The organism is uncultured Cyclobacterium sp. (assembly GCF_963977555.1).
Lineage (GTDB): Bacteria > Bacteroidota > Bacteroidia > Cytophagales > Cyclobacteriaceae > Cyclobacterium.
Genome location: NZ_CAXBPD010000016.1, coordinates 115,344 through 166,252 on the forward strand (window position 1 = coordinate 115,344; position 50,909 = coordinate 166,252).

Here is a 50,909-nt window from a genome sequence, read left to right on the forward strand (position 1 = left end):
ATCATTAGGGTGTTATTGATCACCTTGGCAGCATTGGGAAGCGCTTATTTCATAATGATTCAGCTATTGTGGCTTGGTGGGGGCTTTTTGATAAGTATTGGTTTTCAAACTTATTCCTTAATCTTCTATATAAATAAAACCAACAGGAAAATCGCCTATTTTTTCGATGCCATTAGAAATGAAGACTTTACGCTTCGTTTTCCTGAGAAGGTCTCCATACAATCTTTTAAAGAATTAAACAGCAGTTTGAACCGGGTTAACCAATTGATTCAGGATGTACAATTGAAACTTCAAGTTAGAGAAAGGTATTACCAGGAGATTTTAAAACAGATCGATATTGGTATAATGACCATTGATGAAAAAGGCCACATCCTATACTCAAATCCATTTCTCGAAAAACTACTTCATTTTAGGCCACTATTACATCTCAAACAATTGCATCAAATCGACCTCAAGTTATATGAATTGATAGACAACCTTGGGCCCTTTGAGCAGAAGAATTACCAATTGGTAAATGAGCGTGAAAAAAACCAACTGTTTTTCAAGGCCGTGCCAATCAATATGGAAGGTAAGGCCCTCCTTTTGGTAACGGTTCAAGATCTACATAAAGAATTGGACGAAAAAGAAACAGACTCTTGGGTAAGGCTGATAAGGGTGCTCACCCATGAAATCATGAATACCATCACACCTATTACGTCAATCTCGGAATCCTTGTCCAAATACTATAAAATTGATGATGATGGCGAGTTGAAATGGGAAAATTTAAATGAGGATCAAATTAGGAATACGGTAAAAGGTTTAAATGTTATTAAAATCCAGGGAGAGGATTTAATGGATTTTGTCCAGTCTTATAGAAGTTTTTTAGATCTACCTAATCCAGATAAATCTTTGGTAAATATCAAGACATTATTAGAACGATTGAAAGTACTGATGCGGATGGAAAATAACAGTCGAAAGTTGGGATTTAATATCATTGTGGAAAGGGAAGAATTGGAATTTTACATAGATGAAAAGCAAATTGCGCAGGTACTGATAAATCTTGCAAAGAATGCTATCCAATCTATAGAAGGACAAACCGATGGTGAGCTGACCATAAAGGCTTCCACCAATGCTCAGGGAAGAAAGTACATAGAAGTCAAAGACAATGGTCCAGGAATTCCACCGGACCAAATTGATGAAATATTTGTTCCATTTTTTACTACAAAGGAAGGCGGAACAGGCATTGGCTTGAGTTTGTCCAAGCAAATTATGCATTTGCACGGGGGAAGCATTAGTGTGCATTCAGAAATAACAAAAGGAACCACATTTGTTTTATTGTTTTAACCCCATATCGATGACACTGAAAAGTGTATGTGAAGGAAGCCAAAATCAGTCAATGTACATTCACTGAATTACGAGCTACAAAAAGAGCTGTATTATTTAGCCTTATTAAGACTGATAAAGTAGGAACAAAGGCTCAATTTTATTGTGTACACTCCAGGACTTTAAAGCTATAAGTTGACATAAGCAGGTTTAAAGGAAACAAATTAAATTAAATATTTTCCTGATATTACTTGTTGTATTAAGCATTGTATCTTAATTTGTACAGAATAAAAGTTGGCAAATCATGGGTATAATTGACTTAAACAATTCCAGAAATAACGAAGTCTTGTATTCTCATAAAAAAAGAATGTTTCAGGTTTGCTACGAAGAACTTTCGTTTAAGGCAAGCCATAAATTAAAATATGAGTTCAATGCTTTAACCCTGGATACAAGTGCTTTGGTGCATGAGGTTTACATGAAAATGGAAAAATACCGGGGAGAAATTCAAAATAAAAATCATTTTTTAGCCATTGCTGCAATAGCCATGCGTAGATTTTTAGTGGATTATGCAAGACAAAAGAATCGGGTAAAGAGAGGTGGTCATCAAATAAAATTAACTTATGGTGACAGTAGTGAGCAAATGGTGACCACGACACTAGAAGGATTAATTAATCTTAATGACGCCCTTAATGGACTAAAAAAGATAAACAGGCGATATTCTCGTGTGGTTGAATTTCATTTTTTTGGCGGGTATAAATACCAGGAAATTGCCAATATGCTAGGCGTTTCTGTGGAAACCGTTAAAAGAGATTGGAGATTGGCAAGGGCATGGTTGAGCAATGAACTTAAATAATTTCCAGATGACATTAAAACATGTTGAATGGGAAAAAGTGGAAAATTTATTCCATGAAATTGCTGACAAAAGCGAAGGAGAAAAAAAGCTATTGTTGGACAGCCTTGAGTTAACAGCACCTGAAACCTGTTTCACTTTAAAGTCACTGCTATTAGCAGATAATTCACCAAATTCGATATTTAAATTCTCTCCTAATCTTTTGATTAATACCTGGGAAAATGATCAATTCCTTATCGGTAAAAAAATTGGCGCATTTAAATTATCTGAAATAATTGGCACCGGTGCCATGGGAACAGTATTTAAAGGCATTAGGGTCGATGGCCAATTTGAACAAATAGTGGCCATAAAATTGATGAACTCCCAGGTTACAAATTCTTTTCTCAAAAATCGTTTTTACAAAGAACGGCAGATACTTGCAAAGCTTAACCATCATGGAATTGCAAGGTTGTATGATGGGGAGATCAATGAAGAGGGAAGGCCCTATTTTACCATGGAATACGTTTCTGGACATACCTTATTAGAATATTGTAAGCTTAATAATTGTACTATTTCCCAACGATTAAACTTATTTATACAAATAGGTGAGGCGGTCCAATACGCCCATCAGCTTTTGATTGTTCATCTTGATCTCAAACCTCAAAATATTTTGGTAAATTCAACAGGTACAGTCAAATTACTGGATTTTGGCGTAGCTCGGTTACTGGAAGACACAAATGATTTTAAAGGAAGCTTTACCTTGGCTTATGCAGCACCCGAACAAATCAATAATTTAGCACCATCTATCTTTACAGATATTTATGCTTTAGGAATCATCTTATTCGAACTCTGTACGAAAAACCATCCCTTTCAATCAACACTCAATGATCCAAAATTATTTACTCAACAAAAACTGAGCGGAGATTCATCAGCATTTTCAATGGAAGGAATCGAGGTATCCAAATTGATGCTTAGTGACCTGAAATTTATTTGTAATAAGGCGATGGCTTTAAAACCTGAAGAAAGGTATGTGTCCATTAGCGATTTAATGCATGATATCAAAGCCAGCCAAAAAAATCAGCCAATTTCCCTTCGGAATACAGAATGGAAATACAAGGCAGAAAAATATATTAAAAGAAATAGCAAAATTCTGACTTCAATTGTTCTTGGTTTATTACTGTTTTTTGGTGCTGTTATTTTTTATACCTATCAGTTGAAGATGGAACGAAATTTATCGATTAGGGAAGCTAAGAGAGCAAATCAAATAACGGATCTCATGACTGATGTTTTTATGGCTGCAGATCCAAATATTGGCGGAGCCGACACGATTACTGCTGTTAATTTATTAAATCAAGGTCTTGAATCTTTGGAAAAGAACCTAAGTGAGGATAATTATTTATACGCTGACATGTTAGGACGGCTATCACCCATATTTTATAACCTGGGAAAATATGAAAAATCCCAGGAACTTGCTTTCTCAGCCTACAATATCAACAATAAATTACCTTTGATTACTCAAAATGTTTTGGCTCAAAATGAAATAGAAATTGGCAAATCATTTTTTTACTTTGGAAAACTGGACAGTACAGACCGCTATTTAAATATGGCCATTCTAAGACTAAAGAAAAACGATCTAAGTCATAGTAAAACCATGGCTCATGCATTGACGGAGCTAGGAAATTCCTATTATGATAATAGAAAATACCAAAAAGCGGACTCAGCATTCAATGAAGCCTACAATTTATATAAAGCTTTGACTACCCCGCCAAATACAGAGCTGGCTTTTTCCTTGCATATGCTGGGTGCAATAGCCAGAAAAACGGGAGATTTAGAAAAAAGCGAAAGCTACCTTTTAGAAGCATTGGCAATGAAAGAAAAATTATTTACGCCGCCCCATTTGGAGATTGCCTATACTTATAATTTTTTGGGTAGTCTCTATCAATCTCTCGGAGAATTCAATAAAGCCAAGCAATTTATTAGGGCATCTCTGGATCAACGAAAATCAATACTAGGAGAATCTCATGTCGAAACAATTGCCAGTATGTCCAATTTAGCGAGAACTTATAGTTTTCTTGAGCAACCAAATGAAGCAATCCCTTTGTATGAAAAAGCATTGACCAAAATTGATTCTTTGTTTGATAAATCGCATCCTTACTATGCGGGAATATTAGAGAGTCTGGCGAAAGTTTATTTTAAAACAGGGGCCATAGAGAAGGCAAAAGCAAATTTAATAACCACAATTTCAATAAATCAGGAGTTGTTTCCCCAAGAAGATCCTCGACATGCCTCACCAGTAATTTTTTTGGGAAAAATTGCCCTGCAAGAAAATGACTTTCCAAAAGCAAAAGAATATTTAGTGAAGGGCCTAAGGTTAAGGCAGGCTTCCTTGTCGGAGGGAGACCAGTTAATCGCTCAGAGCCAAAGGGATCTTGCTTCATGCCTGATGGCTTTAGGCGATTTTACAGAAGCCATTCATTATTACGAAGCAGCTTTACAAACCTATGCTTCAGCATCAAACCCACCTAAAGAAACTATGGACAGTATTAAATCAGAATTAATGAGTGCCGGACAAAATTATATTAAATGATTTTTACGATAGGATTGGAGAATCAGCAATGCCACCGCAAAAATCATTTAATGTAAAGTCACTTAAACAAAGACTTACTCCAAAGCTTCAAAATCTACCCAAGTAGGTCTTAAATATATTAATGGAATATCCCCTAACAGGAAACAACATTAACATCAACTTTAGTAGGAAAACCTTTTTGTGTGGATTCCAAACAGATTTTGGTTGGCTTACTAAAATTTTCATCAGCCCTAAACTTCCATATCAAACCGTCTAAATATTCCACTGCAATCCTTATACCATAAGCTCCGGCTGGCACCGTTTTTACTTTTTTTGTACTGGTAGGAATATTTCCACTTGGAATACTTTTACTCTTTACACTTCCATCCTCAAGAATTTTATACGTTATGGTAAATCGCATGGTCATCCCTAAAAATCCATTTCTATTATTAAGAGAAACAGTTTGAGAAGGATAAGCACTTCCAGTACAGGTTTCTATTTCATATTCGGTGGTATATCCTAATTTTGCATTGGTATTGTCTTTAAGATATTTCAGGCTATAGGCAATGGGTACACCCGGGTTTTCCCGGCTATAAACTGCGTTTTCTCCTTGCAGTACATCCTCTAAATCACCGAAATTTTTGGCAGATATGGCGGATGAAGTTGCTTGAGCCCCGCCTCCCATCGTAACAACAGTTATGGAAGCCTTATTCAGGATTGATTTGTACTTTGTTTCAATAGCTCCCGAAGCAGAAGATAATCCAGTCACATAGTTAAATGCTCCTTTCAATTCTGCATCTGTGGCCTCTTCGCTCGTTACCATCCTAAACAAAATTATTCGACCATAGGATACCGAATGCACATAGGCCGGTGGTCCATCTTGACTAAATTTAGCTTTAACATCAGCAATGGTCGCATTCCTTCCAAAAAATTCTCCTGGATTTTCAGGTGCATTCATGGCTATGGTATAAAACCGTTGTTTAAATACCATCATGGCCACTCTTTCCGTTTTGCTGGACGTATAGTTAAATTGCGCCTGTGCATCTCCCCTTGCCCACTCTACATTCAAACCGACATCCAAGCTTAACTGCTTGGAAGAATAGGAAGTAGCTGCCGTATAAGATGAATTAGACGCTATGGTATAGCCATCTGGTTTGGCATTTGCATTCCACCACTCCAAGGCCTCATCAATTTTGGCCTGAACGCTGGTATTGCTTGCATTTTCTATTTCTATATTGCCTTTCTCCCCAATCCCCGGTAAATCAAGCCTGAGATCAATGGGTGAGCGATCAATGGTCACCGGAGTGGGCAAACCTCCCAAGGTGGCTTTATCAGCGATAACAAGTGCTCCCGGATATATTATCCCATCAGTAGGACGGAGAATCGCTATTTCCTCAAAATTATTTTTCAAACTTATTTTCTGAGTCAAACACGTTGTTACAAAACCTTTCCCTGAGGTCACTCGCCTGACAGGTCCTCCTACTTCCTCTCTACTTTGATTGCCAGTAATACTTTGTTCATTGAATAGTTCCTTTTTATCGAAATCAAGGTCCTTTACAAATTCACTTATGGTCGCTGCATCTGGCGAAATCTTTATGGGTTCATCTTTGACAATTAACTCACAAGCAGTAAGTACAAACCAAAAACAAATACAAATAGACGAAGTTTTTCTGATTGATATAGCATTTTTCATAGTTTCTAGAAATTAGTTGAGTTATATTTCTAAAAGCGATAAAAAGTTCTTAAAAGGTTAATCAGGATAAAATAAAAAATATATTTCTTAAAGGTTATACTCCAGATTTTAGGAAATAGAATAAAAACCTATAAAGATAACTTAGCGTGAGATTTTAATACCAATGAGGCAGAGTTGTAAAAAAGCGATACCATTAAAAATTTTATCTTATATTTATTCAATTAAGGTAAAAAAAATTTGGCTATTGGTCAATCCTTGCTTTCCAGAAAGAGTTGGAAAAAATTTCTGGAAAACGCAGCAGTTAACTTTTATATTAATTGCCAAATTGACAATTTTCAACTATCATTGCAACACAATTTAGGTCGTTAGCTCAGTTGGTTCAGAGCGCTGCCTTGACAGGGCAGAGGTCACCAGTTCGAGCCTGGTACGACCTACTTTTTTGACATTATTGATGTCTATCTAGATTTCGAGACAAGGATTTTACTTCTTCTTTGAGCCTTTCGATTTTTTCCTGTAAATGCACGATGGCATACAATCCTTCCAAATTTATTTCCATTTCGTAATGTAATCTTGAAAGTCTTTCCAAGAGCCTTAAATCATCTTGTAAAACGTACTCTTTTTCCTCAATAACAATTATTTCACACATGTCTTGCGCTGCGAGTGAATAGACAAATGTCATTTCTATATTGCAGGATCGGCAAAACTGATCCAGTGAAACATGATCTTCACTTAAATTATTCATGGTTTCTAAGATTAGCCAGTTGTTCAAATAGTTTCTTCTCCTCTGCTGTAAGTGAACTTGGAATTTTCACCACATAAGTCAAATACAAGTCTCCAAAAGTGCCCTCTTTGTCATAAACCGGAAACCCTTTTCCTTTCAATTTCACTTTAGTACCGTTTTGTGTTCCGGCAGCTAATTTTAATTTCACTTTTCCGGAAAGCGTCGAAACAATTATTTCTCCTCCTAAAATGGCGGTATACAAATCGATTTCAACTTCCTTGCGTAAATCTGAACCTTCTCTTTTGAACTCATGATCAGGGACAATTTTGAATGTGATATACAAATCACCTTTGGGCCCTCCATTTACACCTTCACCTCCATGATTTTTAATTTTAATGGTTTGTCCATCTTCAACTCCAGCTTTTATGGTAAGCCTTATTTTTTTGCCATTGATCTCAAGTGTCCTTTTGTCAGCTGTAAGCACTTCGCGCAATTGAAGTTCAAGTGTGGCATGAAGGTCCTGTCCCTTGAATTTTATACCAGAACCGGATGATCTTCTGCCCCCCCCGCCAGCACCACCAAACATGGAGTCAAAGAAATCAGAAAAACCACCTCCTCCGAACGCTTGCTCAAAATCAGCATTGCTGTACTGTTGCTGTGCTCCTCTTCTACCTGCATTACTGGAATTTTGTTGGGTTCCCTGATTTTTCCAGTTCTCACCATATTGATCATATTTCTTTCGCTTCTCAGGGTCACTCAATACTTCATTGGCCTCGTTTATAGCCTGAAATTGCTTTTCTGCTGTCTTATCATCGGGATTCAGGTCAGGATGGTATTTTCTGGCCATTTTACGATACGCTTTTTTTATTTCTTCAGGAGAAGCAGTTTTATTTATTCCCAAAAGTTTATAATAATCAATAAAGTCCATGGTCTATAAATACAGTTAAATCAATGTTAAAAGTTCTCTAGTATTTTTATACGTTTTTCAATAGGTGGATGGGTAGCAAATAAACCGGAGATTGAAGATAAGATGCCAGAAGATTTGTCCGGTCTATTCTCAATAAACAATTCTGCTACATCATCACTTTTTACTCCTTTAACCTGATAGTTTCCCGCTATTTTACGCAATGCGGATGCCAAAGCAAGTGGATTTCGCGTCATTTCTGCAGCACCACTGTCTGCCATGTATTCTCTTTTTCTGGAGATTGCAAATCGGAAAAGCATGCTCAACAGGTAAGCTACTATAGCAATAACCATCGCGATAAGCATGGCACGGTTGTCACTCTTCTCCCTTCTTCTAGCCCCACCAAAAAGCATGTTTCGAAATAAAATTTGGGCAACAAAGGAGAAAATTCCCACAAAAATAATAGATATAATCAAAAGACGTACATCCTTATTTCTAATGTGCATCAATTCATGTGCGATAACTCCCTCAAGTTCATCATCAGTAAGTGCCTCAATTATACCCCTTGTAAGTGTTACGGTATAAGTTTTCTCATTGATGCCACTGGCAAAAGCATTGAAAGCTGGGTCTTCAATGATATTTACCTTCGGCATCTTCATTCCCTTACTTATACATAGGTTTTCTACCAGATTGTATACCCTCATGTTTTCTTTTCGCTCCAGAGGTCTCGAACCTGCTGCCCCTTGTATCATTTTAGAGTGAAAAAAAAAGGCAATCACAAACCAAACAGCTACAGCAATAAGTACCCCAGGTATGGTATTTACAAAAATTTCATTGATAGAAACATTGTACTCTTCCTGGGGAATGGTCAGGTATAAAAAAGCATATACCGCAGCCAAAATCAATAGTGGAAAACCTATTAATAGTAAGACAGAACGTGAATTGTTTCTCCTAATTTGGGTTTGTATTCCAATATATCCTGCCATTTATTATCTAAAATTTAATATCTGGTGCTTTGTCTAGGCGTTCTCTTTCAACCTCACCCACATCAAACATTTTCTCTGTGTGGAAGCCAAACATTCCTGCTACAAGATTGGAAGGAAAGCTTTGTACTGCAACGTTGTATTCTCTAGTGGCAGAGTTGAAGTATCTTCTTGCTGCTGCAAGTTTGTTCTCTACATCTGAAATTTCATTTTGCAGTTGCAAGAAATTGGCACTGGCTTTTAAATCAGGATAAGCTTCAACTTGTATTTGCAAGCCTTGTAAGGCTGAACCCAATTCTTGTTCAGCAGCAATTTTTCCATCAATGGTGGTTGCATTTATAGCCCTAGATCTTGCCTCAGTTACCCGGGTAAGCACTCCAGCTTCATGATCCATGTAGCCTTTAACACTACTTACAAGTTGTGGTATTAGGTCATGTCTCTGCTTCAATTGAACATCAATATCTGCAAATGCATTTTCTCTATTGTTTTTATACGCTACTAGTTTGTTATAAAGAGAAATTAAAAACAAGCCAATAACGACGGCAACTATTATAATAATCAGCATAGTACTCATATAAGTTGGGGTTTGTTCATTATTGGTTGAATATACAAAATTTGTGATTTATTAGTATATTTGGTGACGGTTAACTTCAACTAAAATCAAAATGAAAAAATTTATTGGTCCGATTTCAATATTGGTAATTATCCTTATTGCTGGAGTATTCTGGTGGAGGTATTTTTTTGTATTTGCTGAAGGTGTAAAAGCCGGTAACTTGAACTACTTCGAAAAGAAAGGCTATGTTTTTAAAACCTGGGAAGGAAGATTGGTGCAGGATGGATTTCAAAGCCCCAACCCTGGAGCCCTTCAAAGCAATGAATTTCGTTTTAGCGCTGACGGAGATTCTTTGGCTTCCGTTTTAGAACGATCAGGAGGAAAGTTTGTTGAATTGCGCTACAAAGAATATCTTAATCCAATCCCTTGGCGCGGTGCCAGTGAATATGTAGTCACAGAAATAATAAGGGTAGAAAACGCCAAAACTAGTGAGGATTTCCCAATCAAATAGATTAAAAAAAGGGCAGTAAAATCACTGCCTTTTTTTAATCTAACTTTAAGATTATCATGAATTTAATATTTTTTCTATTCCCATTAAATTAATTGTAGCCTTTTTCTTTCGTTATAACTCTTGATTTGACGCTTCTAGTATTTTTTTCCTAGCCATCTCTCATTGAATTATTGGAATCGTGATTTTCCATTTCCATAGGCCTTTAATGACATTACCTTAATCATTAGCTAGAAAACACCCCTTTTTTAGTTGATGAATTGAAAGCCATTTATGGACAGTAATAGCTGCCTTTATCGAATCCCTCTTCCCAGGTGCCTCTTACTACCTACATCAATCAGCATATTCACATCTAGCAATTAATCATCATTAAAGGGTGAAAAGCAAAAATTCTATGGATCAATTTTTGTTATACTTTACACAGGATAAAATTAAAAATGTCCAAAATACTATATTTATTGTAAAAAATGTTTAATTAGTTACTGTGGTTAATTCACAAACAATTTATTGAAGGGGTTTTCTATGACCATTTAGCCTCTTATGTTTCCGTAATTCGACTAGAATAAGCAAGCTTAACCATTAAGCAGGGCGCATTATTTAATCCATTTTTAATCTTTATAAAATTATATTTACAATTTAAACCATTTTAGTTTAGTTCTATAAATCCTGACCTAACAATAAAATTATGAATAATTTATATATCCAGAAGGTTTTGGTGATAGTGGGTGTTCTGGAGGATTACATGCTTGTTGAAGAAAAGTTTGAGGAGATAGGTGTTGATAAAACACAACTTAATTGGATTAAAACCATTGGAGAAGTTACCTCAAATCATTATGATTTAGTGATTTGTGATTTAAATTTACCAAAAACCGATAGAAATGAAATTTTAGGAGAAATAAAGCTAAAGTTTGGCCAAACGCCCATTATAGCACTTACTTCTAATGTTGAACTAAGCTTTTATATTACATTAATTCAGGAAGGGTTTCAAGACGTACTTTTTAAAGAAACACTTGATAAGGTACAGTTATACAGAGCCTTAAGATTATCCAGGAATGGCCAAGAATTAGGGCTAAAGCCCTTAAAGGCTGAAAACCGAGTAGAAAAAAAAACCCTTCAGCAAGACGCAGTTACCTACAGAAAAAAGGACCTTGAATTAAAGGACATATTCCAAAGAATGAGCTTGGCTGTAAGTCAACCCAAAGATTTGGCAGGAAGATTTGAGGCTTTACTAAAGGTAATTTTAGGTTACACAGAACTAAAACTTGCCGAAGGGTGGATAATGAACATTGACGATAGCAGGCTCAATAAAGTTATTAGTTGCACCCAATCCTTTGATTTTGATGATATCTCAGAAATAAAAATTGTCTCTAAAGAGGCTGAAATTGGCAGAGATTTGCCTGGTACGGTATGGGAGAAAGGTAAATTAATCTTTTGGGAAAACTTAGAAAATCACCCTGGCTTTAAACAAAATAAAGCCATGCTTAAATATGGACTTAAAACAGCCGTAGGTATACCCATTTTTAAAGATACCTCCATGGTAGGGGTCATTACGCTATTCTCTGAAAAAGAAATAATTTATTTAAAGTCAAATTTAGTCTTTTTTAAAAAATTAAGTCAACGCCTTGGGCCAGAGTTGATGAGAATAAAAACCGAAGATGAGCTAAAAACTATCTTCGATTTAACTCCTAACCTATTATTTGTAATAGATTCCAATGGAATAATAAAAAAGGGAAATCTGCAAACTGCAATTACACTCGATTGTCTTTCAGGTGATTTACCAGGAAAGTCTTTTCGTGAATTGGTACCAGAAGATTTTCAGCCTGAGTTTGACAACCTATTAAACAATATAGATAAAAATAGATCAATCCTTGAAATTGATATCCCTATTCTGGTAAAGGATCATATCATTTGGATCAATCTGACGACGAGACTTTTCCCTTCCGGGTTTTTCATCTACTGTGTAGGCAAAGATACTACGCATCAGAAAAGTTTGGAAGAATTATTATATAGAGCCCACAAAGTAGTTCGAATGGGTACTTGGGAGATAAATCTTATTAACAATAGCGTTTATTGGTCTCCGATGGTCAAAGTAATTCATGAATTAAATGAGCAATATGAGCCAAAAATTCATGAAGCGATAAACTTTTATAAGGAAGGGGATTCCAGAAATTTAATCGAACAAAAAGTTGATCAAGCGAAAAAAGGTGAAATTTCTCATTTTGAGGTAGATGCACAGTTAGTAACATCCAAAGGGAATATTATATGGGTAAGGGTTCAAGCTGAGTCTGAATGGTTGAATGGTAAATTATTTCGGATTTATGGTAGCATACAAGATATCAGCGAAAGAAAAAACGTTGAGGAAAAATTAGAAGATGCAAATATACGCTATAGACTAGCCTCTCAAGCCGCAGCCATTGGCATATATGACTGGGACATTCTGGAGAATAACGTCATATGGAATGACACCATGAAAAAGCTATACGGCATAACAGAAAATAATTTAACCATAGATTATCAAACGTGGCAAAATTTTTTGCTTCCTAATGAGGTGGAAAAGCATACCAAAGTTATACAAGAAGCTCTTGACGGTAAAGTCGAATACAATACCCAGTATAAAATAATATTGCCAAAGACTGGTGAAATTAGAATTATGAAGGCCACTGCCCATATCGTACGGAATGATGCTGGCACCCCTATTAGAATGGTCGGTATTAATTATGATATTACTAATCAGGAAATGTATAGATTAAAGCTTGAAAAAGCCAATAAGGACCGTGAGGATATTCTTGAAAGCATCACAGATGGCTTTTTTTCTGTTGATAGAGATTGGATTGTTACCTATTGGAATAATGCTGCTGAAAAAATACTGCTTAAATCCCGAAAAAATATTGTTGGCAAAAACTTATGGGTCGAATATGGTGATGCCATTGACCTTAAATTATTTAAAGAATACGCCATAACCATGGAAACTGGAGAACAAAGGCAGTTTGTTGATTATTATCCTGGTATGGACATTTGGCTTGAAATCTCATCTTTTCCAAAAGAAAATGGCATTGTGGTATATTTTAAGGATATAAGCTCAAGAATAAAGCATCAGCAAAAGATGGCTGAGGTTAAATTACTTCAAGAGCATGTCATCAACAGTACTGAAGACCTTATTTGGGCAGTAGATGATGATTATAAATTAATATTAGCGAATAATGCATTCTACGACGAAATGGAAAGACTATCTGGCCACAGGTATTCAATAGGTGAACGGGTCGCTAATTTTACCGGAAAGAACTCATTTTTATACGATGAGGCAAACAGCTTCTGGAACAAAAAATATAAAAAGGTTTTGGCTGGTTTTCAGCAAAATTTGACGTATAAATCTATATTAAAACACATGGAACCCAAGACTTTTCAAGTGGGGTTCTATCCAATTTTAGACAATAATAAAATAACTGGCGCGGCATGTTTCGCCAGAGATATTACTGATAAAATAAATCATTTGAAAGCACTAGAAAGACAAAATAAGAAGCTAAAAGATATAACTTGGAGACAATCACACATTGTTCGTGCCCCCGTTGCAAGAATTATGGGATTAGTGAACCTCCAAAAAAACATGAATTATTCGGGAAAAGATCTAAATGAAATCTTAGATTATATTATGGATTCATCAGAGGAATTGGATGAGATTATTCGAGATATTTCTAAGAGATCTAACAATCCTTAAGCCCTTCTATGAAGTTTTCAAGAAAAGCCTTATCCACTAAGCTTTAAAAGTTTCAATTTTTAAATGCATAAATTAAACAATAGTCAGATAAGCTGACCCTTATTCAACACAAACAGGAAAAAACCTCCCTCGGGCTTCTGAGGGAGGTTTAGCAAAGTAGGATAGGTGTAATTTACCAGTTTCTATCTTTTAAGTAGGCATCAAGTTCAGCCTTACTCATAGGTAGATCACTTTTAGTATTTAACCAGGACATGAAATCACCTTTGATTTTTTCACTCCATCGACTATCAATTTCACCAGCAGTATACGTCTTCTCCTGAAGTCTAAGGTGACCGAATTGATCTCTAAGGGAAGTAAATTCGGCATTGATAACAAGGTCTGCAACCAGATGAGCAGGAATGAATATTACACCCCATTTATTTGCCAATACTGCATCTCCAGGTAAAACAGTTGCTCTTCCTATTCTGATTGGGTAATTAATAGTGGTAAGCATCATCTCCTGAATATAGGAAGGATCATGACCTTTAATCCAAAGATTAAAACCTTCAATTTTAGATAAACCAGCCATGTCTCTAACCGCACCGTTAAAGATTACCCCTCTATTGGAATTGGTTTGAATAGCAATCCCTAAATTATCCCCAATTAAGGTACCATCAGCTATTTTACCATAGCTGTCAGCGATATAAATATCACCATCCACCAAACCATCGATAGGCCAGGAATTGGTTCCACCAGATTGGGCTCTACCTTCTTCTTTGCCAATTTTCTTTACCAGATTATTGACGTCCTCTCTGAAAGGCATGTATTGAGCAGTGACAGCTCTACCGGTCATTACTTCATTGTCATCTAAAATAATCCAATCGTTTTCAAACTGATTGTTATACCCCTTGTTTCTCAAAATCCCCCAAGCCTCTTCTACAGATATGGCTTTAAGTCTTTCAAGGTATTCATCTGAAACTTTCGGCCTTCCATCAGGAAACCTTTCCCCTTCCCATTCTACGGTCAAAGCTTTAATTTGATCTGGTGTAGGGGAAATTTGTTGGGAAAAACTTTCCATAGTAAAAGCAGATAAACATACTAGGCAAGCAAGTGTAATCTTCTTCATCATAATCATGTTTAATAGTATTAAAATGTGAATTTCCAGAAAAGAAAGTAATAAAGCAACCCGTCTTCAATCTAAATTATTTGATCGATAATTTTAGGGAATGCCAATTAACTCCACCACCTATCATTGGACCGGTCTGTATTCCAATCCTCAGTGGGCGCAAAGTACTCAGTACCTTCCTGTAAGTGTTGCTTGATCACCTCTTCGTTCAGTGTTATACCAAGTCCGGGGCCATCTGGTACCTTCGCAAAACCATCAATGACCAAAGGTTTAGGAATATCTTTCACCATGTCTTCCCACCATGGGATGTCCACAGAGTGATGTTCTAGGGAAATAAAGTTTTCAGTTGCAGCAGCACAATGAATATTGGCCATGAAGGAAACTGGCGTACCTGCAAAATGCATGGCCATAGGTATCCCTTGTTCTTCTGCATAATCGCCTATTTTCTTTGTTTCCAATATCCCTCCAGAGGATGCCAAATCTGGCTGAATCATATCAATGGCCCTGGCATCAATCAATTTAATAAACTCTTCTTTAAGAAAAATATCTTCACCAGTTAGCGTGGGTGTTTTGATAGCATCTGTTATTTGTTTCCATTTTTCAGTATAAAACCAGGGAACCATGTCTTCTAACCAGGCCAAACGATAAGGTTCCAATGCTTCACCAAGGCGAATACATTCTTTGTAATCGAAGTGCCCAAAATGATCTGCTGCAAGAGGGATTTCATACCCAATCTTATCCCTAACCGCAGCAACGAATTCTACCATCTCAGCAATTCCCTTATCTGTAATTTGAACTCCCGTGAAAGGATGGCCGGTACGGCCGTAACTTCCATACTCAGAATCCCATTCCTTCCCTTTCCCGAATGCTTTGGTATTAACCACAGAACCTTTATTGTCTTTTACCATCTCTACACCAAAGTCCATTTTTAGAAACGTGTAGCCCTTGTCTTTTCTTGCTTTCATACGGTCTGCAAAGACTGCTGGATCATTGGATTTTGTAGTATCTGAATACAAACGGATAGAATCCCTGTATTTACCACCGAGCATTTGATAAATAGGCACATTATAAGCTTTACCTGCCAAATCCCATAGGGCCATTTCAATTCCACAGACACCTCCAGCTTGGCGGGCATGATTACCAAAAAGTTTGATTTTTTTGAAAAGCCTTTCTATCTGACAAGGATTTTCCCCTAAAATACGGCTTTTCAGTACCAAAGCATACCTGGCACTGGCACCATCACGTACTTCTCCCAAACCATATATCCCCTGATTGGTATCTATTCTGATAATTGGACATCGCATAGGTGCTCCTACAACCTCTGCAATTCTCAAGTCGGTAATCCTTAAATCTGATGGATTAGAATTTCGGTTGACGTTCTGCATCGAATGTGCAAGGGTATCCTCGATTGGCATAGACATAAATGCCCCGAGACCCAGGCCTCCTAGCGCTGCTTTTTGAAGGAATGACCTGCGATCGGGAATTGCCGTTTCGGGAGGTACAATTAATTTTTGAGGCTCCTCTTTTTTAGCTGAAGTAGGTAAATTAAAGAGGTTACTAAATTTTGGGTTGTCAATTGGTTTCATCGTTATTTGTTTAATTAAAAATTACTATTCAAAAAAAGGTATGTCCTTAACTGCATATTTTCTCATTCCTTCCTCATTGATTTCTACCCCAATACCCGGTTTTTCAGAAAGGGCAATGAATCCATCTTTGGTTCTCTCTCCATCGTAGGTCACTATGTCCTTCCACATCTGATCCGTGTCCATGTAAATTTGCCATTCCATAATTTGGAAATTTGGAACAGAGGCACACACGTGACAAGAAGCCATGGCTCCTAAAAAAGAGGCAACCATATGAGGACTAAAGGGTACATAAAATAAATTTGAAAGGTTTGCTATTCGCTGGGCTTCACCTAATCCACCTGCTTTTTGTATGTCCGGCATGATTATATCTGCTCCTCCTTCAGTGAGCAAATTTACAAAGCCATAAGCCAGGTATACATTCTCACCTGTACATATAGGAGTGCTGGTTTGTTGGGTGAGTTTCTGGTAAAGGTTAGGATTATCTGCCGGTATGGGCTCCTCCAGCCACATGAGGTCAAGGTCTTCATACATTTGGGCCATTTTTACACCTGTTATATAATCATACCTGCCGTGCATGTCCACACAGATATCGATGCCCCTGCCGACTTCTTCTCTCACCGCAGCAATGGCATTGTACATCCTATCTATCTCCGCGGGGCTTGCGGTCCAATTGAAGCGATCGTATTTGTTGGGATCCCTCCCATCGTCTACATCAAACTTTACTGCGGTATATCCCCTATCCACCGCCCCTCTGGCAGCTTTCGCATAATCTTCAGGACTTGGGTTTCTAGAGGTGTACAGGGCAGTATCACAATACACCCTGATTTTATCCCTGAATTTACCGCCTAGTAGCTGGTAAACCGGAACACCGAAAACTTTTCCAGTGATGTCCCAAAGAGCTGTTTCTATTGCGGTGAGCACTGCTACAAATACCCCGGATTGAGCACCTCCAAAAAAGGCTCCTTTTCTCAATTGTTCAGCGAGTCGGTTAGGGTTTAGTGGGTTTTCTCCTTTGATTTGGCCCCCTAGTCTTTTGACCAAGTGGTAAGTCCCATGTATGGCATCGACGGCTTCACCACAGCCTATCACATCCTGATTGGTATAAATTTTAACATATAAAGCACCTCTTACAAAGCCGCACTTAACGTCTGTGATTTTAAGGGTAGATGGGTTGGAATGTGAGGGCATTTTATCCACAGCAGCAGATAATGCTGTTCCGTAGTTGGCCATAAAAGCCGTTCCTGTTATGCCTGTCAGTGCCGCCTTGGAAAGAAAAGACCTTCGGTGTATGTTTTTAGTCATGATGAAATATTTTGGGTTAATCGTTGCTAGTTAAAAATGGGTCAATTCTCTTAAAGTACAGTCAACCCATACTTTGCTCGATACTACAATCAAAAGGGTCAACTCATCTATACTTTAAATTTATCTGCCAGTAAGCCAGTCATTGCCTATTTTATCTCAATACCTTTTAATTACCAAGTTCTGTTTTCAAGTATTTCTCTAATTTGTTCTTTGGGAATAGGCAGTTCATCTATATGATTGCTAAGCCATTTAGAAAAATCTTTCTCTATTTCTGGAGACCAACGCGTGTCTATTTGGCCTGCTGTGTATATCCCTGCTTTAATTCTACTATGGCCAAACATATCTCGTAGTCGAACCACTTCTGAGGTAACGACAACCTTTTCGGCCAAATGAGGTGGAATAAAGGTAACTGCCCCATCTCTGCCCAATACAACATCCCCCGCCATAACCGTTACTTGCCTGATTTTGGTTGGGGTATTGATTCCAATCAACATGGTATTCAAATCACCTGACTGATTGTGATGCGATGGATGATAACTACTAAAATAAGATACAAAACCTCCAATGGCTTTTAAACCATTAATGTCCCTAATTGCGCCATCATACACGATGCCGTTTCCAGATTTCGAATAAATGGCGTTTCCAACATTATCACCAATTGTAGGCCCTCCATTGTGAAGGCCAAACTGGTCGGCTACATAAACATCGCCGGGCACTAAAAGAGCTACAGGCCAACTGTTTTGGCCACGTTTACCTTCCGCCTTTCCTCTTTTGTCAATGGCCTCATGTATATCTGGTCTTCCGGGCATGAATGTCGCTGTAAGGGCTCTTCCCACCAATACACTGTCGGGGTGAATGGTCTCCCAGCCTTCCGCATATTGGTATTTATAACCTTCATTCTTTAGTACAGCCCAGGCTTCTTCATGGGTTACCGCTTTCATCCGTTCTATAAGCGAATCAGAAACCTTGGGTCTTCCATCATCAAATCTTTCTCCATTCCACTCTGGGGTTAGGAAAAGCATTTCTTCTTTGCTTATCTGTTGCCCCTCAGTTTGTATGATTACAAGTAAGAAAAATGAAATTGCACAGAAGGCTTTTATCGTTATCCAATTCTTCATACGTAGTAGGTTTAATTAAAAAAACATATTTTAGTCCTCAACCAAAATGGAATAGGATTTACAAATACCTAGAGGTCTTTTTACCACCTTATTTTTTGAAAAGTCCAATCTGCTTGCACTTTTCTCATTTCTATTTGATCGTCTCTTTTGGATAATCCACTGTCGAGGTATTGTTGGTGAAGTTTGGCTAAAGCCTTTCGGTCTAATTCCACTCCTAACCCAGGCCCGCTTGGTACCTCAACAGCACCATTTTCAAAAACTACACTTCCACCTATGATTACCTCTTCAGATTGCCAGGGGTAATGCGTGTCCAAAGCATAAGGGACTTCTGGCAATGCCCCGCCCAGATGTACCATAGCCGCCAGAGAAATGCCTAAATGACTATTGGAATGCATGGATAGTTTTCGATCAAAAGTGCTGCACAGCTTTGCCAATTCCATTGAAGCCTTCAATCCTCCCCAAAAGTGATGGTCACTAAGTATGATGTCCTCAGCTCCCAATCGTATACTTGAGGGTATTTCATCAAAGGAGGTAGTACACATATTGGTTGCCAAAGGTGTTGAAATCAGTTTTCTTAATTTCGCCATTTCCTCCTGACCACGTACTGGATCCTCCAAGTACTCTAGAATGGGCTCCATCTCTTTCCCATATTTTAATGCGGTTTCTGGTTTCCAAATGGCATTTGGGTCAAATCTAAGTGGCATTTTATCTCCAAATTCGGCGTGTAAAGCAAACATAGCAGCAACTTCTTGTGCTGGTTCAAATGCTCCCCCTTTCAGCTTAATGGATTGGAAACCATAGTGCTTACACATGGCCTTGGCTTGGGCTACAATTCCTTTTGGGTCAATGGCGGCCTCCTGTCTGGCAGCATCCCAGCCAGTGGCATATTTTTCTTTACCAAAGCCTAAATCTCCTCCAGCCCCTTCGTATTTATAGAACAAATAAGCAGCAAAAGGTACTGCATCTCGCATTTTCCCTCCCAAAAGGTCCACAATAGGCCGATTAACGACTTTACCGATAATATCAAGGCAGGCCACTTCTAGTGCTGAAAAAACATGAACAAGCTTTCGCTGGTCCCAAGGCGCATCCCCCCTATCTTTGCTGGTATCTGTACCAAAATGGGCATTGAGGGCTTGCTGAAGTTTACCGAATTGATAAACATCTTTCCCTATAATGATCTTCGCAGCCTCAGCCAGTGAACTGTTGATGGCGTCATTCCCGGGTATTTCACTGATCCCAATAATTCCATCTTCAGTAACTAATTCAACAATTGTGCGCAAGGCATAGGGAGCGTGCAATCCTGCCGCATTCAATAAAGGCGGATCGGTAATCGCGATAGGGGTTATGATCATCTCTTTAATGATCGGTCCCCTACCTGATATATTTTTATTCATAATTTAGAAAATGAAGGTTTATTCCACGTTGGATAATTTTTCCATCAATAAAGCCAGTGCACTATGGTCCTTTTCGTCCCATCCAGCAGCTAATGCAGCATCCATATGATTGGCCACCAAGGCAGATCCATACAAGGGCACTTTGAATTCTTTTCCAGCCATTAAGGCAATGTTCATGTCTTTACGGTGCAATTTCAATTTAAACCCTGGGTCAAAATTTCGGTCAATAATCCTTTGACCATGTAAATCAAGGATCCTACTTTGTGCAAAACCGCCTAAAAGTGCTTCTCTCATTTTTTCAAGATTCACTCCAGCCTTTTTGGCCAAAGTGAAAGATTCGGCCACCGCTTGAATGGTCATTCCTACGATCATTTGGTTACATGCTTTTGTCAATTGGCCTGCACCTGCATCTCCTATAAGAACAGCACTCTTGCCCATTACATCAAACAATGGCTTTAGCGTGTCGTAGGCCGACTGTTTTCCTCCTACCATAATGGATAAATTACCCGACTCGGCACCAACCTGGCCTCCCGAAACAGGAGCATCCAAAGCATCCACTCCTTTAAGAAGCATTGCTTCTGCCACTTCTCTAGCCGTGGAAGGCGAAATAGTAGACATGTCTGCAAATACACTTCCTGATTTGATTCCAGCCAAAACACCAGTATCTCCAAAAACTACTTCATTTACTTCCGGAGAATCTGGAAGCATGGTAATAATAATCTCTGAATTTGAGGCTACCTCTTTACAGGTCGAAAATGCAGTTGCTCCTTTTGGGGTTAAATCTCCAGCAGCTTTATTGCTGTCTAAGATATTTAAACTATAGCCTGCATCGATTAAATTGATCGCCATGGGCTTACCCATAATTCCCAATCCTATAAATCCTACTTTCTTCATAATAGTTGCTCTTTATAAATTTAAAATTGTCACTTATTCTATGGTGTTAATAGTTCTTTTCTAATTCAAGTGTCAGCCCTCTTCATCTTTTAAAGCCTGAAGAATACCTATAATATGTCCATAGGCGAAGGAAAAAGCTTGGGAACTTGCCCCTTCTGCCTCATGAGTTGGCACGTGATCTGGCATTATCATCCCGTCAAATTCAACATCTCTCAAGGCCCTTATAACATGAAAAAAGTTCATTTCTCCATTGTCTGGATAAACTTCCTGAAAATTATTATAGTTGCCCTTAATATTTCTAAGATGAACATTGAATATTTGTTTTTGCTTGCCAAAATATTCTATAATCGGAAAGATATCGTTTTTAGGATCCCTTAAACCTTCCGCAATGGATCCAATACAGAAATTAAACCCATGGTAGGGACTGTCGGACAATTTAGCAAACCTCTTCATCCCTTCAAAAACTTCAGGGCTATTCCATCGCATTATTCCTTTGTATTGGTCAGGAACAGGGGGGTCGGCGATATGATTTCCCAATTGTACTTTGTATTCTTCCGCCACTGGAACAATCCTATCCAATAAATACGCGATTCTTTCAAAAATTTCATCGGCATCAACGTTCCCTGCAATGGTCATTGGTTGCTCTCGTTTAAGTGCTTCTTCATAATTCCAAGTGCTGTAGGAGGCATTACCTCGCTTTGGGTCTATGGTTCTTCCTGTCCTCAATACAGGCAATATGGTCGTATTGTAATTCAGCAATTTGACCCCTGATTTGGCAGAAACTTCGATCATCTGCTGGATCATTTCTATTTCCTTGTCTCTTTCTGGACTTTTCCCCAGCATAATATTGGGAACTTGGACTCTATCAATGCCTGCAGAGGTCAAGGGAAGGTGATAGGCATCCAAACTAATCCCAAATTTTTCGCATGCATCCCTCTTTCTTAGGGAATCTTCCAAATCCCATCCTACACCGGGTATAAACTTTGGCATACCTCCATCCATATTATAAACCCCGTGCCTCGCCTTAAAAGCCAGGTTTTCTTCAGAGGTTCCTCCCGACTGGCAGCCAACTTTCATCAAAAGCTTTTTTGCGGGCATTAATTTATTGCCAGATGGACTGGATTTAGACCTATCTGCCCCCATGGCCACAGAGGCTGTGGTTAAAGCTCCTGCAGTACCAGAAGCAAACAACTTCATAAATTTCCTTCTTTGAAGGGTTTTAAGGATATTTTTCATACTATTCTGGGTTTACTTTCAATGTTAAATTAATGGGAAAATTTTTGCAGCAATCATAATTGTAATTAGACCGACCAGGCCCATGATCGTGAGCAATGGCGAAAAGGTGCGCAATGCTTCCTTTTCTGTAAGGTTACTCATTTTACACACAATCCAAAAGCCGCTGTCGTTCATCCATGGAACGAGTTTAGAGCCACAAGCAATGGCTAATCCAAGGTATAAATGGTGAAAATCTAAACCAGTAGTAGACATTCCTGATAAAATCCCTGAAGCTGTAATCATGGCTACAGTCGCTGATCCCTGAGCAGTCCTAACAAGTGCAGTAATAAAGAAGGCTAAAGGAATTAAGGCCATCTGGTAACCAGAAGTTAGGTCTGCAATTCTCAAACTAATACCTGTTTGCTGCAGCATCGCACCGAATGCCCCTCCTGCAGCTGTAATCAAAATGATCACGCCACCGCTGGTTAAAGCGGATTGAACAGCACCTTTCATTCCAGTACTGGCTTTATTTTTTTGAAGAAATAAGGTCAACAGTGCTGCCATAGCACCCATTATCAGGGCCATGTTTTTCTCACCAAAGAAGCGCAAAAATACTAAGAAAACATTGTCGTTTCCTGTTGCATTCACATCCATAAAGGTGTTGACGGTAGCACTTCCTGTAATCAATAAAAGGGGCACCAAAATAGGTGACAAGGAAATGCCCAATGAAGGCAAAAGTGATTCGTCTTTGTTGGCCAAAGCTTCAATTTCACTTAAAGGAGCATCCAATGATTCCCGAAGGGGAATGGGGGTTCTTTTGTTTACCCAAACTGCAAAGAAGTAACCAGCTGTAATGGTCACGGAGCCCACTAGAAACCCTCCTACCATCATCATGCCTATAGGTATATTCATTTCTGCAATGAGAAATAAAGGTCCAGGCGTAGGTGGAACCAATGAATTTGCCATGGCTGCACCTGCTGTAATACACAATACCAGCAACAAATAACTCTGCTTTAGCCGCATGGCCATGGCTTTGGCCAAGGGGATCATAAGGTAAAAGACCGTATCAAAGAAAACTGGGATACCAAGAAAAAAACTTCCGCTTAAAAATGCCAATGGGGCATTTTTCTCTCCAGTTACGCCGAGAATTGACCTGACAATCCTTTCTGCGGCTCCACTCATCAACATGGCTTTGCCTATAATCGCTGCCATGGCTATCAAAATACCGATTTTACCTACCGTACTTCCAAAAGCAGCAGCGATACGTTCTCCTATGGAAGTACTCGCCAAAGCATTCGCAGCCGATTCAGATTGCCCTTTGCTTAAAGCAAATTCCACGATTGCTGCAGTAGGTGTTAACCAGGCCACAACCAATGCTGCTAAAATAAGGGCTATGAAAGGATTTAACTTCCCTCCAATAATGCCACCAACAACGATGGCCATTCCGATTACTAAAATAATTAAAGGGTCATGTAGCATTTACCTACTCTTTTTTTATTTTAGATGAGTTCAGTTTACTGGCAAGTGCCCTCGCACCATTGGCTACAAAAGTAGCGTCTGCCCCACAGGCAATAAGTTGGATACCCATGGCATTGTACTTTTCAAAGTCATTGGGATCAAAAATTAAAATGCCCACAGCTTTTCCTGCATTCTTTGCTGCTGTAATGATTTTATTTACTGCTTCTACAAATAAAGGATGGGCTAAATCTCCATCTATCCCCAGTGCCATGGTAAGGTCTGCTGGACCTATAAAAAGCACATCCACTCCAGGAAGAGCAGCAATTTCATCCAATTCCTCTAAAGCTTCTACTGTTTCGATCTGTATAACCCCAAGTAAGTTATCCAAGGTCCCCTCCTTATAGGCATCAAAACTTTTACCAAAGCCAGTTGCTCTAACCATTTTAGCCACGCCCCTCACTCCCATTGGTGGGTAATGAATTCCTGCTATAGCTGCTTTGGCTTCGGCTGAGGATTTTATCCTTGGGACCATTACTCCACTTGCTCCCAAGTCGAGTACGCGGTGAATTCTTTCTTTTTGGTAGCTTTCCACCCTGACCAAAGCTGCTGCAGGGGTATGTTCCAGGGCCTGAAGCTGGTGCAATAGATCGGATTGCTCTCCTGCTCCATGTTCCAAATCTATTAGTACCCAGTCATAACCTGACGACCCCACAATTTCTGCGGTCACCGCGCTGCCAAGATTCAGCCAGCAACCAGCCAATGTTTCGCCAGCATTTATTCTATTTTTGATTTTTTTCATTTAAGCTTTACTTTCTTAGCACAGACCTTGAAATAGGCAGTCCATTTTATGCATTGTGATGGATTGAATATTAACCCCTTATTTAAGTAATCCGGATTATGCAATTGTCATAAGATTACATAATCCGGTTTTTATTTTATTGATAAATAGTCAAGAAATTCATTACCATTTGGTATGGTTTTATTGCTTGACATCCCACCAAACCCTGGTATCAAGGTTGTCTGCTCCCATTCTACTAGTAGCCTGGTCCACATTTGCTTTATTTACGGTCAATTCAGCATCTGGATAGGTCAGTCTTCTAATAAAATCTTCCTCTTTCAGATCACTACCAGGATAGGGATTAGGATCCACGTCAGGGTAACCTGATCTTCTAAAGTTTGACCAGGCTTCATGACCAATTAAATAGGATGATACCCAATACTGGGTATTTATTAGTTCCAGCTCTTTTCCTGATTCTAGCGGATGTGCAGCAATGTATGCCTCTATCTCCTGGGAAGGTATGGAGACGTTACTACCCCACAATGCCATTTGTTCCATATGCGCTCTGATACCATCATGGTAAAGTTGTTCTGCATCACCAGGAGCCCAACCTCTAAAAGCAGCTTCTGCCCAGAGTAAAAGCGTTTGTGAATAGGTAACCAGAAAATTTGGGGCTTCAGGATTTCCCATTCTACTTCTGTCCAACTGGCTATAGTTGAAAAGACTCGCTAATCCTGCTTCCGCTACTACAGGTATGATTGTGGTATTATCATACCCTTGAGGCATCCCAACCTGTGCATCAAAAGTCCTGTTAGCATTGGCTTCTACTTGATCATTACCACTAAGGGCATTGTTATACCTAACAGCTATTGAGGTTAATCGTGGATCATTATTGGCTTGCAGAAAGTTGACAAACTCCTCATCAAGGTAGTAGAATGGTGCTTGGCCTCCATTCAGGTTGGTACCTACCCCATTTCGATAATCAGCATTGTGTCTTACTACTGCATTGTCATCATTGGACTGCATTAAGCCTCCTGCTACTGCCTTGCTAGCATAGGAAGCCGCTAAGGTAGGATTGACCTTTGACAAACGCATACCAGCTCTGAGCATTAATGAATTCGCTAATCTTTTCCATTGTTCTACATTTCCGCTGTACATCACTTCCTGACCTATGGCATCATTTGAAGCATTTAAACCTTGTGCGGCAGCTTCTAGATCGCTTAATATTGCTGTATATATACTTTCCTGAGAGTCGTATTTTGGGAAAACCAAACCTTCAATATAGCCTTTACCAGCTTCGGAATAGGGTATATCACCATAGGTATCTGTTAACATTAAGAAAGTATGCGCCTTCCATATCTTCAAAATATGGGCGAGATTAGTTCTGGAAGGTGTGGCTTCAAGATTGGCTAAACCATCAATAAGGTTCTTTAAAACAGTTCTGTAGCCATTGTCCCAGTTGCCTTGGGTAGCGGCTCTATTGTCTTGATTCAAATTACCACCAGTACCCACGCCTTGAAAAGGAGTTATCATTTGTCGAACTATGGTTACCTCATAGGTCAAGTTGTTGTATCCAGGTGAACTAGAAATAATAGCCTGATTCAATTGAAAGCTAGGATCAATAGAAGTGAGTCGAACAGGATTGGTGTTCATTTCATCAAAACCTGAATCACAGGAGAATAGAATGAACAGTAAAATAATGGGATAGATATATGATTTTTTAGACTTTTTCATCTCTGATAATTTTAGTTGTAACACATGTTTGATTGGAGGTTGCAAAGCCATTAAAACTTCACATTTAGGTTAAAACCAATACTTCTTGTAATAGGTAATCCGGTAGCTTCCAGACCAGCATTATTATCTGAGATTATACCATTTTGGTCAGGGTGAATGTGTGGCACCCATTTTTTAATTACAGCTACATTGTTCGAAACAACATTGAATTTCAATCCCTTTATAAAGTTATTGTTCTGAATTAAACTACTTAAATCATATCCCAGTGTTAACTGGCGTAATTGCCAAGATCCAGCATTGAATACAGATTGCTCAGACATTCTTCCAGAACGAATGGTTTCATAAAATGGCTGTATAGCTGACTGGGCTGTATTGACCTCTCCATTCGGGTTAACCCCATCTCCAACTACAAATCCCTGATCTCTGCCAACAAGCGTGGCTTTATCCAAACCATGTCTATAGGCATTGATATGCGTTCCAGAAATCATTTTGTGACCTAGTTTGAAATCTATTAAGAAGGAAAAACTAAGCTTTTTATAATTGAAGCTGTTGGTAAAACCACCAACCCATACAGGTATTGCCGAACCAAAATTCAATTGTTCGTTTGATCTTAGTGGGCGCCCGCTATTTGGATCAAAAATTTGTCTACCCTGATCATCTCTAAGGAAACCCCAACCGTACAATTGCGCCATTGGCTTACCTACCTCTTGCCTTAACTCTCCATGAAACTCTGCGTCTCCTACTGTAATAAAAGTACCTTCTACATCATCTCCAAGACTTAGTACCTTAGATTGGTTATAAGAAGCATTTGCTCCAAAATTCCACTCAAAGTCAGCCGTTTTTACTGGAGAAATGGAAGCATACATTTCCACTCCTTTGTTCTCACTTTCTCCTACATTAATCAATTGATTGATATAGCCTGATCCATCAGAAATTTGCGCTTGAAGAATTTGATCGGAAGATAACTTGTCATAATAGGACACTTCAAAACGAAGGTTATCGAACAAAGTCATTTCAAGACCAATTTCCTTTTCAGTGACTCTCATAGGTCTCAGATTGGCATTCGGTACCACGGAACCACTAACTGAGCCTACAGGTTGGGCAACTCCATTGGAATTGGGGAATTGTTGTTGATTAATATTGTAGAACAGGTTATTGGCATATGGCTGCACATCTGTATCACTACCTACTTCCGCATAGGCCAATCTAACCTTTCCAAAGGAAATCCAATTGGGAAGGTTTTCAAAAGCCTGAGAGAAGACAAAACTACCTGTTATTGATGGGTAAACGATACTTCTATTGGCTGGAGAAAGGGTAGAAAACCAGTCATTTCTAACCGTTCCATTCAAATAAAGGAAACCTTTCCATGACAATTCAGAACTCGCATACAAGGAATTTACCTGTCTTTCAGAAATGCTGTAATTGGTGGTGATTTTACTTGAATTACCTATTGTATAAAGATCACGGGTATAAAAGTTTTCTCCCAAGAGGGTGTTAACATCCAGTTTTCGGTACATTTGGTTACCTCCAAGGTTGACCAATAATCCAAAGTCTCCAAATGTCTTGTTCATACCAACAAGAAAATCTGTATTGACTTCCCTAAATCTTCTAATGTCCTGAATGTATTGGCCATTTACGAATCCTGGAGGAGGTGAGGATTGTCGTTGAGACCCCGTAGGCAAATTGTATTCAGAATCTCTGGAATAAAAATCTTGTCCAAACCTACCTTGTACATACAACCAATCAGTGATGTCATATTTGGCTGTTACATTGCCATATACCCTGTCTCTTATGTTGTTTTCAAATCTCGAAAGTGCAAAATAAGGATTGGTTCTATTGGTAAATCTAGAATAAGGGAATTCATCACCATTTTCATCAAAAGCATATTCTTCTAACAAAGCCAAAGGCAGAGAGCTTGCCAAAGTATAAATGACCACAGGGCTAAAATCCTGCTCTGCTATGTTTGGTGGATTTATTCTATCTTCTTTAGAATAATTTATATTTCCTGAAACCGTTAATTTTTTTATGTTTTGAGTAAAACCTAAGTTAATGGTTTTACGGTTGTAATTGGATCCTGGTAAAATGGCTTTACTGTCCATATTGGCAACTGACAAGCTAAAACCTCCGTTTTCGCCACCAGATGAAAGGGTGATCGTATTGGATAGTGTGGACCCATTTCTATAATAATCTCTGATTTTATTTGGTTGGGCGGTATAAGGTACCTCTACGCCATCAAAGAGAATCTGAGTCATACCAGGTTCAATTTTTTCTCCGAAACTCCAAACGCCTGAAACTGGCCGTGGTGAATTTGGTCTTATTCCTCCTTCACCTTGTCCATATTCATATTGGTAATCGGTATAATCTAATGGGGTATCATTGGTGTAATTGGTATTGAGTTCAATTTGTATTCCCGATCCTGAGGCCCTGTTTCTAGTAGTAATCATGATTACGCCATCCTTTGCTCTTGCTCCATACAAAGCTGACGCTGCAGCTCCTTTCAATACAGACATTGAGGTAATGTCATCAGGATTAATACTACTTAAGCCATCACCGCTATCCGACTTTCTGTTGCTACCCACTTCAGAAACATCTCCACTTACACCAAAATTTGTATTGTCAATAGGAACACCATTCACTACGATCAAAGGAGAGTTGTTTCCTCCGAAAGAAGAAACGCCTCTAATCCTGATTTTACTACTTCCCTGAGGTCCTGAGCCCATGGAGGTAATGTTTACCCCAGCTACTTTTCCCTGTAGGGAGTTGATGAAGTTTGGCGTCCTGTTAATGGTCATTTCATCGGATGCTACCGTAGAAGTGGCATAACCTAGACTTTTAGCCTCTCTTTTGATACCAAGTGCTGTTACCACGACTTCATCCAAACCAGCAATGGCCTCAACCAAAGTGATATTTATGATAGACCTCGAGTTGACTTCAATTCTTTGGGTGCTGAATCCTATATAAGAAACTGATAGGACACCATCCTCAGGAACATTTAAGGAGTAATCACCATCAATATTGGTAATGGTACCTATGGAGGTACCAACTACAGAGATGGCAACGCCCGGTATAGGCTCCCCACTATCATCAGTGATCTTACCCCTTATGGCAATATCTGCCTCATTCAATACAATCACTAGGTCGGGATTTTTGGCTTTGCTCTCCAAAAATTTAACACTTATATTGTTATTGACTTGTTTAAAATGTAGATTTTTTAATCTTGCAAGGTCTTTTAGAATATCTGCTACCGATCCTTTGCTTCGATCTAGGGTAAGCACATCTTTGTCTACTATGGCTTGATCCGTATAGAAGAACTTATACTCGGTTTTACTTTCTATATTTCCTAAGAGATCTTCTAAATTTCCTTCCAAGAAGTCCATTTTAATCTTTACATCCTCAATACTCTTGGCAGTATTGGCAGCCAATGCAGGCAGCATTGTGACCATGCTTAGCATCCCTACGATCAGTAATCTAAACTTTAGGGCGTTAAACTTTTTAAATAAAACTTGTTTCATGGGATTTTGGGTATTGGTTAGAACTAATTTTATTACTATCTATTCATTCACTTTTTGTATTTATTATTACTTGATTTTTATCGATTTCGGATTTAAAGTCCAAAGCATGTCCCAGCACTTTTAGTACATTGCTGAGGTAGGTGTTTTTTTGAAAAGTGCCATTGCAGGTTCCTTTCGGGATTTTTCCTTTTACAGTTATTTGCACTCCATACCAATTTTCTAATTTCTTTATTGCCCTTTCAAAATTTTCATTCTCAAAATGGAGAATGCCTTCCTTCCACACAGAAATCACCTCTGGGTCTATCTTGTACTTTTCTATATCATCATTTGAAGGAATAATTTTACTTCCTTCTCCAGGAGCGAGTAGTAATTCTTTGCCGGAGGAGGAATCCATTATTCTTAAAGAACCTGTGGCTAGTCCAATTTCAACGGATTCCTGATCAAGAGAATTTATATTAAATGAAGTACCTAAGACTTGGGTTTTAACATGAAAGGCTTCGACAATGAATGGGTGCTCCTTGTCTTCAAAAACTTCAAAAAATGCCTCCCCTTTTAGGTACACATACCTGTTTTCAATAAAGTTTTCGGGGTACTGTATTTGACTGCCTGCATTTAAATATACCCAAGAACTATCTGGCAATAATATTTTGGACTTTACTCCTTTGGGATTTGACTTGCTTATCCATACCGGCTCTGCTGACTCTTTAGAGATCTGTCCAGTAATACCTGGTAAAATATCCAAGTGTTTTAGCACTAGAATTAAAGCGAACAGACAGGCAGCGTACTTGATGAATATCTTAAAATTTGAAATTTTTAGTATGGAAAACTTATTAAAAAAATCGTGCTTTTTTTTCTGGGTAGCCTTACTATTTAATTTAGAGGAATAAGGGGATGCTGTAGGATTGTCTATAGTTGATTTTTTTTCATCTTGATCCCTCCATGTAAGTTCAAGGAGTTTTTGAAAATTAGCTCTTCCCAAATCACTTTCAAGAAAATGAAGAAATTCTACCGCTTCTTTCTTTGAAAGATTGCCATCATGAAAATCTTGCCACTTCTTCTTAAAGTTATCCATTTAGAACCTTATTGTTTATATGGTATATATCCTCAATTACCTACATTTACTTACGTCACCTTTAATATTTAATTAATTTTTAATTATTTAAACTCATTATTACAAATTTTCATGATATAGGTGATAATATTAATAAATCAATAACATCATCAATAATTCGTAGGGAATCAATTCATTGGAAATTAGTTTCTTTTTAAGTTCTTTCGTTGCTTTATACAACTGATTTTCGACGGTTCTTTTGGAAAGATGCAGTTTTACGGCAATTTCATCCGCAGTCAAGTGCTCAGAGAATTTTAATGAAAACACTTCTTGTTGCCCCTTCGGCAGTGAAGCAATGGCTTTGTTAGAGAATGATTTGATTTCTTCAAAAAGAATGGCTTCCTCAGTGCAGTTGTCTTCTTTGCTTAGAAATTGGATGTTGTATTTTTGATAAGCAATGTCCAAAGCCTGTTTTCTGGATCGTTTAAATATCAACGATCGCATAATGGTCAATAAATAGGCATTAAAGGACAAGGAATTGTCCAATTGCCCTCGTTTTTCCCACACTTTTAAAAACACTTCTTGCACCACCTCTTCCGCGTCTTGTTGATTTAAATACATTTTCTTGCAGGTGTTTAAAATTTTCGGTGCGAAAAAATTATACAAATTAATGTAGGCCTTTTGATCTCCCGTTTGCAACAAGCCTACAAGCTCAGGAACGGATTGCTGGTTATTCATTTAATAGGTTTATTTAGAAACATCACAATACAAGTAATGAATTTTTCTATAAATACACAATTATTAGCTATAAATCCATAATTATACAGCACACCCTATTGATAATTAAAATTTTTTACAAATAAGATAGAGGTTAAGTAAATTTATATTGAATTTTTATGAAATAATTGAATTAATGGATTATATCATAGTTAATTTGCTTTTTTATAGACTAACGATGATTTAGGATAAGATTTTTTATGCGGATAGCTGTTATCACTGAAAAGCTTTTCAAAAAATGCTCACTTATAAATTTTTAAAAATTTAGATTTTTCCATCTCTTATTTTGTATAGATCCTACATAATTGCCTTCCACTTTGGATTCTTCCCAGTTACAGCAAAATACTTTCAACTAATCCCATCTAGACTACAGTCAATCGATTAAGTGCTAACCTGCTGTTGCGTTTTTTTATCATATCAAGAAAAAAATCCGGCTATTGAAAATTTTATTCCAGATTACCACCTATTTCTATCAATTTTAAAATGCCTTATTAGACTTAAAAATCAAGCTTATTAACGGTCCTCATTGTCCTTTAGGATTTTTCAATGCTCCTTTTCAATTAATATTGTGCCAACCGCTATGCTATATCGGTTGCTTATGCTTAAATTTAAAATTAGATCAATGAATACTATTAAAAATGAAAATTCAATTATTCGGAATTTCCAAGGACATTGTTGGTAAAAGAGAACTAGAATTCCCAGAGGACCCATCCATTGTGACCGTATTGGATTTAAAGAAATGGTTATTGGAAAAATATCCACGAATGGGAAACCTTAACAGTATTGGTATTGCTGTTGATCTTGAATATGCTGATGACACCTTGGCCATTGGAACTGCAAAAGAAGTGGCCTTAATACCACCAGTAAGTGGAGGATAAAATGATACAAATAAAACTGGTTGATCAAATTGAGCTAAATGAGATATACTCCTTTTTGCAACATCCTGAAGCAGGTGGAATGGATCTTTTTATTGGTAATGTGAGAAACCATGCCGAAGGGAAAGATGTTGTAAAATTAGAATTTGAGGCTTATGAACCGATGGCTATATCGGAAATGAACAAATTAGCAGAAATTGCAGCAAAGAAATGGCCACTCAAAAAAATAATAATCGTTCATGCGTTGGGAGTCAAACAAATAGGAGACCCTGTAGTGGTCATTGGTACCTCATCCGCCCATAGACAAGACGCCTTTGAGTCATGTCGATTTCTTATAGATGAACTTAAGAAGACTGTTCCAATTTGGAAAAAAGAATACTTTACCGACCAAACGGTATGGGTAAATGCACACCCTTAATTTTGGGAATACGAAATCCCCAATAACAATCATATGCAGCAAGAGCTTATAGATAAATATGGCAGAAAACTAGACTATCTAAGGTTATCAGTGACGGATCGCTGTAACTTTAGGTGCTACTATTGTATGCCAGAGGAAGGAATGAACTTTGTCCAACGGGAAGACCTACTAACGTATGAGGAACTGGATTATATCACAAAGATTTTTGTGAATCTAGGGGTGAAAAAAATAAGGATTACCGGAGGAGAACCTTTTGTACGAAAAGGCATTGTGGAATTTTTAGAATTGCTTTCTAACAACAAAGGACTTAAGGAAATAACCCTAACTAGCAATGGATCCATAAGTAAAGAACAAATTGGTCAACTCGCCATTTTGGGTATTAGAAAAGTAAATATTTCATTAGATTCATTGGATCCTCAGCGCTTTCACGAAATCACAAGACGTGATAAATTTGATGAGGTCATGTCCTGCATTGATGAATTGTTAGCACAAGACTTCAATGTAAAGCTTAACTGTGTGATCGATGGGAGAAAGAACATTGACGACATTGTTCCTTTCATAAAATTGACTGAAAAAAATCCCTTATCAGTAAGGTTTTTGGAAGAAATGCCCTTCAATGGGACTGATAATTTTGAAATTCCAGAGTGGAACTATAAAGCACTTTATAGCCATATTGAAAATCATTTTCCAGAAATACAGAAATTAGTAGATGAATCAAACAGCACCTCTATTAATTACCAAGTTCCTGGATATTTAGGTAGTTTTGGTATAATTCCCGCATTTAGCCGTACTTTTTGCGGTACTTGTAACCGAATTAGGCTTTCCGCTACTGGAGAGTTAAGGACCTGCCTATATGGCCCTCCTGTCTGCAACCTTAGGGACATTTTACGTAGTGGTGCCGGAGAAGAGGGTTTAAAATCAGCCATTCTTTCTGCTGTTGCAGGTAAAGCTAAAGATGGATTCGAGGCTGAAAACCTGATTGCTGATGGATCTAAAAATTCTATGTCTTTTTTAGGGGGATGAATTTTCCTGGAGGATAAATTAAAAGAAATATTGATCTGAATGAAAAGTGTTAAGGAAGCCCAGGATATAATTATAAAATTTTCCAAAAAAGGAGAAACAGATAGCATCCCTTTCAAAGATTGTCTAAACCGAATGCTTGCTGAAGGTGTTTTTGCCGACCGGGATGCACCACCTTTTGATCGAGTGGCCATGGATGGCATTGCCATTCAAAGCGAACAGCTGCTTAAAAGGCAACACTTTATTGTTGAAGGCATTCAGGCGGCAGGGCAAGAGCAGAAGTCTCTCAAAAACCCTGACAACTGCCTTGAAGTGATGACTGGTGCCGTATTGCCAGGTAATACCGATTGTGTGATTCCTTACGAAAAAATAACGATCAAAGAAGGTATAGCAACGTTGCATGCCAATGACCACAGGCAGTTTCAAAACATCCACAAAAAAGGTGTTGATGCGGAAAAAGGAGACCAGCTGCTACCAGCAGGAACATGGATTCACCCTGGCGTAAAAGGAGTCTTGGCCACTTCAGGGCTTACGCAGGTTAAGGTTGTGAAATCACCGAAAATTATGATTTGCTCTACAGGGGATGAGCTGGTTCCCATTGAGGACAAACCACTACCCCATCAAATCAGAAGGTCCAATGTATATATGCTTCAAGCAGCACTGAAAGATTTGAATATTGAAGCTGAAACCACTCACTTACCAGATGATAAACCAAAACTTAAAACGGCCATAAAGGAATTGTTAGGGGAATACGATGTTTTGCTATTTTCTGGGGCTGTCTCCAAGGGGAAATATGATTTTCTACCCCTCGTATTTCAGGAATTAGGCGTTAAAATACACATCCATGGCGTAAAGCAAAAACCGGGTAAACCATTTCTATTTGGGACACAGGGAGAAAAATTCGTTTTTGGATTCCCAGGAAACCCTACCTCTACCCTTGTATGTTTTCACGCTTACTTTAAATTGTGGTTAAAACAGCATTTGGGCATAAAGGACACCCTTACTTTTGGGCATTTAGACAAGGACATTGTATTCAACAAGCCTGTTACCAATCATTTATTGGTCAAAACCAGCATGGAAAAGGGCAAGCTATTGGCTCAGCCTATTGCCAATTCAGGTTCTGGGGATTGGGTACACCTGGCACTTGCTGATGCATTCTTGAGCCTTCCATCGGACCAATCGGAGTTCAAAAAAGGAGAAATTTTCCCCATCACCTTCTTGCACCGAAACAGTTTCTAGTCAGCATGAAAGAAATTAAAGAGATTCTGAAAGCCTATGCCTTTTCATTGGAAAATAATGAAAAAACTGCCTTGGCAACTGTCGTAAAAGTGGAAGGCTCATCTTACCGGCAGCCTGGTGCAAGAATGCTAATAACAGAAAATGGAGCGTTAACAGGTGCAATTTCTGGAGGATGTTTGGAAGGAGATGCTTTAAAAAAAGCCCAACTGGTTATCTTCCAGCAAGAAGCAATGTTGGTCACTTATGATACTACAGACGAAGACGACGCCAAGTTTGGGGTGGGATTGGGTTGCAATGGAATCATTCACATACTGATCGAACCGATCCTATCCACGACTGGGAACAATCTCATACACTTATTGCAAGCTTGCCTAATAAACAGAGAGACCAAGGTATTGGTGACCTTATTTGACCTTAAGCGTAAAAGAGCCGCGCAACCTGGTACATTGCTTTTAATTGACGCTGAAAAAATCACCTCTAACGACCATTTTGATCAAGTAAAAAAAGACATAAAATCCTTTGTGTTGGAAAAAGCCAAAGCGGTCCTTTCTTCCAATAAATCCATCATTCTTCCAGCCAATGAATCAGGTTATTTTGCTTTTATTGAGTACATGGCTCCTGCAATTAAGCTAAATATATTAGGTGCTGGAAATGATGTAATTCCATTGGTGAAATTGGCCACTTTAATGGGCTGGGAAATTACAATAGCTGATGGCAGAAGTGACTTGGTAACAAGTATACGCTTCTCAGAAGCTGAAGAACTTATCATTGGAAAAGGAGATGAAGTAGTTGGACGTTTGGGTATTGACAATCGAACGGCTGTAGTACTCATGACCCACAATTTTAATTACGATCTGGCAGTTTTAAAAGGTTTGTATCCTTACGAGTGTCCTTATATCGGTGTTTTAGGACCAAAAAAAAAGCTACTGAAATTAAAAGAACAACTGTTGATCAATGGCGTGAATTTAAAAAATGAGGAGGAGAAAGTAATCTTCGGTCCTATGGGGCTGGATATTGGTGCCGAGGGCCCAGAAGAAATAGCCCTTTCCATCCTATCTGAAATAAAGGCCGTGATGACTGGAAGTATGGGTGGCTATCTTAAATCAAAAGACGGGCCTATTCATAACAATTTTAAAACTTACAAATAGTAATCATGAAGTGGGAAAAGACAATCACTACGGAACAAGAATACGAAATTGCTTTGGCAAGGCTTTCTTCAATTTTCGATTCTGATCCGGACAGTGCAGAAGGATTGGAAGCGGAACTATTAGTCACACTAATAGAAAAGTATGAAAAGGAACATTACCCTATTTCACTTCCTGATCCAATTGATGCAATAAAAGATACAATGGAAAGAAAAGGCCTTAAGGATAAAGACTTGATTCCTGCCATTGGAAGTAAAACCACAGTCAGTCTTGTACTCAATAAAAAAAGACCAATGAGTGTTGAAATGGTTAGAAAACTATCCACTTTTCTTGGGTTATCGGTGAATCTTCTAATCCAACCTTATGCGCTAGTAGATAAGCAAGAAAAGATCAACCAATAGGCTTAAAGCCAATTAAAGCTATTATTTATTCACACAATTTCGATCAAAGAACCTCAAGGTGCTTTCCAGGTGCTTCTGCCAATAGGGCCATTCATGCCCTCCATCAAATTCCTCATACTCATGGGGAACACCCAATTCCAGCAATTGAGCATGCAGTAAGCGATTGCCTTGAATCAGCTTATCCCCTTTACCACAGTCAAAGCGCAAGGGGGGAATAGATTTGGTGTTTTTCCTTATTGAATCGATCACATCATTGCCCTTATGCTTTAAATCATAAGTGTCCAGAGGCTCTTCTACAAAACCATCCATTTCAGAGAATTGTGTGATGGCACTGTGTACAGAAATTGCCTTGAAAACTTCCGGAAACTCAGCACCCAATTTCAAAGCTCCATAGCCTCCCATAGATAAGCCCCCTATCCCAAGTGGAGATTTTTCGCTTACTGAGGAAATATTCTCATAAACAGCTTTTGGCACATCTGATACGATCCACTGCCCAAAATCTCTGTTATTATGCCTCAGATATCCTGATCCATCTCCCCAGAGCCCATCTGAAGGCATGGCCAGAATAGCGGGTTCAATTTCACCGGAACTCATCATCCTTTTGGCTGTATGATGAGCCCCACCCTTCATTGCCCAAACCCAGGAACTCCCATAAACACCATGGAGCAAAATATAAATGGGCAGGTCAGCAAGTGCATCTGTGCCATCAGGTATAAACAAACATATGTCTCCCCTCCCTTTCAGGTTTGGCGTTTTGACAGTGAGGAAGCGCAAACCGTCCATTCCAAAAGTGTTGTCCGACAATTCACTGGTTCTAAAGCTACTCATTGTATAAGCTAGTTTTACGTAAAAACGATGACTCCTTTAGCATTTTTGCCTGCAAGCATGTCATCAAATGCCTGTTGTAAATCTTCCAGCACATATTCCCGGGTGATCATCTGATTCAGCATCAATTCACCCTTTTTGTAAAGTTTCATGATTTTAGGAAAATCAATTTGAGGCCTACATTTACCATAAAGGGGGTTGATATAGACTTTATCCCACTCAAAAAGCCTCATGTCTATGCTTATTTCCTCTTCTATGCCACTCACCTGAACCGCTGTTCCAGCATTTCTAACCATGGCCAATGGAGCAGCACCCAATGCAGGAATGGCCGTACACTCAAAAGCATAATCTGCACCTCGCCCTCCCAACAATTCCTTTACTTCTTCGGCTGCTGCTAACAAACCTATGTCCTCCTTGTCCGCTAAAATCGTGTCCGTTGCCCCGAATTTTCTTGCTAATTCCAATTTTGTAGGGTTTACGTCTACAGCAATAATTGTAGCCGCTCCTGAAATTTTACAGGCGTTGATCACGTTAAGGCCAACTCCCCCACAACCTAAGACCACAGCTGAGCTTCCTGCTTCAAGCTTTGCTGCATTGACAACGGAGCCATAGCCTGTCATCACACCGCAACTCACTATGCTTGCTGCCGAAAAATTAAGTCCAGGCTCATCCACTTTCACCACAGCAGCCTCTTTTACGAGAGTATATTCACTAAGGGTCCCAAGATTAAATGAGCGCTCAATGCTTTTTCCGTTCCATTGGCTACTCTCCAGTTTGGCATGCCCTGGAGTATGTCCATTTGCTCCTGCTACAACCGGTGAATTGTTTTCACAAATGTGTTGATTCCCCTCCTGACATTGAAAACAATGCATGCAAGGGGTTGCCCAATTAAGAATCACCTGATCCCCTACTTTGAGCTCTTTTACGGCCGATCCAATTTTTTCTACGATACCCGCCCCTTCATGGCCCATCACAAGAGGCTTTCCCCAATTGAGTGAATCATAGTCGGTATGGCAAAGGCCTGCAGCCTTCATTTTGATTAAGACTTCGTCTTCCTGAGGATCAGAAAGGGTGACCTGAGTAATAATAAAAGTCCCGTCCCCTTTGGCTACAGCACTTTTAGAAGTAATTGACATGTCGTATTCGTTTTGGAATTGTATTTATGATTTTTAAATAGGTAAAGATAGAAGACTATAACCTGAACTTTTCATCCAATCAAATTTGCTAACAATAATTCTTCTACCTCATAGGTACACTTCTACTAGGCAATCAATGAAGGTAAATAAAATAAATTGTTTAAGAGAGGAAATAAGTTATCTGATGGGCTTCAATAATATTAATCCTTGAATTTAAATTCAAATAGAACAATGACATTAAAGGACCAAAGTTTACTTATCAATTTTGCCTTAAGCCGGAATTGATTACACTCAGAGATAGAAGACTAATTAATAATCTTGATTTACAACTGTTAAATCCCGTACTACTATTGGTGTTTATTCCCCTTTGGCTTTATGTGTGGTTCTTCTGGCCGAAGAAAAGCGCATGATACTTTGATAATCGGAGTTATTGTAAATATGTGACAGTCCCCACCGAAGAATTGCAGTAGGTTCCTTTTCTGTATCCGCACTGCGGTTCAAACCAATGGCATGAGGTGCTCCTTTGATGGAAGACATAATTTCAAAATTGATCCCATCAGGTGCCCATTGAATGGTGTTTTTCTCTGGGCCATCTGTAGTGATTAAAGAGGCTATTCCACCATTGTAGGGCCAAACACATATTTCATGCCCACTATTACTAATAGGGTTGTAAGGAGATTTGATATAAGGTCCTTTGGGATTATCTGCTATTGCTACTCCATGTCGAATCTGTCTACCTCCAAAAGTAATCTCCTCCCCCATTTGTTCCCCTTTATAATAAAGGTAAAACTTGCCTTTATAAGGTAGGATACATGGATCATGAACCTTATGGCTGTCAAAGTCACCTTTTTTCTCCACAGCAAACCTATTTTGTTCTTCCCCTTTCCAGATGCCATTGTCTGCGGGACTTAAAATTGGTTCCCTACTTTTGGTCCAAGGGCCTTCAGGTGAATCAGACCATGCTAAGCCAATTTGGTTTTTCACCCGCACATTGTAGGGAGATTTCACTGTTTGGTAGGTCAGGTAATACCTATCCTCATGCTTCATGATCTCAACGGTGAATACCGATCGGTCATCATAGGCGCCTTTTTCACCTCTTCCTACTGCCATTCCTTCTTCCTTCCAGGTCCAGCCATCTTCCGAAGTCGCATACCAAATATCGCATCTATCCCAAGGAAAAACCTTGTCTTTTTCAATGTCTCCGGCAAATCCATCCGTTGGTCCTGTACTTTTGGAATACCAAACATAGTATTTACCATTTTCGAAAATCATAGCACTTGGGTCTCTCCGAACTACCCCTTCTTCATAGGCCAAATCCCCTTTTAAAGGTTGTAAATTGGAGAATTCTATAAACCACTCATTCCCAATATCCGGCCAATTCAGAGCACGCTTGGAGGCGGCGCTTAGTTGCTCCGCATTTGTAATCCCCAATTTATCCATCTGCTCAGTGCTGACTGTAATTTCCGGATTTGTATTCTGGCTGTCAGAATTTGGCGTAGACTTACATGATTGAAATAATAAAACACTGAAAGCATAATAAATAAGTAATTTTGGATCCATATTTAATTATTTTAGGGCTGTACCTATTGTTAAGTTTAAGAAATATTTAAAACTGAAAAATGTACGACATTAATTTACACTTATTTATTTGATGATTAAAAGGACGCATACTAAAAGTTAAAATCATTTCATAATAATGCCACTTTCAACAAATCTCCGCTAGGTATTTTTGCAACTACACCCAGACATCTTGGTTCCCAAAATAAAGACAAACCAATATCCAATACATTTTTTACCAATCGATTTTAAATCAATGGCCGATTCCTTTACCAGTACTGCACAGGATGGTTTGATTAAATCAAAACCCTACTTTTAGACTAGTATATAAATTAAAGTCTTCGATCTTGATATCAAAAAAGAATTGTTTAATCCTGGTCAAAACGACAATAGCCCAAATACCTATAAAATGAATAAAATACAATTTTTAACGCTCTCCCTCTTTCTTTGCGCTTGTCAGAAACAAGAAAAACAAGCCGAAAAACCTGTAGCAAGCCGTCCCAATATAATTTTCATTTTGGCGGATGATTATGGGATCATGGACAGCCAGGCCTATGCGCAAAAATTCACAGGTACGGATACTGCCAAAATGTTCTATGAAACGCCCAACATAGACAGACTCATCAGTGAAGGCACCGCTTTTTCGCAAGCTTATGCCAACCAACTGTGTTCGCCTACCAGGGCAAGCCTACTCACAGGTAAATATGCAGGCAGGCTTGGTTTTACCACTGCCATGCCGCCCAGGGCTACTTATTATAACCAGGAGTTAGCAGTTCCTGAAGGGCAATATGTACATGATGTATTGGAGCATAAGGACAATATACTGATAGAACAAGCCTTGATAAATGGCATTTCCAATTCCGCCATCCCCACAGGTGCTGACTTAGACAAGGGTTGGGACGAATTGTCCATAGCTGAGGCACTGGAAGATTATCACTCGGCTTTTATTGGAAAATGGCATATTGGCGGTTTTGGAGCAAAAGGCTACCAACCCGAAGATCAGGGATTTGAACCGCTGGCATGGTATGATGCCGGTGGATCGGCCTATTTTAATTGGAAAGACCGATGGAATGATACCACCAATAAGACTTTCCCTAAGCTGGCACCTGAAAAACTGGATATTGGAGATGCTGGGAATCCAAGCGCTGAGGAATACCTCACCGATGATTTAACCACACAGGCTTTGAATTTTTTGGAGCAAAGGGCTAAAACCAAAGAGCAGCCATTCTTCTTGTATTTCTCCCATTTCGCTATACACTCCCCTTATCAGGGTATAGCAGGTGAAATCATTTATTTTGAGGGAAAAGATACCAAAGGATGGAATGGCCATAAGGACCCTACCTATGCCTCAATGATAAAAGGATTGGATCGTTCTGTGGGCAAAATATTGGACAAACTAAGCAGTCTAGGCCTCGAAGAAAATACCCTGGTAGTATTTATGTCTGACAATGGAGGTATTGATGCCAGTATCACTCCAAGGGGTGATGGGACCAGCAATAGTCCCTTCCTGGGAGGAAAAGCCTGCCTTACCGAAGGTGGCATTCGAGTTCCCTTGGTTTTTCGATGGAAAGGCAATGTCCCTTCGGGACAATGGGTAGACCTTCCTATAGATTGTACAGACATCTATCCTACCTTACTGCAAGCAGGAGGATACGACGCAAAACAAATAATTTCTGCAAATGACTTGGATGGTGAAAGTTTAATGGGGCTGTTGTCAGACAGTAAAAACGAAAAGAAAAGCTATACCAAAACAAGCCATTACTGGCACTATCCTTTCAATGTAATTTACAATAGTCCTTACGAACCATATCCATTGACGCCACATTCGGCTATCCGAAAAGGCGATTTCAAACTTATCTTTGACTGGTATGGAAGGTTAAGATTATATGATATTGAAAATGATCCTTTCGAAAAAAATGACTTGTCTAAATCTTCTCCTGAGCAAACCAAAGAATTATTCACAAAGTTAAAAGGATGGATAAAAGAAAACATTGACAAGCGGTACTGGCCCACATTGAACCCAAGCTACAATGCGGACAATGAAGTAAGGGATGAGGAATTTAAAGTGCTGTTTGATGACTTATTGTAAATGAATTACGGGCGTTGTTTGCGTGTAAAATGGAAATTAAATAAACGTATATATTTAAAATTAAATAACTTTAAACTTTACATTTTAAAAATCTGATTTATAGTTACTTATGAGTATAAATAATTTAGATAAATTTATATCATTAGTGATCTAAAAATAAAAAAAACTAATCATTTACCCTTTTTAGCAGGAAAATTTAGCTACTATGAATTTATTTATCGGGCACATGATTAATACTTATGTACGATTAAAATTTATACCTATGCACTACGTTTAATGCAGTGTAAATTAAACATTTCAAACCTACTAAAATCTATATATTGTCAGTATTCCCATTAAAAATATTATAATGGGGAATTATGTTTATATTATCTTGTTAATGTTAAATCAAAAAAGGTAGATTAATACTTATTCTTTAAACAAGTATTAATCTACCTAAACACGAACTTAAAAGAATTTTAAAATTACTACCTTCCCATCCAGCCGCCATCTACCAACATGGTGGTACCATGCATATAAGAGGCCGCCTCAGAACATAAGAATACGGTAGGCCCTGCAAAATCCTCCGGTTTGCCCCAACGACCCGCAGGGATCCTTCCTAATATACTAGCCGATCTTTCCGGGTCATTTCGAAGTGCTTCTGTATTGTCTGTTTCAATATAACCTGGAGCAATGGCGTTAACATTTACCCCTTTGCTTGCCCATTCATTGGCAAATGCCATGGTCATCTGTCCTATAGCGCCCTTGCTTGCCGCATAGCCCGGCACAGTAATGCCTCCCTGAAAAGTCAATAAGGAGGCGGTAAAGACGATTTTACCTGCTCCCCGACTCACCATGTCCTTACCGATTTCCCTGGTAAGTATAAACTGGGCACTTTGGTTTACTTCGATGACTTTGTCCCACATTTCATCAGGATGCTCAGCAGCCGGTTTTCTGAGAATGGTTCCTGCATTATTGATAAGTATGTCTATTACCGGAAAATCTTGTTTGACGGCATTGATAAAACCATATAAAGCTTTTCTATCACTGAAATCACAGGCATAACCTTTAAAGGTTTTTCCCAAAGCTTTTACTTCCTGTTCCACTGCACTGCCTGATGTTTCGAGGCTGGCACTTACGCCTATGATATTGGCACCTGCTTCTGCCAAGCCTATGGCCATGGCCTTGCCTATCCCCCTTTTACAACCGGTTACCAAAGCTGTTTTACCTTCTAAACTGAATGAATTCAATACTGACATTTCAAATTGTTTAAATATTAAAATTTTTAATACCTCGATACAGGTAATTTCGTAATGATTTTGTCAGTATTGTTGCAGAAAAAAAAGCAACAATATCGCCAAAATCAAGATGCGCTTATTCTTTTAAACCAAGGGCTTTCCCCTTGGCTATGATATTGCGCCCCGCTAGGGCTTGGTGAGGTCAAATGAAATAATCCTCGACCCCTGTAATAAATAGACGTTGTGATTTTGTCAGCATTGTTGCCAAAAAAAAAGCAACAATACCCCCAAAATCTAGATGTGCTTAATCTTTTAAACCAAGGGCTTACATCCTTGGCTGTGATATGCCGCCCGTTGGGGCTTGGTGAGGATTAATGAAATAATCCCCGACCCCAGTAATAATAGACTTTGTGATTTTGTCAGCATTGTTGCCGAAAAAAGCAACAATACCGCCAAAATCTAGATCTGTTTTTTATTCCTCTGTCCATGGGTAAAACCTATGACTATCAATTAAATCCTTAATGTTTGAGCAAGATAGATGGAAGATAGTGTTGAATTTTATTTTAAAGTTGGCAATCCATTAACACTTTCAAACCCGAAGGATTATTGTCTATGGATTCAAAAACCTGCTCAATATTGCTCAAGGGCTGTACATCGGTGATCATTTTTTCAAAAGGAAGTTCGTTAGCAGTGATCAGTGCAATGGCTTTCTCATAATCCTCTTTTTCGTATACCCTTGCCCCGATCAGCTTTAATTCCTTCCAAAAGAACTTGAAAAGATCCACCGGCTTCTTTTCCCCATGGATGGCCACCATAACGATTCTCCCCCTTATACCTGCCAACTCAGTCATTATATCCAAAGCAGGCTGTACTCCTGCCACTTCAAATACGACATCAGCCAGTCGCCCTTCCGTTTGCTCCTTAACCAATTCAACGATATCCGTTTTTGTAGGATTAACTGCCTGCAGGCCACATTCAGCCGCTTTCTTTATTCTTGTTTCATTCACCTCAGAGACAATCACATTGGCACCAGCATTCTTAGCGACCAAGGCCACCAATAAGCCTATTGGTCCACCACCCAATACTACGGCAGTTTCACCGGCGACCAAGCCGCTTAATTTTACATCATGCACCGCTACGGACAGTGGTTCTATTAGCGCCGCTAATTTCAAGTCGGTTTCAGGTTGTAATTTATGCAATACAAAAGCCGGAACATTCCAATACTGTTGCATGGATCCGGGACTATCAATGCCTATAAATTTAAGGCCTGCACATATATGGTTGTATCCTTTGTCGGAAGCTTTGACTAAACGATCATCTAAAGGCCTGACCACTACTTTTTCTCCAATCGAATAGCCTGATACATCTTCTCCTACAGCGTCTATTGTCCCAGACATTTCATGACCGATGGTTTGAGGAATAGCCACCCTTTTGTCCATCATGCCATGGTAAATGTGTACATCTGTGCCACAAACACCCGTATAGGCAACTTTGATCCGGACTTCATCATTTTTTGGTGTTTCTATGGCTTTATCAATGACAGAAAAAGAATTGTTTCCATTATAGACTGTTGCTTTCAAAATAGTGTTGGTTTAGTTGTAATTAGGTTTAAAATCTGAGGTTTAATTTTCCTCAATAGTTTCTATTCGTAGTTAAAATGCAGCAAACCCAAGGTCAAACTAAAAAGTTTTTCTAGAGGCTAACCCCATCCGCCTTTCATAATTAAATTACTTTTTCAAATCATTATTTTCGATAAATTCTTTTCTAATTTGTCTCGCTGTTTGGTACTCCCCAGAATGATGCCAACCTGGTGGTTTGTAGATGTAAATTAACTTATTCTTTAAACCTGGTGCATGGACTACATCCTTGTATAGGGCTACAAATTCACCAAAGTAAACATCCATAAAATTTCCCGAATCCATTTTTCGGGTTATCCCATATTCCATTTTGATTTTATCATCCTCATTTTGAAAAGTACCGAAAACTTTGTCCCATATAAGCAATAGATTACAGAAATTCGTATCCATGTATAAGGGGTTCTTGGCATGATGCACCCTGTGATGGGAAGGTGTAAGGATGATCTTATTAAGAAAGCCCATTCTCCCATCCTTCATCAAATTTTCACCGACATGAATAAAGGCACCATAAGTTCCATCAATAAACATAATTACAAACAACATTTCTGGAGGAACGCCCATCAAAATGCAAACTGTGGTTCTAATGGTATCTGCGTAGGGTGCTTCTAAGAAAAAATGCGCATAGGTCACAGAAAGGTTCATGTTTTCCGGTGCATGATGGGTGGAATGAAGACACCAAAACAAACGGACTTTATGCCCCCAATAATGATAGAGAAAATGGGCGAACTCCCAAACGATGTATCCATAAATAAACCAGTACCAGGTTAAATCTCCATGGAAAAGGGCATATGGCTCTAACAAGCCAATTAGCAGAACAACCATCGCAATCGCAATAAATCTACCGACAATGCGATTGAATACATAAATTAAAAAATTAACCTTGTAAACTTTAGTTTCAGGCTTTTTATAAACCAGACTTAAAACCAGTTCCAGTAAAACCAGTAAGGGGATGATGGGAAAAATTAATGAGGTGATGCCATCATAGGTCTTGAATGCTGCATAATCACCTGAACTTAAGATCTCCATTAATCTGTCGATGCCTAAAAATCCGGTAATTTCACTGAATAAACTGTTTAAAAACTCCATTGGTAATATAATCGTGGTTATTGGTTTATGACTAGCCTTATTTTTTAAACAATAAGGTCAATAATAATCCCATTTGGGTTACGTTTTCTTCTTAACTTATAATTAGATTTCAAGATATGGATTTAATTTAATACGGCATAAAATTGAACCCACGAGCTTCTAGGGATTAAGGGCAAACCAGGTATTGGCATTTTTATAGAAAATCTTATCCACTACTTCTTTTGGCAATTTAATACCCTGAAAGGATGAGTTGATTAAATCACTCTCCATAACATTGTCTGTAACAAAGTACTCCCAATCTCTTTTCCAAGCAGCCTCCATATTGGCCTCCAATTCTTCCTTGCTCATGTTGCCGTTATCAGCCAAATCTGTCGCATACAATATTCTGTCCTGGTACTTAATAAAAAAGTCTCTTACCTTTTCCCTATCTTCAACCGTTTGGTAAAAAACCTGCCCCATTCTGGCGGCAAGCCCTATTGCCATGTTTGGAAACTTATCAAACCTTTTGGCCAATTCGTCTACACTGTATTCCAAACTCCCCATGTGCGCTCCTAGAAATCTAAGGTCAGGATGTTTTTCGAGCATCCTATCACGGCTAGCGACAATGTCTTCATGTGAGGGCATCTCAGGATGCTGGAACATATGGTATTCCGGATGCCTTTTAAAATAACTTCTATCATTATTGGTCGTCATTTCATCTAATGGTAACCAACAATTTTTTGGCTCTCCAAGATGTCCCATTAAGGTTTTGCCCCTCTTCTGAATGTGATCGATAATAGGGTCAAACTTGACATCGTCGATTGAAATTAGATTACCAGCAGTATCTCTTGCTACCATCCCTATATTTTTCCAAACCTTCACTCCCACTGCTCCTTCATCAAAACAACTGTCTAACCAGGAAATTACTTTATCCTCCCATGCAGGATCATCAAAATCGGATACTGCAAATGAGGTTACCAAATCAACAGTTTCAGGGTTTTGCGCTTGTTGCTTCTTTCCATAATTGTACTTGATGTAAACATCTTCCCATCCTTTGTTAATTTCCAAAGCAACATTCACCAAATGAAAGTTATCTGCCTTGGCCTTCTCCACGAAATATGGCCTGTCCGACATTATATGAATGTGAACATCTGTTTTCTTGACCTTCGAATAGTCTTCAGGGCTGTAATAAGCATTATCATCCGCACATGAGATAAAAATTGCTAGCGCAAAAATAATAAGTAGGTACTTTTTCATTCAAATAAAAATAAGATTGGTTAGGGATCAATACTGGTAAAATAAGTTATAAGGTACTTTAAGGCAAAATCAAAATGGTATAACCCATAGGTCAATTCCCAATGTCAAGTGTAATAATCATTTCTGTATCTTCTAGGTATTTTGGCATAATTTAAAGGAAATAATTCCCAGTAAGAAAAAAACGATAAAAAATAATTTTTTAATCATTTAAATATTTAAAAAAATAATATACTTTGTCCCTCTAATTTTAATTAGGATTTATGGTTCTCTATTAGAATGACCTAATCACCAAAACCTCTACACCTTTAATAAGAAGGTGTTATAAATTAAATTTTAATGCACTTCTCAGTAAAAACATTTTATAGTCTAAGTGTCGCTTTTGTTTTCCTATTCAGTTGCAATCCGGAAAAATCATATACAGACATCTCTCCCACAGAAAGGCTAGATCCAAGTAGAATGGATGCTCCTTATCCAGAAGTTCCCATTCCCGAATCTGCCGACCTAACGTCTCCAAGATGGAAAGGCATTGATTTAAGCCCATTGGCTCCTTTGGTTCCATTGTCTGCCAAAGAGGAACAAAAGACTTTCGTGCTCCAACCTGGCTATTCTATGACGCCAATTCTTACCGAACCACAAATCAAAGAGCCTGCAGCCATACAGTTTGATGGCAATGGAAGAATGTATGTGTTAGAATTAAGGAGTTATATGCAAGACATTGATGCTGTAGGTGAATTACTTCCCAGCAGCCGTATTTCAAGATGGGAAGACAAAGACAATGATGGTATTTACGAAGAGGGCGTCATCTTTTTAGATAGTTTGGTTTTTCCAAGATTTGTCGTTCCATTTGGACCCGGCACAATTTTATCTATGGAATCCAATGAAGATGAAGTTTACAAATACACCGATACCAACAATGATGGAAAAGCAGATAAAAAGGAGTTGTTTGCGTCTGGATTGGGTAGGTCTGGCAATGTAGAACATCAAACCAGCTTTTTAACCTGGGCCATGGACAATTGGATGTACAGCACCTATAATTCCAAAAGAATTCGATGGACGCCTGACGGTGTTATCCAGGAACCAACGGGCAATCCATATGGCCAATGGGGAGTGACGCAAGACAATTATGGGCAGGTTTGGTTTCAGGATGGTGCTGGTGGAGTGCCCCGTAACTTTAACTTCCCCATTGTTTATGGAAATTTCAACGTAAAGGAGGAGTTTCAAAAAGATTTTAGAATTCCTTTCAGTTTGGTTAAGCTAGCGGATTTTGAACCTGGTATGCGAGAAACGAAACCCGATGGCTCCCTAAACAATGTAACAGGATCTGCTGGAAGTGATGTTTTCAGGGGAGACAGACTGCCTAAAGCACTGATTAACCAGTATTTTTATGGAGAGCCAGTTGGTAGAATAGTAAGACAGGTATATTCCGATAAGAAGGAAGGCATTACTTCAATCCAAAACCAATATTTAGATATAGAATCCGAATTTATACAATCAACAGATCCGTTTTTCAGGCCTACCGATATGGCCACGGCCCCAGATGGTACACTTTATATTGTAGACATGTATAGAGGAATAATTCAGGAAGGTAACTGGACCCAAGATGGAAGTTATTTGAGAACTAAAATCCTCCAATACCAAATGGATGATGTCATAGAAAATGGAAGAATCTGGCGTGTTACTTATGACGGCATGTCAAGAGACAAGAAGCAACCTAAGATGTTTGAAGAAAGTGCCGCTGAACTTGTCGAGCACCTGGAACATCCCAATGGCTGGTGGAGAGACAAGGCACAGCAACTTTTGATTTTAAGACAAGATCATTCTGTGGCTTCGGATTTGGTAAAAATGGCCAAAAATTCTACTAATGAACTGGCAAGAATTCATGCCCTATGGACTTTGGAAGGATTGGGCCTACTCAAGAAAGAGCTTGTACTTTCCTTCCTGGTAGATAAAAATGTAAATATCCGGATTCAAGGCCTAAGAGCAAGCGAAACCTTATACAAGTATGGAGAAAAAAGCCTTGAAAAATCATACAATGAAATGACACTAGATGCTGATCCTTCAGTAGTCATTCAGGCGCTACAAAGTGCTTATGTATTGAAAATTACTGGTTTTGAAGAAATGCTTGAAAAAGCCAATCAGTCCAATCAAGCCAAAGGGGTTCAATTGGTCACTGAACAGCTATTGGAAAATATTGCTGAAGCCAAAAAACTGGCAGCAACACAGTATACCCCTGCAGACCTAGTGTTGTACAATCAGGGAAAAACGATTTTTGACAGTTACTGTGCTACTTGTCATGGCGTAAAAGGCCTTGGAACACCTACTGGTGCTGCTGGAGGCCAATTGATTGCACCAGCATTCTCAGGTTCACCACGTGTGCAAGGTCACCCAGAATACATCGTTAAGACCCTTCTTCATGGACTTACAGGGGCAATAGAAGGCAAGGAATACGAGGGGGTAATGATTGCAATGAATAGCAATGATAACCAATATATCGCTTCTGTAGCCTCCTACATTAGAAATGAATTTGGCAATTCAGGAAGCTTTGTGACTCCCGAATATGTAGCAAAGATCCGTAAAGAAACCGAACAAAAGGATGGAAATTACCAATACGATGCACTGCTTGCTGAAGTACCAAAAGCGCTTGCCCCTCAGGACAGCTGGAGGGTTACAGCTAGCAGTACTTCTTTACAAGGAGTAGGTTCTACTAGAGATCCTTCTTATGTCTTTGGTTTTAAAGGTTGGAAAACAGATGAAAACCAAAAGAACGGCAGTTGGTTTCAAGTAGAATTACCAAAGGCTGCTGCGCTAACCGAGATTGCTTTTGAAACCGGGAATGAGATGAACCCTAGAAAATTCAAAGTTTCGGTTTCCTTAGATGGTAAACAATGGACTGAAGTAGCTCAGGCTAAAGGTATGCAAGGAGCCAACACTGTAAGTTGGAACCATAATACCGAAGCCAAATTCCTAAAAATAGAAAATTTAGAAGATGCAGACAAGCCTTGGGGCATGCGGAAATTAAACCTCTATGCTAGATAAATAAACCAATGGTGACAAATCTTTGCTGAAGGCATCTTGATTTGTCACCATTTATTTAACCTATAAACGATTGCCATTTTTTTATGGGACTGTAAGCCCAGATGCTAAGAACTCGGCATTAACTTTTAAATCTTAAGATTTTGTCAACATTGTTGCAGAAAAAGCAACAATACCGCCAAAATCATATCATTCTCCTTTTTAACATACCAGGGGCTGACACCCCTGGCTAGGATATTTCTCCCCGTATTCTAAGATTAAAGCAAGTAGAATAGTACAATTTTTAATTTTTAGGCA

At 38.7% G+C, this 50,909-nt stretch carries 38 protein-coding genes and 1 tRNA gene (1 of these 39 only partly in view); 14 read left to right on the forward strand and 25 right to left on the reverse strand.

Annotated elements, in window-relative coordinates; all coding sequences use genetic code 11:
- The 3 genes from AAC073_RS18395 to AAC073_RS18405 all read left to right on the forward strand — a co-directional run.
- A protein-coding gene (locus AAC073_RS18395; protein ID WP_339925272.1) for an ATP-binding protein crosses the window boundary here: on the forward strand, nucleotides 1–1,323 show its 3' portion. Its footprint begins 30 nt before the window's first position; only the last 1,323 of its 1,353 coding nucleotides appear in the window; the start codon falls outside the window, past its left edge; its stop codon occupies nucleotides 1,321–1,323.
- Nucleotides 1,324–1,606: 283 nt separating this feature from the next.
- Entirely contained in the window at nucleotides 1,607–2,155 is a 549-nt protein-coding gene (locus AAC073_RS18400; protein ID WP_339925273.1) for an ECF-type sigma factor, read from the forward strand.
- A gap of 7 nt (nucleotides 2,156–2,162) precedes the next feature.
- Nucleotides 2,163–4,718 carry a serine/threonine-protein kinase gene (locus AAC073_RS18405; RefSeq protein WP_339925274.1) on the forward strand — a complete coding sequence of 852 codons (2,556 nt, stop codon included), beginning with the start codon at nucleotides 2,163–2,165 and terminating at the stop codon, nucleotides 4,716–4,718.
- 133 nt (nucleotides 4,719–4,851) lie between these two features.
- Here the strand turns inward: AAC073_RS18405 and AAC073_RS18410 are convergent, their stop codons facing one another.
- Nucleotides 4,852–6,390, reverse strand: a complete 1,539-nt coding sequence (locus tag AAC073_RS18410) for a thiol-activated cytolysin family protein (protein ID WP_339925275.1) — start codon at nucleotides 6,388–6,390, stop codon at nucleotides 4,852–4,854.
- 359 nt (nucleotides 6,391–6,749) lie between these two features.
- Here AAC073_RS18410 and AAC073_RS18415 point away from each other — a divergent pair.
- Nucleotides 6,750–6,824: transfer RNA gene (locus AAC073_RS18415), tRNA-Val, on the forward strand.
- Between the two features lie 11 nt (nucleotides 6,825–6,835).
- On the opposite strand, the gene AAC073_RS18420 is transcribed toward AAC073_RS18415, so the two are convergent.
- The 4 genes from AAC073_RS18420 to AAC073_RS18435 are packed head-to-tail and all read right to left on the reverse strand — an operon-like array spanning nucleotide 6,836 to nucleotide 9,572.
- The gene (locus AAC073_RS18420) at nucleotides 6,836–7,132 is read right to left on the reverse strand and encodes a chaperone modulator CbpM (protein WP_339925276.1); all 297 of its coding nucleotides are present in this window, start codon (nucleotides 7,130–7,132) and stop codon (nucleotides 6,836–6,838) included.
- Complete coding sequence (locus tag AAC073_RS18425; RefSeq protein WP_339925277.1) at nucleotides 7,125–8,039, reverse strand: J domain-containing protein; 915 nt, start codon at nucleotides 8,037–8,039, stop codon at nucleotides 7,125–7,127. The genes AAC073_RS18420 and AAC073_RS18425 overlap by 8 nt, the downstream gene beginning before the upstream one ends.
- A gap of 26 nt (nucleotides 8,040–8,065) precedes the next feature.
- Nucleotides 8,066–9,001 (reverse strand): M48 family metallopeptidase, encoded by a 936-nt coding sequence (locus AAC073_RS18430; protein ID WP_339925278.1) that lies wholly within the window; start codon nucleotides 8,999–9,001, stop codon nucleotides 8,066–8,068.
- Between the two features lie 7 nt (nucleotides 9,002–9,008).
- Nucleotides 9,009–9,572, reverse strand: coding sequence for a LemA family protein (locus AAC073_RS18435; RefSeq protein ID WP_339925279.1), 564 nt, complete (start codon nucleotides 9,570–9,572; stop codon nucleotides 9,009–9,011).
- A 91-nt stretch (nucleotides 9,573–9,663) separates the two neighbouring features.
- Here AAC073_RS18435 and AAC073_RS18440 point away from each other — a divergent pair, with 91 nt between their 5' ends.
- Both AAC073_RS18440 and AAC073_RS18445 read left to right on the forward strand, forming a co-directional pair.
- Nucleotides 9,664–10,062 carry a hypothetical protein gene (locus tag AAC073_RS18440; RefSeq protein WP_339925280.1) on the forward strand — a complete coding sequence of 133 codons (399 nt, stop codon included), beginning with the start codon at nucleotides 9,664–9,666 and terminating at the stop codon, nucleotides 10,060–10,062.
- Between the two features lie 682 nt (nucleotides 10,063–10,744).
- Nucleotides 10,745–13,774: a PAS domain S-box protein gene (locus AAC073_RS18445; protein WP_339925281.1), complete on the forward strand. Its 3,030-nt coding sequence runs from the start codon at nucleotides 10,745–10,747 to the stop codon at nucleotides 13,772–13,774.
- Between the two features lie 172 nt (nucleotides 13,775–13,946).
- Here the strand turns inward: AAC073_RS18445 and AAC073_RS18450 are convergent, their stop codons facing one another.
- The 13 genes from AAC073_RS18450 to AAC073_RS18510 all read right to left on the reverse strand — a co-directional run bounded on the left by AAC073_RS18450 (nucleotide 13,947) and on the right by AAC073_RS18510 (nucleotide 31,659).
- Entirely contained in the window at nucleotides 13,947–14,882 is a 936-nt protein-coding gene (locus AAC073_RS18450) for an RraA family protein (RefSeq protein WP_339925282.1), read from the reverse strand.
- A gap of 104 nt (nucleotides 14,883–14,986) precedes the next feature.
- Complete coding sequence (locus tag AAC073_RS18455; RefSeq protein ID WP_339925283.1) at nucleotides 14,987–16,465, reverse strand: mandelate racemase/muconate lactonizing enzyme family protein; 1,479 nt, start codon at nucleotides 16,463–16,465, stop codon at nucleotides 14,987–14,989.
- Nucleotides 16,466–16,489: 24 nt separating this feature from the next.
- Nucleotides 16,490–17,767: a mandelate racemase/muconate lactonizing enzyme family protein gene (locus tag AAC073_RS18460; RefSeq protein WP_339925284.1), complete on the reverse strand. Its 1,278-nt coding sequence runs from the start codon at nucleotides 17,765–17,767 to the stop codon at nucleotides 16,490–16,492.
- A gap of 170 nt (nucleotides 17,768–17,937) precedes the next feature.
- Nucleotides 17,938–18,885: an RraA family protein gene (locus AAC073_RS18465; RefSeq protein WP_339925285.1), complete on the reverse strand. Its 948-nt coding sequence runs from the start codon at nucleotides 18,883–18,885 to the stop codon at nucleotides 17,938–17,940.
- A gap of 80 nt (nucleotides 18,886–18,965) precedes the next feature.
- Entirely contained in the window at nucleotides 18,966–20,279 is a 1,314-nt protein-coding gene (locus AAC073_RS18470; RefSeq protein ID WP_339925286.1) for an enolase C-terminal domain-like protein, read from the reverse strand.
- Between the two features lie 18 nt (nucleotides 20,280–20,297).
- Nucleotides 20,298–21,173, reverse strand: coding sequence for a 2-hydroxy-3-oxopropionate reductase (locus tag AAC073_RS18475; RefSeq protein ID WP_339925287.1), 876 nt, complete (start codon nucleotides 21,171–21,173; stop codon nucleotides 20,298–20,300).
- A gap of 72 nt (nucleotides 21,174–21,245) precedes the next feature.
- Nucleotides 21,246–22,409: a mannonate dehydratase gene (locus AAC073_RS18480; protein ID WP_339925288.1), complete on the reverse strand. Its 1,164-nt coding sequence runs from the start codon at nucleotides 22,407–22,409 to the stop codon at nucleotides 21,246–21,248.
- A 24-nt stretch (nucleotides 22,410–22,433) separates the two neighbouring features.
- Nucleotides 22,434–23,867: an SLC13 family permease gene (locus AAC073_RS18485; RefSeq protein ID WP_339925289.1), complete on the reverse strand. Its 1,434-nt coding sequence runs from the start codon at nucleotides 23,865–23,867 to the stop codon at nucleotides 22,434–22,436.
- A 4-nt stretch (nucleotides 23,868–23,871) separates the two neighbouring features.
- Nucleotides 23,872–24,645, reverse strand: coding sequence for an aldolase/citrate lyase family protein (locus tag AAC073_RS18490; protein WP_339925290.1), 774 nt, complete (start codon nucleotides 24,643–24,645; stop codon nucleotides 23,872–23,874).
- Between the two features lie 180 nt (nucleotides 24,646–24,825).
- A complete protein-coding gene (locus tag AAC073_RS18495; protein WP_339925291.1) occupies nucleotides 24,826–26,358 on the reverse strand; it encodes a SusD/RagB family nutrient-binding outer membrane lipoprotein in 1,533 nt (510 codons plus the stop codon).
- Nucleotides 26,359–26,408: 50 nt separating this feature from the next.
- Nucleotides 26,409–29,870: a SusC/RagA family TonB-linked outer membrane protein gene (locus tag AAC073_RS18500; protein ID WP_339925292.1), complete on the reverse strand. Its 3,462-nt coding sequence runs from the start codon at nucleotides 29,868–29,870 to the stop codon at nucleotides 26,409–26,411.
- A gap of 43 nt (nucleotides 29,871–29,913) precedes the next feature.
- Complete coding sequence (locus AAC073_RS18505) at nucleotides 29,914–30,942, reverse strand: FecR domain-containing protein (RefSeq protein WP_339925293.1); 1,029 nt, start codon at nucleotides 30,940–30,942, stop codon at nucleotides 29,914–29,916.
- Between the two features lie 129 nt (nucleotides 30,943–31,071).
- Nucleotides 31,072–31,659, reverse strand: coding sequence for a sigma-70 family RNA polymerase sigma factor (locus tag AAC073_RS18510; RefSeq protein WP_339925294.1), 588 nt, complete (start codon nucleotides 31,657–31,659; stop codon nucleotides 31,072–31,074).
- 677 nt (nucleotides 31,660–32,336) lie between these two features.
- On the opposite strand from AAC073_RS18510, the gene AAC073_RS18515 reads away from it, so the two are divergent.
- From AAC073_RS18515 to AAC073_RS18540, 6 genes are read left to right on the forward strand one after another with little or no spacing between them, the layout of a single operon-like run.
- On the forward strand, nucleotides 32,337–32,576 hold the full coding sequence (locus tag AAC073_RS18515) for a MoaD/ThiS family protein (protein WP_339925295.1): 240 nt from the start codon (nucleotides 32,337–32,339) through the stop codon (nucleotides 32,574–32,576).
- A 1-nt stretch (nucleotide 32,577) separates the two neighbouring features.
- A complete protein-coding gene (locus AAC073_RS18520) occupies nucleotides 32,578–32,991 on the forward strand; it encodes a molybdenum cofactor biosynthesis protein MoaE (RefSeq protein WP_339925296.1) in 414 nt (137 codons plus the stop codon).
- A gap of 33 nt (nucleotides 32,992–33,024) precedes the next feature.
- The gene (gene moaA / locus AAC073_RS18525; protein ID WP_339925297.1) at nucleotides 33,025–34,014 is read left to right on the forward strand and encodes a GTP 3',8-cyclase MoaA; all 990 of its coding nucleotides are present in this window, start codon (nucleotides 33,025–33,027) and stop codon (nucleotides 34,012–34,014) included.
- A gap of 39 nt (nucleotides 34,015–34,053) precedes the next feature.
- The gene (locus tag AAC073_RS18530) at nucleotides 34,054–35,250 is read left to right on the forward strand and encodes a molybdopterin molybdotransferase MoeA (RefSeq protein WP_339925298.1); all 1,197 of its coding nucleotides are present in this window, start codon (nucleotides 34,054–34,056) and stop codon (nucleotides 35,248–35,250) included.
- Between the two features lie 5 nt (nucleotides 35,251–35,255).
- The gene (locus AAC073_RS18535) at nucleotides 35,256–36,398 is read left to right on the forward strand and encodes an XdhC family protein (RefSeq protein ID WP_339925299.1); all 1,143 of its coding nucleotides are present in this window, start codon (nucleotides 35,256–35,258) and stop codon (nucleotides 36,396–36,398) included.
- A 5-nt stretch (nucleotides 36,399–36,403) separates the two neighbouring features.
- Nucleotides 36,404–36,796, forward strand: coding sequence for a transcriptional regulator (locus AAC073_RS18540; protein WP_339925300.1), 393 nt, complete (start codon nucleotides 36,404–36,406; stop codon nucleotides 36,794–36,796).
- A gap of 21 nt (nucleotides 36,797–36,817) precedes the next feature.
- On the opposite strand, the gene AAC073_RS18545 is transcribed toward AAC073_RS18540, so the two are convergent.
- The 3 genes from AAC073_RS18545 to AAC073_RS18555 form a co-directional block, all read right to left on the reverse strand.
- The gene (locus AAC073_RS18545; protein ID WP_339925301.1) at nucleotides 36,818–37,624 is read right to left on the reverse strand and encodes an alpha/beta hydrolase-fold protein; all 807 of its coding nucleotides are present in this window, start codon (nucleotides 37,622–37,624) and stop codon (nucleotides 36,818–36,820) included.
- A gap of 14 nt (nucleotides 37,625–37,638) precedes the next feature.
- Entirely contained in the window at nucleotides 37,639–38,757 is a 1,119-nt protein-coding gene (locus AAC073_RS18550) for a Zn-dependent alcohol dehydrogenase (RefSeq protein WP_339925302.1), read from the reverse strand.
- 357 nt (nucleotides 38,758–39,114) lie between these two features.
- Entirely contained in the window at nucleotides 39,115–40,317 is a 1,203-nt protein-coding gene (locus AAC073_RS18555; protein ID WP_339925303.1) for a family 43 glycosylhydrolase, read from the reverse strand.
- A gap of 406 nt (nucleotides 40,318–40,723) precedes the next feature.
- Here AAC073_RS18555 and AAC073_RS18560 point away from each other — a divergent pair, with 406 nt between their 5' ends.
- Entirely contained in the window at nucleotides 40,724–42,403 is a 1,680-nt protein-coding gene (locus AAC073_RS18560; RefSeq protein ID WP_339925304.1) for a sulfatase, read from the forward strand.
- A gap of 467 nt (nucleotides 42,404–42,870) precedes the next feature.
- Here AAC073_RS18560 and AAC073_RS18565 read toward each other — a convergent pair whose 3' ends face one another.
- The 4 genes from AAC073_RS18565 to AAC073_RS18580 all read right to left on the reverse strand — a co-directional run bounded on the left by AAC073_RS18565 (nucleotide 42,871) and on the right by AAC073_RS18580 (nucleotide 47,579).
- Nucleotides 42,871–43,641: an SDR family NAD(P)-dependent oxidoreductase gene (locus AAC073_RS18565; RefSeq protein ID WP_339925305.1), complete on the reverse strand. Its 771-nt coding sequence runs from the start codon at nucleotides 43,639–43,641 to the stop codon at nucleotides 42,871–42,873.
- 542 nt (nucleotides 43,642–44,183) lie between these two features.
- Entirely contained in the window at nucleotides 44,184–45,200 is a 1,017-nt protein-coding gene (locus tag AAC073_RS18570) for an alcohol dehydrogenase catalytic domain-containing protein (RefSeq protein WP_339925306.1), read from the reverse strand.
- Nucleotides 45,201–45,347: 147 nt separating this feature from the next.
- Nucleotides 45,348–46,343: a sterol desaturase family protein gene (locus AAC073_RS18575; protein WP_339925307.1), complete on the reverse strand. Its 996-nt coding sequence runs from the start codon at nucleotides 46,341–46,343 to the stop codon at nucleotides 45,348–45,350.
- Nucleotides 46,344–46,502: 159 nt separating this feature from the next.
- Entirely contained in the window at nucleotides 46,503–47,579 is a 1,077-nt protein-coding gene (locus AAC073_RS18580) for an amidohydrolase family protein (protein ID WP_339925308.1), read from the reverse strand.
- Between the two features lie 336 nt (nucleotides 47,580–47,915).
- On the opposite strand from AAC073_RS18580, the gene AAC073_RS18585 reads away from it, so the two are divergent.
- Nucleotides 47,916–50,615 carry a discoidin domain-containing protein gene (locus tag AAC073_RS18585; protein WP_339925309.1) on the forward strand — a complete coding sequence of 900 codons (2,700 nt, stop codon included), beginning with the start codon at nucleotides 47,916–47,918 and terminating at the stop codon, nucleotides 50,613–50,615.
- Nucleotides 50,616–50,909: the final 294 nt, after the last annotated feature.

Bases quoted from the DNA above. Each gene is read 5' to 3' on its own strand.
- AAC073_RS18400 (WP_339925273.1), top strand. From the start codon at position 1,607: ATGGGTATAATTGACTTAAACAATTCCAGAAATAACGAAGTCTTGTAT.
- AAC073_RS18405 (WP_339925274.1), top strand. From the start codon at position 2,163: ATGACATTAAAACATGTTGAATGGGAAAAAGTGGAAAATTTATTCCAT.
- AAC073_RS18410 (WP_339925275.1), bottom strand. From the start codon at position 6,390: ATGAAAAATGCTATATCAATCAGAAAAACTTCGTCTATTTGTATTTGT.
- AAC073_RS18420 (WP_339925276.1), bottom strand. From the start codon at position 7,132: ATGAATAATTTAAGTGAAGATCATGTTTCACTGGATCAGTTTTGCCGA.
- AAC073_RS18425 (WP_339925277.1), bottom strand. From the start codon at position 8,039: ATGGACTTTATTGATTATTATAAACTTTTGGGAATAAATAAAACTGCT.
- AAC073_RS18430 (WP_339925278.1), bottom strand. From the start codon at position 9,001: ATGGCAGGATATATTGGAATACAAACCCAAATTAGGAGAAACAATTCA.
- AAC073_RS18435 (WP_339925279.1), bottom strand. From the start codon at position 9,572: ATGAGTACTATGCTGATTATTATAATAGTTGCCGTCGTTATTGGCTTG.
- AAC073_RS18440 (WP_339925280.1), top strand. From the start codon at position 9,664: ATGAAAAAATTTATTGGTCCGATTTCAATATTGGTAATTATCCTTATT.
- AAC073_RS18445 (WP_339925281.1), top strand. From the start codon at position 10,745: ATGAATAATTTATATATCCAGAAGGTTTTGGTGATAGTGGGTGTTCTG.
- AAC073_RS18450 (WP_339925282.1), bottom strand. From the start codon at position 14,882: ATGATGAAGAAGATTACACTTGCTTGCCTAGTATGTTTATCTGCTTTT.
- AAC073_RS18455 (WP_339925283.1), bottom strand. From the start codon at position 16,465: ATGAAACCAATTGACAACCCAAAATTTAGTAACCTCTTTAATTTACCT.
- AAC073_RS18460 (WP_339925284.1), bottom strand. From the start codon at position 17,767: ATGACTAAAAACATACACCGAAGGTCTTTTCTTTCCAAGGCGGCACTG.
- AAC073_RS18465 (WP_339925285.1), bottom strand. From the start codon at position 18,885: ATGAAGAATTGGATAACGATAAAAGCCTTCTGTGCAATTTCATTTTTC.
- AAC073_RS18470 (WP_339925286.1), bottom strand. From the start codon at position 20,279: ATGAATAAAAATATATCAGGTAGGGGACCGATCATTAAAGAGATGATC.
- AAC073_RS18475 (WP_339925287.1), bottom strand. From the start codon at position 21,173: ATGAAGAAAGTAGGATTTATAGGATTGGGAATTATGGGTAAGCCCATG.
- AAC073_RS18480 (WP_339925288.1), bottom strand. From the start codon at position 22,409: ATGAAAAATATCCTTAAAACCCTTCAAAGAAGGAAATTTATGAAGTTG.
- AAC073_RS18485 (WP_339925289.1), bottom strand. From the start codon at position 23,867: ATGCTACATGACCCTTTAATTATTTTAGTAATCGGAATGGCCATCGTT.
- AAC073_RS18490 (WP_339925290.1), bottom strand. From the start codon at position 24,645: ATGAAAAAAATCAAAAATAGAATAAATGCTGGCGAAACATTGGCTGGT.
- AAC073_RS18495 (WP_339925291.1), bottom strand. From the start codon at position 26,358: ATGAAAAAGTCTAAAAAATCATATATCTATCCCATTATTTTACTGTTC.
- AAC073_RS18500 (WP_339925292.1), bottom strand. From the start codon at position 29,870: ATGAAACAAGTTTTATTTAAAAAGTTTAACGCCCTAAAGTTTAGATTA.
- AAC073_RS18505 (WP_339925293.1), bottom strand. From the start codon at position 30,942: ATGGATAACTTTAAGAAGAAGTGGCAAGATTTTCATGATGGCAATCTT.
- AAC073_RS18510 (WP_339925294.1), bottom strand. From the start codon at position 31,659: ATGAATAACCAGCAATCCGTTCCTGAGCTTGTAGGCTTGTTGCAAACG.
- AAC073_RS18515 (WP_339925295.1), top strand. From the start codon at position 32,337: ATGAAAATTCAATTATTCGGAATTTCCAAGGACATTGTTGGTAAAAGA.
- AAC073_RS18520 (WP_339925296.1), top strand. From the start codon at position 32,578: ATGATACAAATAAAACTGGTTGATCAAATTGAGCTAAATGAGATATAC.
- moaA (WP_339925297.1), top strand. From the start codon at position 33,025: ATGCAGCAAGAGCTTATAGATAAATATGGCAGAAAACTAGACTATCTA.
- AAC073_RS18530 (WP_339925298.1), top strand. From the start codon at position 34,054: ATGAAAAGTGTTAAGGAAGCCCAGGATATAATTATAAAATTTTCCAAA.
- AAC073_RS18535 (WP_339925299.1), top strand. From the start codon at position 35,256: ATGAAAGAAATTAAAGAGATTCTGAAAGCCTATGCCTTTTCATTGGAA.
- AAC073_RS18540 (WP_339925300.1), top strand. From the start codon at position 36,404: ATGAAGTGGGAAAAGACAATCACTACGGAACAAGAATACGAAATTGCT.
- AAC073_RS18545 (WP_339925301.1), bottom strand. From the start codon at position 37,624: ATGAGTAGCTTTAGAACCAGTGAATTGTCGGACAACACTTTTGGAATG.
- AAC073_RS18550 (WP_339925302.1), bottom strand. From the start codon at position 38,757: ATGTCAATTACTTCTAAAAGTGCTGTAGCCAAAGGGGACGGGACTTTT.
- AAC073_RS18555 (WP_339925303.1), bottom strand. From the start codon at position 40,317: ATGGATCCAAAATTACTTATTTATTATGCTTTCAGTGTTTTATTATTT.
- AAC073_RS18560 (WP_339925304.1), top strand. From the start codon at position 40,724: ATGAATAAAATACAATTTTTAACGCTCTCCCTCTTTCTTTGCGCTTGT.
- AAC073_RS18565 (WP_339925305.1), bottom strand. From the start codon at position 43,641: ATGTCAGTATTGAATTCATTCAGTTTAGAAGGTAAAACAGCTTTGGTA.
- AAC073_RS18575 (WP_339925307.1), bottom strand. From the start codon at position 46,343: ATGGAGTTTTTAAACAGTTTATTCAGTGAAATTACCGGATTTTTAGGC.
- AAC073_RS18580 (WP_339925308.1), bottom strand. From the start codon at position 47,579: ATGAAAAAGTACCTACTTATTATTTTTGCGCTAGCAATTTTTATCTCA.
- AAC073_RS18585 (WP_339925309.1), top strand. From the start codon at position 47,916: ATGCACTTCTCAGTAAAAACATTTTATAGTCTAAGTGTCGCTTTTGTT.